Genomic DNA, 41,767 nt, shown 5'->3' on the forward strand with positions numbered 1-41,767 from the left:
GCGACCGAACCGGATGCGCCCGCCGCGCTGGCTCCGGGCGCGAGCGCGGCGGCGCCGGCAATCAGGGCCGTGGCGGCTGTCGCGGCGAGAGCCGAGCGGCGGGCGGTGACACGGCGCCGGGCGCCGCGGGGGAGTGCGGAACGCATGGGTAACTCTTTCCAGGTTTCCGTGCGTCGCCGGGAGCGCCGGTCCGGTGACTACTTATGGCGGCTGATTGTCTGGAAAGGGTCCGCCCGATCGGTTCATCGTGTCAAGAATCTTTACTAAGTCATTCTGCAATACGGGAATCAGACGGATGGACGTCTTGACTGACGGACGATCAGGTCGCCAGCCACGCAGGCGAGGAGGCGACGGGAGTGGCGTGAGCAGTTAGTGCGGCGCGGTGCCGTTGACTATGGCCAGCACCATGCGCGCCGCCTGTGTCTCCCACTGCGCGTACGCGGTCGGAAAGCCAGACCGCTGAACCGCCTGAGCCGTCTGCCACAGGTACATCGTCATGTAGTGCGGCGCGTAGACGTCCAGCGCCGCGAGGAACGCGTTGGTCGAGTAGTACGGATCGGTGATCTGCGCCGCCGTGCCCCAACCCTGAGACGGCCGCTGCTGGAAGAGGCCGAGCGAGTCGGCGTTCGTCGCGGTCGTCAGATTCACCAGGTCCGATTCCTGGATCGCGGTAGCGGTCGCTATGACCGCCGCGTACAGCGGCATCTTGCGCTGCTCGGCCACCTTGACGATCACGCGCGCGTTGGCCCACTGCGTCGCGGTCGCCGTGAACGTGTTCTGCGTCCCATACAGCGCCGTCGGCTCCAGCTGCGAGAGCGTCGTGTGCGCGTACGGGTTCGGCGGCGCGGTCTTCGTGGGCTTGGGGGTGGGGGTCGCGCTGGCGGAAGGAGAGGCAGCCATGATCGGCGCCGCGGCTGCCTGCACCAACGGCTGCGGGGGAGCGACCGCGATGACCCGGGTGTCCGTCGTCGTGTCCGCGGGATGGGCCGAGAACGCCATCGCCGCCGCGACGCCGCCGGGCCCGCCGACCACGGTGCCGGCCAAAGCCGCCGCGGTGATCGCGGGATAACGCCGGGTCCACGGCTTCTCGACCCCAGCCTGAGTCAGGGCTTTGCTATGCTGGTAGTCGCCGCGACCCTTCGGCTTGCCATGCGAGCCCACCGGTGGATCCGACCTCCCCATCGCAGCGATGTGTGGCTATTGGCGGACGAACTTATAAGAGGATGACTTGGCCTGTCACGGGCGCTGCGGCGTCGCGGTTCGGAAGTTGGCCGGTCGATGGGTGGAACTTGACGATCTGTTGACCTGGGCCAGTGTGTTGATGCCGTTGGCGCCCCTAAGGCCGGGATCACCGGGTTTGCCAGGTCTCTGGCCGCCGATTATAGTTAGTTAACGTAAGCTAACTATCTGGAGCGCCCACATGCCGCCGGACAGCGACACCGAAATGCGTGAGGCAGAAATGCGTGAGACCGGAGAGCGTGACACCGCGAACGCGTCAGCGCACGCCGCATCTGCCTCCGCCACAGCCGATGCGGCTGCCACGCCCGCCGCGGCGTCCATAGCCGCCACCGCGATCCCGCACCCGCGCGGATTCCGCGGCGCGCTGTCCTCGGGCCCGGACCACCCGCACTACAAGTGGGTCGCCCTGTCCAACACCACCCTCGGCATGCTGCTGGCCACGATCAACAGCTCCATCGTGCTCATCTCGCTGCCGGCCATCTTCAACGGCGTGCGGCTCAACCCGCTCGAACCCGGCAACGTCAGCTACCTGCTTTGGATGCTGATGGGCTACATGCTCGTCACCGCGGTGCTCGTCGTCACGCTCGGCCGGCTCGGCGACATGTACGGGCGGGTGAAGATCTACAACCTCGGGTTCGCGGTCTTCACCGTCTGCTCGATCATCCTGTCCCTCGACCCGTTCACCGGCGGGCACGGCGCGCTCTGGCTGATCGGCTGGCGCGTCGTACAGGCGATCGGCGGCGCGATGCTGATGGCGAACTCCACCGCGATCATCACCGACGCCTTTCCCGCCCACCAGCGCGGCACCGCGCTCGGCATCAACATCGTCGCGGCGCTGGCCGGTTCCTTCATCGGCCTGGTCCTCGGCGGAGTGCTGGCCGATTGGGACTGGCGCTCAGTGTTCTGGGTCAACGTCCCGATCGGCGTCATCGGCACCCTCTGGGCGTACAAATCACTGCACGACAACTCGGCGCGCCGACCCGGCCGCATCGACTGGTGGGGCAACGCGACCTTCGCGATCGGGCTGACCGCGCTGCTGGCCGCGATCTCCTACGGCATCCAGCCCTACGGCGGGCACACGATGGGCTGGACAAACCCGCTGATCATCGCCGGGCTCGTCGGCGGCGCCGCGGTCCTGGTCGCCTTCGTCGTCATCGAGTCGCGCACCGCTGAACCGATGTTCCCGCTGGGCCTGTTTCGTTCGCACCTCTTCGCCGGTGCCAACGCCGCCAGCCTGCTGATGTCCGTCGCCCGTGGCGGCCTGCAGTTCATGCTGATCATTTGGCTGCAAGGCATCTGGCTGCCGCTGCACGGATACGACTACGCGCAGACCCCGCTGTGGGCCGGGATTTACCTCGTGCCGCTGACCGTCGGCTTCCTCGTCGCGGGTCCGATCGCCGGCCGGCTGTCCGACCGGTACGGGCACCGCTCTTTCGCGATCGGCGGCCTGCTGCTCATGGCGGCCACCTTCGGCGGGATGCTGCTGCTGCCCACCGACTTCAGCTACCCGGCGTTCGCGGCGCTGATCCTGCTCAACGGCCTCGGCTCGGGCCTGTTCTCCGCGCCGAACGCCTCCGCGATCATGAACAGCGTCCCCGCCCACCAGCGCGGCGCGGCCTCAGGGATGCGCTCAACCTTCCAGAACTCCGGCATGGTGCTGTCCATCGGCCTGTTCTTCTCGCTGATGGTCGTCGGTCTCGCCTCCAGCCTGCCCAGCACCCTTTACAGCGGACTGACCGCGCAGGGAGTCCCGGCGCAGGCCGCCCACGCGGTCGCCGCGCTGCCCCCGGTCGGTGTGCTGTTCGCCGCCTTCCTTGGCTACAACCCGATACAGCAACTGCTCGGCCCACACGTCCTGAGCGCGCTGCCGGCGCACAACGCGGCGACGCTCACCGGCCGCCAGTTCTTCCCGCATTTGATCTCCGGGCCGTTCCACGACGGGCTCATCGTCGTGTTCTGGCTCGCCATCGGGATGAGCCTGGTCGGCGCGCTGGCATCCGCGATACGGCCGCCGCGCCGGACCCGAGCTAAGGTTTGACAATGACCACGCCGCCACCCGATCCGCAGGACATCACCCGCCTGCGTGTCGCGGTCGGCCGCCTGCACCGGCGGCTGGCCCAGCGCTCCACCAGCGAGCTGACTTTCGCCCAGATCTCCGCACTGGTCATGGTGGAGAAGCACGGACCGATCCGGCAGGGCGAACTGGCCGCGCGCGAGAAAGTCGCCGCGCCCTCGATGACCCGTACCGTGAGCGGACTGGTCGAGGCCGGCCTGGTGCAGAAGATCCCGGACCCGGAGGACGGCCGCTCCTGCCACATCGTGGTTACCGAGGCCGCGCGCACCCTGCTGGAGAAGGTGCGCACCGAGCGCTCCGCGATGCTCGCCGAGCGGGCCGCGCGGCTTAGCCCGCAGCAGTACGAGACGCTGGTCGCCGCGCTTCCGGTACTCGAACAGCTGGCCGAAGAAGCCGACTGAGCGTGACGGGCACCGGCTCACACCGGCCCACCACCTGCCGCATGCCGCCTGCCGAACACCACACCCCGGCACCGGTCACGCGGACCGCAGGTGGGAGACTTGCTACATGAACGAGACAGACACTCCCCGCGACGCCGCGCCGCAAGACCAGGCCGCGGCGCCGCAGCAGCAGGAGGAGTGGCCGCCGCGTGAGTGGCGGGAAACCACGCGCGCTGCCGGACACCGCCAGGCGCTGTACGTCGCCCTCGGCATGGTCGCGATCTTCGCTGTGCTCGTCATCGTCGCGATCTGGGGCTCGCACAACGGCTGACGCCTGACCGCCGGCCGCTGACGATCAGTCAGGCAGCGTCGTCGTGATCGCCGAGCGGATCGGCCGCGAGCAGTCGCGCGAGCCAGCGGGCCGCGTTGACGTTCGGCTCCTCGACCCCGGCGAAGCAGGGGAAGACCCGTCCCCACGCCATCGCCCGCGAGATCGGCGCGAGGCGGAGCGCGAGATCTGTGGACCGCTCTAAGTCGGCAACCGAGAATCCCTTGTCGGCCCAGGGCTCAAGGTATGCGCAGCGCAGCTTAGCCAGTCCGGCGGAGTCGAAGAACTGCTTCGAAGAACGCAGCAGGATCAGGAGCGTGCTGAACGGATGAGTCAGCGAAGCGTCGCCCCAGTCGAAGGGAAGGGCGCTCTCGCCGGACCCGAATACGTTGTTCGGGTGCAGATCGCCGTGGTCTAACGAGGGCGGGATGCCGAACCCGTTCAACTCTTTGCAACAAACGCGCACCTGAGCCGCGAACTCGCTCAACTCATCGTGGCGTTTCTCTCCCAAAGCGCGCACTACCGCGTGGCCGGCAAGCAGCGCCTGCAATTGGTCGGGCAACGCCGACGCTCGCAGATCGGGCAGACCGATCGAGAACAATTCCTCGGCGCGTAAGGACAGATCCAGCTGTAGGTTCGCATAGCGATGCAGGAGGGGCGCGAGGTGCGCCGGATCGGGATCGCGTTCCAGCTTCTCGCCCAACCGCGAACCAGCGTCCATCGTCAATGTCCAGGCGCGCTCCGTATCCACGGCGATCAGCGGCGGAACCAGGTCGGGCGCCCACTGCGCCAGCGCCGCGATAAGTGCCGGCTCGAACGCCGAACCAGGCGGATTCGCCTTGAACCAAGCGGCCCCGTGCTCGCCGACCGGTACTCGTGCTACCACCGACCACATACGTGCGCGCAGAGCCGGCTTGCCGGAGCGGCTGAGTCCCGCGCGCGCGAGCTGCTCCTCGATCCAAGCCGCGGCCTCGGCGAGCCACCGCGGGTCGCGCCATGGTGGGACGCCGCTGCTCGGCTCCACCGGAGTGAGATCGACCATATCCATGACCGAGGAGTAGGTCCCGGCGCGCGCTGACACGGCGTCATCCTCGCAGCTCACAACCGCATCGTCGAACGTATTTCCCGGCGGCGGACGCGAAGTCGCAGGTCAGCGCGGTAGCCGTGCTGCCCTGGTCCAGAGCCTGGCCCGGCGAGCGATAGGGCCGCGGCGCACCCACAATGGCAGCATGACGGAACGCGACGAGCTCGAAAACGCCCCAGAGGCCCGTACCGCAGCCAACGCCGCTCCAGACGCTGCCGCCACACCTGCTCCCGAACCCGAATCCGAACCGGACACCGAGCTCATTGCGCCCGTCCGGGCGGGCGCGGACCGCGAGTCCGGCCTCACCGCTGCTCGCGACGTTTCGCCGCAACCTCGCCCTAGCGTCTGGTCCGAGATCAGAGACGCCGTCAGGCCGCGTTCCGCCCTCCTCGTGATCGCGACCCTCTGCCTTGGCGTCGGCTTCATCCTGTCCTATGTCGGTGCCCTGCATCACCCGGCGGCTAAGAACCTGCCGTTCGACGTCGTCGCGCCGGCCGCCGTCCAGAGCCAAGCCGTCTCCGGCATCGCCGGCCTGCCCGGCAAGCCGCTCACTCCGCGTCTGATCGCCGATGCGGCGACCGCCCGCGCCCGCGTCTCCGACCGCACCAGCACCGGCGCGCTCGTCATCGACCCGGCCAGCAACACCGACACCCTCTACATCGCCTCCGCCGCCAGCCCGTCCATCTCGAACGCGGTCACCAGGATCATCCAGGGCGCCGAAGGACAGCAGCAGCGCACCGTCACCGTCCGGGACCTCGTGCCCGTCGCGGCCGCGGACAACGGCGGCCTTTCCTCCTTTTATATGGCCGTCGGATGGACCGTCACCGGCTACCTGATCGCCTCGATTCTCGGTGTCAGTGCCGGAGCACGTCCTGCGACGCCCACCCGAGCCGTCGTGCGCCTCGTCGCCCTCGCGCTGTCCGCCTGCGTGGCCGGCGGCGTCGGAGCCTGGCTGGTGCAGCACGAACTCGGCGCGCTGCCCGGGGACTTCTGGGGACTGGCGCTGGTCGGCGCGCTGGTCGTGTTCGGCGCCGGCGCGGTCACCATGGCGCTGCAAGTCGCCCTCGGCGTACTCGGCATCGGCGTCGCGGTGCTGCTGTTCGTGATCCTCGGCAACCCCTCGGCCGGCGGAGCCTACGCCCGCGCGCTCATCCCGCCGTTCTGGCGCTCGATCGGGGCGTTCTTCCCGCCGGGAGCTGGTACGGACGCCACCCGCGCGGTTGCGTACTTCGGCGGCGCGAACACGGCCGCGCCGCTGTTCATTCTCGGCTGCTACTGCGTCATCGGACTGCTCGCCACGCTCGGCCTCGCCTCAGTCCTGCGCCCGAAGCCCGCGGCCACGCCGGCGAGCGCGACCGCTCGCTAGCGCAGTAGCCCGCTAGCACGTCAGGCGACCGTGCGAACCCGACGCGAACGTCAGGCATCGTCCGGCCCGGCCCCAATGGTCTCGGTGACGCCCGCCGCCTCGTCCGCTTCCTCGACCTCATCGCGCGGAATCCCCAGCAGAAAAAGGATCGTGTCGAGGAAGGGGACGTTCACGGCCGTGTCCGCCGCCTCACGCACCAGCGGCTTGGCGTTGAACGCGACGCCGAGCCCGGCCGCGGCCAGCATGTCCAGGTCGTTCGCGCCGTCGCCGATCGCCACGGTCTCCGACAGGCGCACCCCCGCGGTCGCGGCGAACCGGCGCAGCGCGGCCGCCTTGCCCGGCCGGTCGATCACCTCGCCCACGACCCGGCCGGTCAGCCGGCCCTCCGCGACCTCCAGCGTGTTGGCCGCCGCGAAGTCCAGGCCGAGCTGCCCGACCAGCGTGTCAGTGATCTGAGTGAACCCACCCGACACTATCCCGACCTGATACCCGAGCCGCTTGAGTGTGCGCACCAGAGTCTTCGCACCCGGCGTGTAACGCACCTCCGCGCGCACCTTGTCGAACACCGACTCCGGCAGCCCCTCAAGCAGCGCCACCCGCGCACGCAGCGACGCGGTGAAATCCAGCTCGCCGCGCATCGCCGCCGCCGTCACCTGCTCAACCTGCTCCAGGCAGCCCGCGTGCCGGGCCAGCAGCTCGATCACCTCGTCCTGGATCAGTGTCGAGTCCACGTCCATCACCACCAGGTGCTTGGCCCGTCGCGCCAGCCCCGAGCGCTGCACCGCGATGTCCACCCCGGCGTCGGCCGCGGCCGCGGCCAGCACCCCGCGCAGCTCGGCCGGGTCCACCCCGGACACGTCCAGCTCGATCGCCGTGACCGGGTACTTCGCCAGCCGCACGATCCGGTCGATATTGCCCTGGGCCTCGGCGACCCGCCCCGCCACCATCTCCATCGCCCGCGCGGTCAGCGGCGAGCCGAGCACGGTCACCCGGCTTCGCCCGGCCCGGCGCCTGCGGTTGTCGCCGCGCCCCTCGGTGATCTCCAGGTCCAGCTTCCACGCCGCCGCCCAGCGATGCAGCGCGATCCGGAACTCGGTCTGGTCCGCCGGGGCCGTGACCAGCACGCCGAGTACCAGCCGGCCGCGCAGCACGATCTGCTCGACGTCGGCGACCCGCGCTGCGTAGCCGGTGCGCGCCTCGAACGCGGTGATCTGTTCGAACAGCGCCGCGGTCACCCCGGGACGGTCCGCCCCGAACACCGTGACCAGCAGCGTCGGCGCGTCGTCCGCGAGGCCAAGGGGACGCCCGCCCGGCGCCCCGACGATCTCCGATTGCATGGCCCCACGCTACCGGCCCGTCATCCGCACCCTATAGGTTTGGCCACATGACGGACGTGCTCGACCTGGTCGACGTCTCCCTGGTGCGGGACGGAAAGAAGCTGCTGAGCGGGATCACCTGGCGGGTCGCCGAGGGCGAACGCTGGGTCGTGGTCGGGCCCAACGGAGCCGGCAAGACCACGCTGCTCCAGATCGCCGCCGGGAATTTGCACCCGAGCAGCGGTGCCGCCACCATCCTGGGCGACACCCTCGGCAAGGTCGACGTCTTCGAGCTGCGCCCCCGCATCGGCCTGACCTCAGCGGCCGTCGACCTGCGGCTCGCTCGCACCGCCAAGGTCCGCGACACCGTGCTGACCGCCAGCTACGGCCAGCTGGGCCGGTGGCGCGAGAAATACGACGAGGTGGACACCGGCCGCGCCGACGACCTGCTGGCCTGGTGGGGCATGGAAGGGTTCGCCGAGCGCGTCTACGGCACCCTTTCCTCCGGCGAGCGCAAGCGGGTCCTGATCGCCAGGGCCCTGATGACCGACCCCGAGCTGCTGCTGCTCGACGAGCCGGCCGCCGGGCTCGATCTGGCCGGCCGCGAGGACCTGGTGCGCCGCCTGGCCAATCACGCCGCCGACCCGAGCTCCCCGGTCACGATCCTGGTCACCCACCACGTCGAGGAGATCCCACCCGGCTTCACGCACGTGCTGATGCTGCGCCAGGGCGGCATCGTCGCGGCCGGCCCGGTGCCGCTGACCCTCACCGCGGAGAACCTGTCAGCCTGCTTCAACATCCCGCTGGCCGTGGAGAGCAGCGGCGGCAGGTACTACGCGCGCGGACTGTGACGGACGCGGTCAGCGCCGCCGGACTGAATCAGTAGGCTGAGCTAAGCGGTCGTGTCAGGGCACTGTAAGCATTGAAAAACCAGCTACGGACTGCGCAAAGTCGATCGCCGTCAGTACCATGGTCGGCATGGGCTGGGTCTGGTGGATGGTCACAGCCGTCTTACTGCTGCTGGCCGAGAGTGCGACAGCGACCCTCGCCTGCCTGATGGCCGCGGTGGCCGCCGCAGTAGCCGCCGCGCTGGCGGTCCTCGGCCTGCCGCTGGCCGGGCAGATACCCGTGTTCCTGGCCGCCAGCGCCGGCCTGATCGCCTTTCTGCGCCCAGTCGTGATGCGCCATCAGTCGCGGCCCGGACTGCGCACCGGAGTGGCCGCACTGGTCGGCAGCGACGCCCTGGTCACCAGCCGCGTCGACGCGCACACCGGCCGCATCAAGCTCAGCGGCCAGATCTGGACCGCGCGCGCCTACGACCCCGAGGCCGTATTCGAACCCGGCGCCGTCGTGCAGGTCCTGGAGATCGACGGCGCGACGGCGCTGGTCATTTGAGCACAGCGCTGATCGTTCGCACCACAGCGCCCCCGGGTCATCTTTTCGGCCCGGCGCGTTAGGCCTGACGGGCTGAAACTTTGGGCATAATCGCAGTATCGTGTGGGCTCGTCAGTACTTTAACTTTTGCAGCTCACCGCATCGTCATATCGCGACGCGGCAAGGGGATCCTGGCGCTTGAGGCCGAAGGCCGGCGCCATATCCAGGGGAGGCAGGGATGAGCGTGGTCACCGCGATTCTCGTGGTGCTGATCGTGGTGCTGTCGGTCACCTACTTCCTCTACCGGTCCGTGCAGATCGTCCCGCAGGCCAGCGCCCAGGTCGTCGAGCGCTTCGGCCGCTACCGGCGCACCCTCGAACCCGGACTGCGCTTCCTGGTCCCGGTCGCGGACACCATCCGGGCCACCGTGGACATGCGCGAGCAGGTGGTGCCGTTCCCGCCGCAGGAGGTCATCACCGAGGACAACCTGCTGGTCTACATCGACTGGGTGGTGTACTACCAGGTCACCGACCCGCGCCGGGCCACCTACGAGATCCAGAACTATGTGCAGGCCATCGAGTACCTGGTCTCCACCACGCTGCGCAACATCGTCGGCGGCATGGACCTTGAGCGCACCCTGACGAGCCGCGACGAGGTCAACACCGAGCTGCGCGACGCGCTGGACCAGGCCACCGGACCGTGGGGCATCCGGGTCAACCGGGTGGAGCTGCGCACCATCCAGCCGAACCGCGACATCACCGAGGCCATGGAGAAGCAGGTGCGCGCCGAGCGCGAGCGCCGCGCGACCGTGCTGCAGGCCGAGGGCGTCAAGCAGGCCGAGATCCTGCGCGCCGAAGGCGACCGGCAGTCGATGATCCTCAAGGCCGAGGGCGAGGCGAAGGCCGCGGAACTGCGGGCGGGCGGTGAAGCGCAGGCCATCAAGAAGGTCTTCGAGGCCATCCACGAAGGCGACGCCGACTCCAAGCTGCTCAGCTACCAGTACCTGCAGATGCTGCCGAAGCTCGCCGAAGGCGAGGCCAACAAGGTCTGGATCGTGCCGAGCGAACTGGGCAAGGCGGTCGAGGGCATCGGCGGCGCGTTCAGCAAGATCGGCGCACCGCAGGCCAACGGCGAACCCGGCCCGGGCTCAGGCCCCGGCAACTCTGGCGGCGGCGGGGGAGAAGGCGGCGACCCGGCTCGCCCGGCTGGACCGCGCCCCTCGGCCGCTCCGGCGGCCCCGGCGGCGAGCGGCCCGACCCGAGAGCCGGCCGATCGTCCAGCGCACACGACGCCGCGGCCGCGCCGCCTGTCACCCGCCGATGTGCTCTACGGGGCTGAGGACGAGTAGCCCGAGGCCGGATAACAAGACGATTAGCCAAGGCCGCGCACACCGCCGACGCGGGCGTGCGCGGCCGCGCTGTGTTGAGTCACACAATCGGTAAGGGGCTCGTCTCAGCCGACCACTAGACGTTCCCCGGTAGGCTGGTCGCGTGACGCATGGGATCGGCGAGGTAGTCGCGCTGCTCGCGGCCGGGCTGGCGGCCGGGACCATCAACACCGTCGTCGGTTCGGGCACGCTGATCACCTTCCCGACCCTGCTCGCGTTCGGCTACTCACCGGTGCTCGCCAACGTCACCAACACCGTCGGCCTGGTGCCCGGCGTGATCAGCGGCGTACACGGCTATCGCAAGGAGCTGACGGGCCAGCGATCCCGGCTGCTGCTGCTCGGCAGCGCCTCCGTGCTCGGCGGCCTCACCGGCGCGATCCTGCTGCTCACCCTCCCCGCGGGGGCGTTCAAAGCGATCGTGCCCGCGCTGATCGTTGTCGCGCTCGCGCTCGTCGTCGCACAGCCCGCGCTCGCCCGATGGGTCGCGCTGCGCCAGGCGGCGCGGGGAGGGCGCGGCGAAGCCGGGCGCGCCTACGCCTCGGGCGGTCCGATTCTCTGGGCGCTGGTCTTCGGCACCGGCGTGTACGGCGGCTACTTCGGCGCGGCGCAGGGTGTGATCCTCATCGGGCTGCTCGGCATCGCGTTCACCGACACCCTCCAGCGTCTCAACGCCGCGAAGAACGTGCTGGCCGCGCTGGTCAACGGCGTCGCGGCCGTCATCTTCATCTTCTCCACGCACATCGCCTGGGGCGCGGCCGGGCTGATCGCCGCCGGCTCCGTGCTCGGCGGCCAGCTCGGCGCGCGCATCGGTCGCAAGCTTCCGCCGGCCGCGCTGCGCGGCGTGATCGTCTGTGTCGGAGTCGTCGCGCTCGTCCGGCTGCTCGCCTGACTTAGGACACCAGGGCTGCCGGCGCCCCTCGCGCGCCGGCAGCCCCGAGACCGCTCACCTGTCGTGGTTCAGCCGAACATGCCCGGCTGGTAGTCGCCGGCCGGCTGCTGAAGCATGACGTTGAAGCGGTTGTAGGCGTTGATCACGGCGATGACCGCGACCAGGGCGGCGAGCTGCTCCTCGTCGTAGTGCTTGGCCGCGTTCGCCCACACCTCGTCGGGCACGCCGCCGGCCGCGTCCGCGATGCGTGTGCCCTCCTCAGCCAGCTCCAGCGCCGCGCGCTCGGCCTCGGAGAAGCACTTCGCCTCGCGCCAGGCCGCCACCATGTTCAGCCGCAACGGGTCCTCCCCGGCGTGCACGGCGTCCTTGTAGTGCATGTCGGTGCAGAAACCGCAGCCGTTGATCTGGCTGGCGCGCAGCTTCACCAGCTCCTGGATCGCGAGCGGCAGCGACGAGTCAGACAGGACCTTGCCGGCCGAGTTGACGTACTTGATGACCTTGCCGAGGACCGCGCTGTTCTGTCCGTCCAAACGGGCTTCCATGAGGAACTCCTCCGTCATCGTGGTTGGTTACACAGCTCTGACGGAGTAGCGCGGGGAAGTGTGACAGCGGCGAATGTGACCTGTGTCTCAAGGCGCGGCGGTGCGAAAACCTAGATCCGCGCGGTCCAGTACAGGTCGGTCACGTACGGGATCTCGATCCGGTCGCCGCTACTTTCCTTGTGCCGGTCGAGCACGGCCTCAAGCTCCTGGCGCACCTGCGCGCGGCTCCCGGTGTCCAGGGTGCTGATCACGCTGGAGGTGAGCGCCTGTCCGAGCACGCCCTCGCGGTCCGTCACAAACGGATTCGGCACGTGCTGCGCGGCGAGCGGTGCCCAGCCCGGCAGGTCGTCGAAGAACCGGCGCCACCGGCCGTCGCGGTGCCCCGGAACGGCCTCGGTGCGCCACTGCCGGTAGATCTTCGAGTACTCGGCCACCCACGGCACCGTCTCGTCGAGCGTGTTCCACACCAGGCCGAGCCGCCCGCGCTTGTGGGTCACTCGCTCCACCTCGGCCAGCGCCGCCGCCGGATCGAACCAGTGCCAGGCCTGCGCCGCCACCACGGCGTCCATCTCGCCGTCCGCGAGACCGGTCGCCTCCGCCAGCCCGTCGACCACCTCGACCTGGGGGAGCAGTTCGGCGAGCCGATCGCGCATCGCCGCCACCGGTTCGAGCGCGACCACCCGCGCCCCGGTCAGCGCGAGCAGCCGGGTGAACTTCCCCGTGCCGGCGCCCACCTCGGCCACACACCGGCCGGCGCGCAGATCGAGTGCGTCGGCGAGCACGGCCAGGGACCGCGTCGGGTACGACGGGCGGACGCGCTCGTAGTCCGCGGCGGCGCGCTGATAGCCGAGTTCTGCGGCGTGGTGGATAGCCACAGTGCGAACCTAACACCAACGATCATGCTTTGACCGTATTGGCCGGTGACCAGGTGGCGACCGAAAGGTGACGATCGGATAACGACGCCGGGGCGATAGGCTGGCGATCCGCCGCGCGGCGGCCCGGTGACCCGGTCAACGGCGCCGAAACCGCGCCGCGAGGCCCCGGCGACCATTGCCCTACGCATCAGGACCCTGATTCGTGCGGCAGATGGCGCATCGACGCGAAAGGCAGCGCCCGCACAGTGTCCGTGGAACGCCCCGAGTACGCCCCCGATGAGGCGCCGCCGCCCCCCACGATCCTTTTGGTCTCCACCGCGGACACGGACCTGCTCGCCGCCCGCGCCGCGAGCGCGTTGCCGTCGACCCCGCGGCCGCGCGCCGAGTACCGCGTCGCGAACCCGGCTCGCGTTGCCGGCGCCGACATTCCGGCTTTGCTGGACGGTGTCCGCGTCGCGATTGTGCGCCTACTCGGCGGAGCGCGCGTCTGGGAAGACGGGCTGGCCGCCTTGGCGCGCGCCGGAATCCCGACCATCGCACTGGGCGGCGAAGCCACCCCCGACGCCGATCTGATGGCCTTGTCCTCGGTCCCGCTCTCGGTCGCCGCCGCCGCGTCGGGATATCTCTTGGCCGGGGGACCGGAGAACCTGGCGCGGCTGGCGGAATACCTCGACGCCGCGATCCTGCGCGACGAGCCGGATGCCGCGTACGAGCCGCCGCAGCCGACGCCCCTCTACGGCGTTCACATCGACGCTGCGGGCCGCGAACGTGCTGTGAATCCTGATCGGCCGACCGTCGGCGTCATCTACTACCGCGCTCACGAACTTTCCGGAAACACCGCGTTCGTCGAAACACTCTGCGACGCGATCGAGGCCGCGGGCGCCAACGCACGCGCGGTCTTCTGCGCCTCGCTGCGTTCACTCGGCGAGCAGGACAATGCGGGCTTGACTGACCTGCTGACCGGCTGCGACGCGCTCATCGTCACGGTCCTGGCCGCTGGCGGCGCCGTGGCGGCGGACGCCTCGGCGGGAGGCGATGAGGACGCCTGGGACGTCGGGGCACTCGCGCGGCTCGACGTACCGGTCATCCAAGGACTCTGCCTCACGTCCACGCGCGAGGCATGGCAGGACTCGAACGCCGCGCTCACGCCGATGGACGCCGCCATGCAGGTCGCCATCCCGGAGTTCGACGGCCGCCTGATCACCGTCCCGTTCTCGTTCAAACAGCACAACGCCGACGGCATCGCGGTCTACGTCGCCGACCCGGAGCGGGCCGCGCGCGTTGCCGCAATCGCCGCTCGGCACGCGGCGCTCTCGCGCAAACCCAACCGCGAGAAGCGAATCGGCGTTCTGCTTTCCTCCTACCCGACCAAGCACGCGCGTGTCGGCAACGCGGTTGGCTTGGACACTCCGGCGTCCGCGGTGCGCCTGTTCACGGCGATGCGCGAGGCAGGGTACGCAATTGCCGACTTCCCGCAGGACGGCGACACCCTCATCCACTCCCTGATCGCCGCAGGCGGCCACGACGTCGAATGGCTCACGGCCGAGCAGCTGTCCGCCGCGACGGCGCGCGTGCCCCTCGCCGACTACCAGCGCTGGTTCGCGAACCTTCCCGCCGACCTGCGCGACGCGATCCGCGGGCACTGGGGTGAACCGCCCGGCTCGCTCTACGTCGACGACGCCGACCCGAGCGCGCCGCAGATCGTGCTCGCCAGCCTCACCTTCGGCAACCTGGTGCTGATGATCCAGCCGCCGCGCGGTTTCGGCGAGAACCCGATCGCGATCTACCACGACCCCGATCTGCCGCCCAGCCACCACTACCTGTCCGCCTACCGCTGGCTCGCCGCGAGCTCAGCGCAGGGCGGATTCGGCGCGGACGCGCTCGTGCACCTGGGCAAGCACGGAACGCTGGAATGGTTGCCCGGCAAGGGACTCGGCTTGTCAGCGTCCTGCGCTCCAGACGCCGTGCTCGGCGACCTGCCGCTGGTGTACCCCTTCATCGTCAACGACCCTGGCGAGGGCACGCAGGCCAAGCGGCGCGCGCACGCCACCGTCGTGGACCACCTCATCCCGCCGATGGCCCGCGCAGACTCGTACGGGGAGCTGGCGCGGCTCGAACAGCTCCTCGACGAGTACACCACCGTGCAGGCCCTGGACCCCGCGAAGGGGCCGGTCGTGCGCGCGCAGATCTGGGAGCTGGTCACGGCGGCGCAGCTGCACCACGACCTGGCGGCGTTCCTAGAGGGGCATGGGGACTCGATGCCGGGCGAGGACGCCTTCGACGACTTCGTGCTGCACATCGACGGCTATCTGTGCGAGATCAAGGACGTGCAGATCCGCGACGGCCTGCACATCCTCGGCCGCGCACCCGTCGGCGAGGAACTGGTCAACGACGTGCTCGCGATCGTCCGCGCCCGCCAGATCTTCGGCGGAGCGGCCGGATTTGAGGGCCGCGGGGGAGCGCTGCCCGGTTTGCGCCGCGCCATCGCCGCCGCGCGCGGTCTGCCGCAGGACGCTGAGACCGATCCGGCGCACGTGGACGAACTCGAGGCCGAAGCCAGGGCCTTGATCGAGGCACTCGCCGCCGCCGACTGGAACGCCGACGCGCTTGCCGCCGATGCTGCTGCAATTAACAGGCCCGCCGAAAGTGGGCGGGAGGCGGAGAGCGGTCTATCTCACGTTCTCTCCGCTGGAGAGCTCGACGCCAGCCGCACGCAAGCCACTACGGTCGGCCCGATCACTCCCGACATCGCCGCGGTCCTGCGCTTCGCCGCGCATGAGGTCGTCCCGCGGCTGCGCCGCACCACGGACGAAATCGGCAACGTCCTGCGCGCGCTCGACGGCCGCTACATCCCTGCCGGCCCCTCGGGCTCCCCGACCCGCGGCCTGGTCAGCGTCCTGCCGACCGGCCGCAACTTCTACTCCGTGGACCCGAAGGCGATCCCGTCGCGCAATGCCCACGACGTCGGCCGCGCCCTCGCCGAATCCCTGCTCGCGCGGCACCTCGCCGACACCGGCGCCTACCCGCGCTCGGTCGGCATCACGGTCTGGGGCACCAGCGCCATGCGCACCCAGGGCGACGACATCGCCGAGATCTTGGCGCTGGTCGGCGTCGAACCAGTCTGGGACGACGCCTCCCGCCGCGTCACCGGCTTCGAGGTCATCCCCGCCGAGCGCCTCGGCCGGCCGCGCATCGATGTGACGGTCCGCATCTCAGGGTTCTTCCGCGACGCGTTTCCGCACGTGGTCGCCCTCGTGGACGACGCCATCCAGGCCGTCGCGCAACTCGACGAACCGGCCGAGGTCAACTACGTCAAGGCGCACGCCGACACCGACCAGGCCACGCACGGCGACCGCCGCCGCGCCACGACGCGCATCTTCGGCTCAAAGCCGGGCGCGTACGGCGCGGGCCTGCTGCCGCTCATCGACGCGCGCAACTGGAGCAGCGACGCAGACCTGGCCGAGGTCTTCGCGGTCTGGGGCGGATACGCCTACGGCCGCGGCCTCGACGGACGCGAGGCCCGCGCCGACATGGATGCCGCGTTCCGCAGGATCGAGGCCGCCGCGAAGAACCAGGACACCCGCGAGCACGACATCGTCGACTCCGACGACTACTTCCAGTACCACGGCGGCATGGTGGCCTACGTCAGGGCTCTGACGGGCTCGTCGCCGGCCGCGTATGTCGGCGACTCGGCCGTCCCGGACACGGTCAAGACCCGCACGCTCGCCGAGGAGACTCACCGCGTCTTCCGCTCCCGCGTCGTCAACCCCAAGTGGATCGCCGCCATGCAGCGCCACGGCTACAAGGGAGCGTTCGAGCTCGCGGCGACCGTGGACTACCTGTTCGGTTACGACGCCACCGCGGGAGTGGTCGACGACTGGATGTACGAAAAACTCGCTGCCGCCTATGTCTTCGACGAGACCAACGCGGACTTCATGCGGCGGTCGAATCCGTGGGCGCTGCGGGGCGTCGCCGAGCGCCTGCTGGAGGCCGCCGACCGCAAGCTTTGGTCAGCGCCGGATCCGGACACGCTCGACCGCCTGCGCGAGGTCTATCTGGACATGGAGGGCGACCTCGAAGGCGAATGATGCGGATCTTCACTCGATCTGATGATCGGCACGTATAGGGTAAACCTCTCTAGGGTAATGCTCCCTATAGTGATCGCCATGACCACGATCACTGACCGCCCGGCTACGCTGAGCAAGAGCCCACGTCGTGGCAGCTCACGCTCGGCGAAGGCGAACAGGAGGCGTGCCGTGGGAGTACCGGCGATGCTGCGACAGCACCTCATGCTGTCCGAACCCGCCCATGATCTATGGGTCGAGGGGCGGCTACTCGAGGAACTCGGCATCCCGGACGACAAAAGAACTCGCGTCGAGATCATTGGGGGCGAGATCGTCGTGTCTCCCGGGCCGCTTGTAGAGCACGCATTCATCGTTAGTGACATCCAAGACGCCTTTAGTCGCCGTCGGGTGCTCGAAGCAGACTTCCGATGGCGTACCGCCCAAGTCATCGACTTCAACCTGCCGCGCATCGGCGACGGCTACATTCCTGATCTCATCGTGCTCACCGCGGACGTTTTCGAGGCCGCATCCAACCAACATGCGCGGAGCCTCACGGCCGACATGATCGGCCTGGTGGTGGAGATCACGTCGAAAGCAACGGCGGCTGATGACCGCGCCCCGGGACGTCAGCGGTCGCGGCCGACGAAATGGAACGGCTACGCCCACGAAGAGGTTGAGTTCTACCTGTTGGTCGATCGCGCGCCGAACAAGTCGTTGGTAACGCTCTACTCGGAGCCGAACCCAGCGCGTGGTCTCTATCTCGGCGAGCAGCAGTGGGCGTTCGGAGAGACGATCGTGCTGCCGGAGCCGTTCGGCGTCGAGATCTCGACCGAGAACTGGCTGCCCTGGGAGAAGTAGTAGCCGCGTCAACGGCCGGGCACGGTACGGCTATGCTCTAGGCGACGGTCACGGAGGAATCCGGTGCCTACCCTTGCCGAGCTGCCTGTACGTAGTCGTACCGGCTCGTCTGGGGTCCAGTCCGGAGCGGTCCCGCCACTGTGAGTGCAGCGTGACCCGGTTGACGCCGGGGCGCCGCGTGAGTCAGGAACTCCCAGCCGTCCGTCGGTTTCTTTGCTCGATCGGGCGTGGGCTCCCGGGAGAAGGAAGGCACTTCTGTGGCCGTTGCCGCGCAGGCCGCGGCGGACGTGGCGCGCACCGCGTCCGCGACCGCCGGACAGTTCGCAGCTGCATCAGCGCAGGCGGCTGATCCGCACTTCCCGTTCTCGGCCGTGCTCGGCCAGCAGGACCTGCGGCTCGCGCTCATCCTCAACGCGATCCACCCCGGCGTCGGCGGCGTTCTCGCGCGCGGGGAGAAGGGCACCGCGAAATCCACGCTGGTGCGCGCGCTGGCCGCCGTGCTGCCGTCGGTCTCGGTTGTCCCGGGTTGCCGCTTCGCCTGCGACCCGGCCGCACCGGACCCGGGCTGTCCCGATGGGCCGCATCCCGCGGAACCAGACCCGCGGGGCGAGTCGCGGCGCGCACGCTTGGTCGAGCTACCGGTCGGCGCGTCGGAGGACCGGCTGACCGGTTCGCTCGACCTCGAACGCGCGCTCGGGCAGGGCGTCGCCGCGTTCCAGCCCGGACTGCTCGCCGCGGCGCATCGCGGAATGCTCTACGTCGACGAGGTCAACCTGCTGCCGGACCACCTCGTGGACGTGCTGCTGGACGCCGCCGCGATGGGAGTCGCGCATGTCGAGCGCGACGGGGTCTCGGTGCGGCATGCCGCGCGGTTCATCTTGGTCGGCACGATGAACCCGGAGGAAGGCGAGCTGCGGCCGCAGCTGCTTGACCGGTTCGGCCTGACCGTCGAGGTCGCCGCGAGCCGGGAACCTAAGCAGCGCGCGGAGGTAGTGCGCCGCAGGCTGGCGTACGAGGCCGACCCGGCTAGGTTCGCGGCCGCGTGGGCTGAGGCGGATCGGGAAGTGGGGGAGCGGATCGCGGCGGCGCGGGCAGTGCTCGGATCGGTCGAACTGCCGGACGCGGAACTGGAACGGATCGCGCGGGTCTGCGCGGCGTTCGAGGTGGACGGGATGCGCGCCGATCTGGTGACCGCGCGAGCGGCGATCGCGCTCGCGGCCTGGCGTGGACTGCCGGCGGTGACCGCGGCGGAGGTACGTGACGCCGCGCGGCTCGCGCTGCCGCACCGGCGTCGACGCAATCCGTTCGATGCGCCGGGATTGGACGAGGACAAGCTCGACGAGGCACTTCGGGACCAGGACGACGACCCGCCGCCGGATGCGGATCCTGATGGGCCGGACGACGCGGACCGTCCCGCTGAGCTGGACAAAATTAACAGGCCTCTAGAGCGTGCGGATCCCGAGAGTCCAGACAGCTCGGCCCCGGAAGGTGAGCGTAGGGCGGACAAAAACGAGAACGGCGAGGAGAAGGCGGATCAGGGCGACGCGCCGGGGGAAGGGGCACCGGACTCGTCGAGTGGTGCCCAGTCCGCCAACGACGAGTCGGCCGGGGCGTCGTCGCCTCGTCCTGCGCCTGAGCAGACCGCGGTCGCGCCCGTGGATCCCTATCGCACGAAGCTCTACGCCGTCCCCGGCGTAGGCGAGGGCGTGCCGGGGCGTCGGTCGGCAGGCCGTTCGATGGGGCGAGGTCGCACGGTTGGCGCAGAGGCACCGCGCCAGCTCGTCTCCTCCCTCCACCTTCCCGCCACGGTTCGGGCCGCCGCCGCGCATCAGACCGAGCGTGGCCGCTCGTCCGGTCGGCTGCTGCTGCGCGGTGAGGATCTGCGCACGCCGATCCGGCGCGATCGCGAGGGCAACCTCGTGCTCTTCGTCGTTGACGCGTCCGGGTCAATGGCCGCGCGCGCCCGCATGGCCGCCGTCAAGGGCGCCGTCCTCTCGCTGCTCCTTGACGCGTATCAGCGCCGCGACAAGGTCGGCATGGTCACCTTCCGGGGCAGCGGCGCTGAAGTCGCGCTGCCGCCGACCACCTCCGTCGAAGCCGCGGCCGCACGTCTGCGCGCGTTGCCGACCGGTGGTCGTACGCCTCTCGCCGCCGGTCTGCTAGCCGCCGCGGAGGTGGTGCGGCGGGAGCGGTTGCGGGACGCGCGCCGTCGGCCGTTGCTGGTCGTTGTCACGGATGGGCGTGCGACGAGCGTGGGGGCGGGCGCTGGCACGCCAACCGCATCGGCGAGCGGCGGCGGTTCGCGTGGTGCGCAGGCAGAGGTTAGGCGGATTGCCTCGCACCTGGCTGCGTCGGGCATTGCGTCGATCGTCGTGGACTGTGAAACCGGACCGATCCGGCTCGGCCTCGCCGCGCAGCTGGCCGCACAGCTCGGCGGTGAGCATGTCCCGATGGCAGACCTCGCCGCGACCGGGCAACCGGACGCATTGGCGGCGACCGTGCGCTCGAACCTGGATCCGCTCAAGCAGCACACCGCATCTTCCGGCACCGCGCCCTATGTCGAGCGAAAGGCGGCCTGACCCATGCCCCAAGGACAGCCGCTCTACGTGCCCGACGACGGCCTGACCACCCGTCAGCGCCGCAACCGTCCGCTGCTGATCGTGCACACCGGGCACGGCAAGGGCAAGACCACCGCTGCGTTCGGCCTGGCCCTGCGCGCCTGGAATGCAGGCTGGCCGATTGGGGTCTTCCAGTTCGTCAAGTCCGCGAAATGGAAGATCGGCGAGGAACCGGTCTTCAAGACCCTCGGCGCGCTGCACGAGCAGACCGGCCAGGGCGCGCCGGTGGCGTGGCACAAGATGGGCGAGGGCTGGTCCTGGCTTCGGGGGAACGGGGGTCGCCCCCCGGGATCAAACACTGCGCGCGATCTGCACTCGGACCCTGAGATGCAGGCCGAGAACGCGCGCGCCGGCTGGGAACGGATCAAGGAGGACCTGGCCGCCGAGACCTACCGGCTCTACCTGCTCGACGAGTTCACCTACCCGATGAAGTGGGGCTGGGTCGATGCCAAGGAGGTCGTGCAGGTCCTGCACGATCGACCTGGCAACCAGCACGTGATCATCACCGGCCGCGACGCCGCGCCGGAACTGCTCGACGCCGCGGACCTGGTCACCGAGATGACGAAGGTCAAGCACCCGATGGACGCGGGCCAGAAGGGGCAGCGGGGTATCGAGTGGTGATCCCGCGCATCGTCATCGCCGCCCCGGCCTCCGGCCACGGCAAGACGACCGTCGCCACCGGCCTGATCGCGGCGTTCGCCCGCGCCGGGCTGAGCATCGCGCCATTCAAGGTCGGCCCGGACTACATCGACCCCGGTTATCACGCGCTCGCGGCCGGGAAACCGGGCCGCAACCTCGATCCTTTCCTCGTCGGGGAGGAGCGGGTGCGCGACCTGTTCGCGCACGGCTCGCGGGGCGCGGACCTGGCTGTCGTCGAGGGCGTCATGGGCCTGTACGACGGCGCGGTGGGGCGCGCGCAGTTCGCATCGACCGCGCATGTCGCGCACTTGATCGACGCTCCGGTGATCCTTGTGGTCGATGCGACGGCGCAGGGGCGTTCGGTCGCGGCGCTCGTGCACGGCTTCCGCTCGTTCGATCCGGCGCTTCGGATCGCGGGCGTGATCCTCAACCGGGTCGGATCCGATCGGCACCGCGCGATCCTCACCGAAGCGCTCGACGAGATCGGCGTGCCCGTTCTCGGCAGCCTGCACCGCAGCGCTGCCGTGGCGGCGCCGTCCCGCCATCTCGGACTGGTTCCGGTCGCCGAGCGCGCGCCGGAGTCGGTCGCGTCCGTGGATGCGCTGGCTGAGCTGGTGAAGGGGTCCATCGATCTAGCGGCGGTGGAGCGGATCGCGCGAGCGGCGGCCGCGCTGCCGGAGCGGGACTGGAGCCCGCGGCAAGCCGTCGCCCAGTCGGCTGGCGAGCGCGGCGATGAGGCGGCAGCGGCGCCGGTTGTGGCGATCGCGTCGGGTGCGGCGTTCACGTTTTCCTACGCCGAGCACGCCGAGCTACTCGCGGCGGCCGGGGCGCAGGTCGTCCCATTCGATCCGCTGCATGACGAGAAGCTGCCCGACGAGACGAGCGCTCTCGTAATCGGTGGGGGATTTCCGGAGATTTACGCGCCCGAGCTTTCCGCAAATGGTGCGCTGCGCGCGGCTGTGCGCGAGCTTGCCGAGGGCGGTGGCGTCATTGCCGCCGAATGCGCGGGACTGCTGTATCTCGCCGAGTCTCTTGATGGCGCGGCGATGTGCGGCCTGCTTCCTGCGGCAGCCACGATGACCAAGCAGCTGACTCTCGGCTATCGGGAGGCCATCGCGCCAGAGGACAACCTGCTCTGCGACGCCGGGACGCGGGTGGCTGGGCACGAGTTCCATCGCACAAAGCTCGAACCGGCGGCGGGCGGTACGCCGGCTTGGCTGTGGGCACCGGATCGGGTTGCTGGCAGCAAGGTCGCGGAAGGTTACGCACAAGGCCGGGTGCACGCCTCCTACCTGCACCTGCACTGGGCCGGTACGCCGTCGATCGCGACGCGGATCGTGCGGGAGGCGGCCGCGTGGACCCCTTGATCGCCTCCGCACTCGCCGAGGCCGCGGCGCACACGAACGCCCCGCCAGCTCCGCATTGGGAGCTGACCGGAGTGGGTGTCGGGCCGGGAGATCCGGAACTGCTCACGCTGAAGGCCGTGCGTGTACTGCGTGAAGCAGATGCCGTATTCGCGCCGACGACTGCGCTGGACAAGCCGTCGCGAGCCGCGCAGATCGCGCACGAGGCCACCGGAATCGAGGCGAGGGCGCTCGTCTTCGCCCTCGATGACACCGGCGGGCTCACCGAGGCGCGGACCGCTGCCTGGGACGAGGCCGCGCGCGTCGTGCTGGACGCCTTTCGGGGCGGCGCGCTGCGCATCGCGTTCGCGACGCTCGGCGATCCGAACCTGTACTCGACCTTCACCTACCTCGCGCACACAGTCGCGGCGGTGGAGCCGGGCATCAGGATTCGAACCGTGCCCGGAATCACGGCGATGCAGGACCTGGCCGCTCGCGCCGGTGTCCCGCTGGCCGAGGGACGCGAACCGCTGACCCTGGTGCCCGTCGCAGGTCCCGATGCTGATCGGGCGCTCGACGCGGTCGACGCGGCGCTTGCCGGCACGGGAACCGTCGTGGTCTACAAGGGCGGCCGTCATCTGGATGCCCTCGTCGCGGCGGTCGAACGCGCGGACCGCCGTGAGCACGCGGTCCTCGGCACCGATCTTGGCCTTCCCACCGAGACGATCGCCCGGCTCGCTCGCCGCAGTGCTACGACGGAGCCGGGTTCCGGCCGGGCACCGTACTTCACGACCCTGATCGCACCGCCTGCGCGCGGGCAACGCGGAGGTGCGCTGTGACGATGGAGGAGACCGTGACGGCGGATGAGACCGTGACGACCGACGAAACTGCGATCGATGCGGCGGCGGGTCCACGCGGGAAAGTGACTTTCATCGGCGCCGGCCCCGGAGCGGCTGATCTGATCACGCTGCGCGGGGCGCGGGCGATCGGCGCGGCGGACGTCGTGATCTGGGCCTCCAGTCTCGTGCAGGAGGAAATCCTGCAGCACGCTCGGCCCGGCGCCGAGATCGTCGACTCGGCCGCGCTGCCGATCGAAGGCGTGCTGCCGTACTACGAGAAGGCCGCCGCCGAAGGGCTGCGCGTCGCGCGGGTGCACTCCGGCGATCCCGCACTGTGGGGAGCCGTCCAGGAACAGCTTGACCGCGCGCGCGAGCTCGGCCTCGAGGTGGAGATCGTGCCCGGCGTCTCGGCCTTCTCCGCCGTCGCCGCCCTCGCCCAGCGCGAGCTGACGATCCCACAGGTGGCGCAATCGGTCATCCTGACCAGGCTCGAAGGCGGCAAGACCCCGATGCCGCCGGGCGAGTCGATCCGCGCGTTCGCCGCCCACGGCACGACGATGGCCGTTTTCCTCTCCGCCGCGCGCTCCGGTCAGCTCGCCGCAGAGCTGCTGGCCGGAGGGTACGCCCCGGACACGCCGGTAATCGTCGCGTCCCGCGCCACCTGGCCAGACGAGGAACTGGCGCACTGCACCGTGGCCACGGTGGAGGAAACGGTCAAGGCGCGCAAGCTGTGGAAGCACACGCTGTTCCTGATCGGCCCGGCTCTCGGCGCGCACGGCACCCGCTCGCACCTCTACCACCCCGGGCACTTTCACGGTCACCGCCGCGCCGACCGGGCCGCTCGCGCGCAGCTGCGTGAGGCGAGCGCTGGGACCGGCGCGGTGACTGCCAGCGGTGAGACTCGGCAGGCCACGTCGGCGGACCCGAAGTAGGGTCCCGACGTGAGCGAACTTCGCGAGCCCGATCTGCCGCGCACCATGAAGACGCGCGGCGGAAAGGCGCTGCGCAGCGGCTGGACCACCGGGACCTGCTCGGCAGCGGCGGCAAAGGCGGCGACGTGCGCGCTGGTGTCGGGCGAGCCGGCCGAGCGGGTCGAGGTCTCGTTGCCCGGCAAGGACGGCCAGTGGTCGCAGCGCGTGACGTTCCCGGTCGAGCGTTGCGAAGAACTCAAGCCCGGCACATGGCAGGCCGTGGTCGTCAAGGATGCCGGCGACGATCCTGACGTCACCCACGGCGCGCACCTGACCGCGACCGTTTCTTGGCGCGAAGGCGCGAGCGGAGTCGCTGGTGCGGGCGTCGCGGCGCAGAACGCCAGCGCGATCAGCCTTGCGGGCGGAGCGATACAGCTCGAAGGTGGCGAGGGCGTCGGCGTCGTGACCAAGCCGGGTCTCGGCCTGGAGATCGGCGGCCCGGCGATCAACCCGGTGCCACGAGCGATGATCGAACGAGCCGTCAGCGAAGCACTCGAGGCCGCGGAACTAAGGCGGGGACCGGCGGCGGATGAGCGCATGCTGCGCGTGGTGATCTCCGTGCCCGGCGGCGAGGTGATGGCGCGTAAGACGACCAACCGCCGGCTCGGCATCCTCGGCGGCATTTCGATTCTCGGCACGACGGGCATCGTGCGGCCTTTCTCGACGGCGTCGTGGCGGGCATCCGTCGAACAGGCCGTCGCGGTTCTCGGCGCGCAGGCCGAAAGCACACAAGCACCGCTGCCGCCGCTCGTGCTGTGTACCGGGGGCCGCACGGAGAAGGGCGCGATGGCGTTGCTGCCGGGCCTGCCCGAGGTCTGCTTCGTCGAGGTAGGCGACTTCACCGGCGCGGCGCTACGTAAGGCAGTCGAGCACGCGGTACCGCGCGTCGTGTTCGTCGGCATGATCGGCAAGCTCACCAAGCTCGCCGCAGGCATTCTGATGACGCATTACACGCGTTCGGCGGTCGACACGGACGTCCTCGCGGATATCACGCGGCGTGCCACGAGCGACGAAGCATTAGCCGAGCGAGTGAGCGCCGCGAACACCGCGCGTCACGCTTACGAGGTCTGGCAGGACGCGGGCGCGCTGGATGCGTGCGGCCGGGTGCTGTGCGACCAGGTCGCCGACGTGCTGGAACGCTTCGCCGAGGGACGCGTCGCCGCGCGCGCTGCACTGGTCGACTTCACCGGCAAGACGCTCGTAGCCGCGAGTTCGAACTGGGCCGACGCATGAGTGCCGCAGCGGAAGGTCGTGACAAGAGGAGCGCGCGCATCGCGGTCATTGGGTGGGACGGCGCGCCGCTGTCCATCTCAGCGAGACAAGCGCTCGACGAGGCGACGCTGGTCGTTGGCGGAGCGCGCCATCTGGAGGCGCTCGGCCAAGGCCCGGCAGGGCGGCATGGGAAGAAGGACGATCGTGTCACCGTCACGCTCGGCCCCCTCGAACCCGCGTTGCGCGCCTTGGCGCAGCACGAAGGACCGGCCGTCGTCCTCGCCTCCGGTGACCCGGGCTTCTTCGGCGTGTTGCGGGCGCTTACCGACGCAGGGCTCGAACCGGCTGGCGTGTACCCGGCCGTCTCGTCGGTCGCGACTGCCTTCGCGAGGGCCGGGATCACCTGGGACGACGCGCTCGTGGTCAGCGCGCACGGCAGCGGGGACGGCCGCGAGCTGCGGCGCGCGGCGAACGTGTGCCGCGCGCACGCGAAGGTCGCCGTGCTGACCGGGCCAGGCGCGGGACCGCGAGAGCTCGCGCGCGAGCTGGTGCACGGCGGGGTCGCGAGTGAGCGAGTGCTGCTGGTCGCGCAGCGGTTAGCGCACGCTGCCGAGCGCGTCGAGCACCTGACCCTCGATGAGGCGGCGGCACGCGATGACTTCGCCGAGCCGAACGTGGCGCTGTGCCTGGATCCACGGCCAAGCTCAGGATCGAAGCGGTGGCTGGCCGGATGGAACGGGCCGAGCGCCGAGTGGGCGGTGGCGGAGTCCGCGTTCGAGCACCGAGATGGCCAGATCACGAAGGCCGAGGTGCGCGCGCTGGTGCTCGCCCGGCTCGCCCCGCGCATCGGTGACCTCGTGTGGGATCTCGGCGCCGGTTCCGGGTCGGTCGGCATCGAGTGCGCGCGGTTCGGTGCCGCCGTGATCGCCGTTGAACAGGACGCGGCTTCGTGCGGGCGCATCGCCGCGAACGCCTCGGCGCATGACGTGGACGTCGCGGTCGTGCAGGGCCGCGCGCCGGGCGTGCTCAGCGGCCTACCGCGTCCGGATGCCGTGTTCGTCGGCGGCGGCGGGATCGATGTGGTGCGCGCCGCGTTGGAGCGCGGACCGGCCAGGATCGTGGTCGCGCTGGCGAGCGTGGAGCGAGTAGGCGAAGTGGTCCGGTCATTGGAAGCGGACGGTCGAGAGGTCGGCGGGGTGTTGAGTCAGTCCTCGCGGATGGCGGCCTTGCCGGACGGGACGCACCGGTTCGCCGCTCTCAATCCTGTCTATGTCGTGTGGGGGAGTGCCGCGTGATCGGTTTGGTGGCTGTCACGGCCTCGGGGCGCGCCGCGTCCTCTGCGCTTGCCGCGGCGTGGGGCGACGAGGCCGTGCGGCGATACGCGGAGGACGGCGTGTCTGCCGGAGATGCGCTGCGCACCGCCTACGCCGAATGCGATGCAGTCGTTTCTTTCCTCGCGGTCGGGGCGACGGTCAGGGTGCTGGCTCCAGCACTGCGCGACAAGCACGAGGACCCGGCTGTCGTGTGCGTGGACGAGGCACGGCAGTTCGCGGTCTCCGTGCTCGGCGGGCACAACGGCGCGAACGAACTGGCGCAGCGCGTCGCCGAGGTGCTCGATTGCGTGCCGGTGATCACGACCGCGTCCGACGCGTCTGGGATCACGCCGCTTGATTCGTTCGGCGGGGATCTCGGGTTCGTGCTGGAGAACCCGCAGCGGCTAGCTGCTGTCGGCGCTCAGATCCTATCGGGCGAGCCGACGATGGTCTTCGGCGCGGAGCGCTGGCCGCTGCCCGCGTTGCCGCCGAATGTGACGCCGACACAGAACCCCGTGGAAGCGGACATCGTGATCAGCGATGAGCTGGTCGACATGTCCGACACGGCACTTGTATACCGTCCGGCGTCGCTGGTCATCGGCGTCGGGGCGTCGCGCGGCGTCAGCGCCCAGGAAGTACTGGACACGATCGACGCAGCGCTGGCCGCGGGCGGTTTGTCGGCAGGGTCGGTGCTGCGGCTCGCCTCGCTCGATCTGAAGGCCGACGAGGCCGGGCTGCTGGAGGCCGCGCGCTCTCGCCGTTGGCCAGTTGAGTTCCACGCGGCGGCCGATCTTGCCGCGGTCGAGGTGCCCAACCCATCGCCGGTGGTCGCGGCCGAGACCGGGACGTCATCGGTCGCTGAGGCTGCCGCTCGCTATACGGGGCCGACGCGGCCGCTGGCGGATCTGACGGTGTACAAGATCAAATCACCGATGGCGACGGCCGCGGTCGCGCGGGTGCGTCCGCGGGGCCGGCTCGCGGTGATCGGACTCGGTCCGGGCGCGCGCGATCTGCTTGCGCCGCGCGCGGTGAAGGAGCTGCGGCGAGCCAGTGTCGTGGTCGGGTTGGATCAGTACGTCGAGCAGATCAGGGACCTGTTGCGGCCAGGCACGCAGATCCGCGCCACCGCCCTCGGAGCGGAGGAAGAGCGGGCGCGAAGCGCGGTGGAGTTGGCGCGCACCGGCTTGGCGGTAGCGCTGATCGGTTCGGGTGACGCCGGCGTATACGCGATGGCGTCGCCAGCGCTGGATCACGCGGACGCCGACGACGTGGACGTGGTCTGCGTCCCGGGGATCACGGCGGCGACGGCGGCGTCGAACGTGCTGGGAGCCGCGCTCGGGCATGATCACTGTTCGATTTCGCTCTCTGATCTGCATACGCCGTGGCAGGCGATCGAGCGGCGCATCCGGGCGGCCGCGGAGGGCGACTTCGTGGTCTCCTTCTACAACCCGCGTTCCCGGCAACGCGACTGGCAGCTGGGCAAGGCGCTGGGGATCTTGGCAGCGCACCGGCCGGGTTCGACGCCGGTCGGTTGGGTGCGCAACGCGTCACGGCCGGACGAGAGCTGGGGTCTGACGACGCTGGACACATTCGATCCGGTCGTAGTCGATATGTACACGGTCGTGACGGTCGGGTGTTCGCAGTCGCGCATCGTTGGCGGTCGGTTCGTGACCCCGCGGGGGTACACGTGGGCACAGTGACGGCAGGCGCCGAGATGGCGGCCAGCGGGACGCCTGGTCAGGTCACGGGCTTGGTCGCCGAGGTCGGGGCTTGCCAGGGCTGTGGCGCATGCCTGTTGACCTGCCCGGAGCACGCTTTCCGGCCGCTCGGGAGCCGGTTGCTCGTGGTGGAAGAGCGGTGTTCGGGCTGCGGAGAGTGTGTCGAGGTGTGCCCGGTCGATGCGATCGAGCTGGTCGAGAGGGGGAGTGGCCGGTGAGGAGGGTGCACGCGATCGAACAGGAGTCGTACGCGATCCTGCGGGAGCAATTGGCCGACCGGTATCCGGCGGCCGCCGCGTGGCCGCCGTTGGCGCGCGCGGTGCTGGAGCGGGTCGTGCACGCCAGCGCCGACCTCGAATACGCCGAGGACCTGGTGTTGCCGCAGGAGCCGGTGTTGGCGCAGGCGGTCGACGCGCTGCATTCCGGCGCGCCGATCGTCGCCGATGTCGCGATGGTCGCGGCCGGCATCACCCGCCGCCCGGCCGTGTGCCGCATCACCGACCCTCGCGCGGCGCAGATCGCGGCGCAAGAAGGGCTCACGCGTTCAGCTGCGGCGCTGCGACTGGCCGCACACGAGGCCGGGCCGGGCGCGGTGTACGTGATCGGGTGCGCGCCGACCGCGCTGTTCGAGCTGATCGAGCACTGCGACGAGTACCGGCCGTTGCTGGTGATCGGCATGCCGGTCGGCTTCGTGGGCGCTACGGAGTCGAAGGCCGCGTTGCGCGCGCACGAAGGCTTGTCACCGCGGGCGGTGTCGAATCGCAGCGGCAAGGGTGGTTCGGCGGTGGCCGCCGCCGCTGTCAACGCCCTGTTGTACATCGAATCGAGCAGCGAACGCGAGCGGAGCCGAGCGTGACCTCTTTGTTGATCGTCGGGCACGGCACCCGGGACGAGGCGGGCGCGGAGCAGTTCCGGGCGTTCGTGCGGCGGGTGGGCGAGCGTGCGCAGACACGGGCGGATGCCTCGGCGGACGCGGTGGCCGGTGGCTTCATCGAGCTGTCGCCGCCGCCGTTGCGCGACGCCGTCGCGCAACTGGTGTCACAAGGGCGTCGCGATGTGGTCGCGGTGCCGTTGATCCTGCTCGCGGCGGGCCACGCTAAGGGTGACATTCCGGCGGCGCTGGCACGGGAACGGGCCCGGCACCCGGGGCTGCGCACGCGATACGCGCGACCGCTGGGAGTGCACCCGGAAATCATCGGGTTGCTGCGCAAGCGCCTAGCGGCCAGCGCGCAGCCTCGGCCCGACGCGGTACTGCTGGTAGGGCGCGGAACGACGGACCCGGACGCGAACGCGGACCTGCACCGCGCGGCCCGGCTGCTCTGGGAGACCACGCGGGAGACAGGGGTCGAGTTCGTCGAACCGGCGTTCGTTTCCCTGGCGCACCCGTCGGTCGGCGAGGGCTTGAAGCGGCTCGCGCGGCTGGGGGCGCGGCGCGTCACGGTGCTGCCGTACTTCCTGTTCGCGGGCGTGCTGCCGGACCGGATCGTGGCGCACAGCGAGCGCGCCGCCGAGCAACTGGGACTCGAGGTCACGGTCGGGCGGCTTCTGGGCGACAGCGCGCTCGCGGATGGCGACGTGCTGACGGATCTCGTCCTGGACCGATACGCCGAGGCGGTGGCTGGTCCGGTGTCGGTGAACTGCGACGCGTGCGTGTACCGGATCGCGATGCCGGGTTTCGAGGACCGGGTCGGCGCGGTGCAGCGTCCGCATGACCACCCGGACGACCCGGCCGGGCACCATCACGCCCATGCCCACGATCACGGCAGCGCACACGCGCACATCCATGCACACCAGCATCCTGGCGAACAGCTGCACGAAGCGGATCACCGCCCCCAGGTGACTCAGGACCCGCATTCGCCGGTAGTGCGTCACACCGGCCCGGCATCCGTGCGATGATCGGACGGCCATGGGATCGCAGGAGTTGAGCGGGCGCAACGCGCGGGTGACCGTCCTCGGGTTCGACGGGTCTCCCCCCTCCCCACAGGCGCGTCGGGCACTGGCCGAGGCGACGCTGGTGGTCGGGAACATCAGGCATCTGGACGCGCTGCCGATCCCGGAAACGGCGCGGCGCATCTACATGGGCGGCCTGGGTTCCGCGCTGACCCACCTGGCTTTGCACGACGGCCCCGCGGTCGTGGTCGCCTCCGGAGACCCCGGGTTCTTCGGGGTGGTGCGCGCGCTGCGCGAGCAGGAAATCAGGGTGCGTACGCTGCCGGCGATCTCCTCGGTCGCGGCCGCGTTCGGGCGCATCGGCATGGCGTGGGAGGACGCGCTCGTGGTCGCGGTGGACGCGGCCTCGGACGGGGTCGATCCGACGGAACGCACCGCGTCCAGCCGCTCGGTGTTCGACCCCGCGGCCGGCCGGCCGGTCTCCACGCTGCGCACCGCGGCGAACCTGTGCCGGGCGCACCCGAAGGTCGCGGTGCTCACCGGTCCCGGGGCAGGACCGCGGGAGCTGGCGGTCGAGTTGCTCGGCCCGGACAAGCACGCGCTGGAGCGCACGCTCGTGGTCGCGCAGCGGCTCGGCGAGCCGGAGGAGTCCGTGGAGTGGCTCAGCCTCCAGGAGGCCGCGGACCGGCACCACTGGGGTGAGCCGAGCATCGTGCTGTGCGTTGACGAAGATCGCGCCTCGCCGCCGCGCCCGCCGCTGCTGGCGGGCTGGGGTGGGCCGCCGGGAAGCTGGGCGCTGCCGGAGAACGCCTTCGTGCACCGCACCGCGCGCATCACGACCTCAGAGGCGCGGGCGCTGGTGCTCGCGCGCCTGGCGCCGCGCCCCGGGGCGCTGGTGTGGGACGTGGGCGCCGGCTCGGGCTCAGTCGGCATCGAGTGCGCGCGGCTCGGCGCGGCAGTGATCGCGGTGGAGCGGGACGCGGATTCGTGCGAGCGCATCGACCTGAACGCGACGATGCACGGTGTGCAGGTGCGGGTCGTGCGCGGCCAGGCCCCGGCGGCGCTGCTGGATCTGCCGCAGCCGGACGCGGTGATGGTCGCCGGCGGCGGGGTCGAGGTGATCCGGGCGGCGATGAACCGGGACCCGCGCATCGTGGTGGTGACGCTCATGGCGATCGACCGGGTCGCGGAGGCCAAGGCGGCGTTGAAGGTCTCCGGGCGCAAGGTGGACGGAGTGCTGCTGCAATCCTCGCGCCTCGCGCCCATGCCCGGAGACGCGCACCGGTTCGCGGCGGTCAACCCGATTTTCGTGCTGTGGGGCGAGCGCCTGTGAGCGCGCCCGGAGTGTCCGGCGCCGCGGGTCCTTACCGGTGCAACGGGTCTGGGGCGCGGTCGCGTCAGTCTTCCGAGTGGACCGCGTCACTCACTCGGACCGCCTACCGGTTCCGGGGGTGGCGGGCAGTGGCCAATACTGGCTCGCGGACGCGGCGTGCGGCCGGCGGGCTTTTCCGGCCGTCGGTGAATCCCGATAGGGTACGTGATCGCCTCGCCGGCGGCGGGGGCGGGCAGGTTGCGCCTGAAGCCGGGCCGGTTTCGCGTGTGGTGTGCGCGGAGCGCCGGTCGGCGTGGGCCACTGGGATCGAGGAGGCGTGATGAGCGGCACCGAGGAGTTCGGGAACGGCGGCTACGGTACGGGTGAGTTCGACCGTGCCGGGGCCGAGGCCGGGCCCGGCGCGGCCGCGCGTACCGCGCCTCCGACGGGCCCCAGGGTGCCGGCGGCGGGAGTACCGCATCAGGGTCCTGCGGCCGGTGGTGACGCGACCGGCGGCGCGGGAGCCGGGAGCGGAACCGGGGCCGCAGCGCCGTGGTTGGCGGCTGGCGGCAGCGTGCCGTACGCGGAAGCGGTGTTCGGCGCGGCGGGGCAGCCGGACGGGACCGGACAGCGCGCCGTGGGCGCGGGCCGGCGCGGGGTGCCGGACGCGCAGCAGCGGCCTGCTGCAGGAGCCGCGGGCGCGCAGGTTCCGCCGCCGCGGGCGCAACAGCAGCAGGGGCCGGGTTCAGGGGACGTGGGTTACGGCGGCGAAGCGTACGGCGAGGGGTACGTCAACGGATACGGATCGCGTGCGGGCGGCGTAGCGCAGGTCCCGCAGCAGCGGTTCGACGCGTCGCCGTTTGATTCCGGGTTCACCCAGCAGGGCCGGCGCTTTGATCCGCGCGAGCAGTCCCGCCCGGGCAGCTACGAGGCAGTGGCGGGCGGACAGCCGCCGCCGCAGCAACAGCAGCAGTCAGGACAGCCAGGACAAGCGGGGCAATCAGGGTTCGAACGCGGCGGGTACGACCCGGCTGCCTCGGGTGTGGCACCGGGGGCCGGGTTCGAGCGGCAGGGTTACGAGTCTGGCGCGTACGAGCAGGCCGGTCCGCCGCCTGGGTTCGATGCGCCGACCACGGAGTTTCGTCCCGGGCCGATGTTCGACGAGCCGACCGTGCGCCCTGGGGCGCCTGCTCCCGCGCCGTCGCCGAACGGGCAGCAGCAGCCGCAGGTGGGTGCCGGGGCCGCGCCGGGCGCGGGTGTGCAGGGCGCGCCGGGCGGGTTGAACGGCCGCGGTTCGGTGTTCGCCTCGAGGCAGGCCCCGGTTAACGGTGCACCGCAGGCCGCGGGACCGGCGGCTTCGGGTACAACGCAGCGTCCGTCGATGAGCGGTCCGGGGACGTGGACGGCAGCCCCTCCGCCAGCGCAGCAGGGCTCTGCGTCACCGGCGCAGGGACCGGCCGGCGCACCGCAGGAGCAGCAGCCGTCGCAGGATTCGGCGCAGCCGGTTTCGGCGGGCGGTTCCGGGCAAGTACCGCTCGGGCAGCCTTCGATCTCCGGGATTCCACGGGTGCCCTCGCCGACCACCGCGGGTGCTAGACCAGCGGTTCCGGACGAGCCGCTGCCCGGGCCGCCGCCGCTGCCGACCCGTCCGCCGCGCGCGGAACGTCAGGCCCAGCAGGCCGCCCAGGCGCAAGCCCGCAATCAGGGGACTGCTTCCGCGCAGCAGGCCGCGGCTCAGCGCGAGACGCTGACGCCGCCGCGGCGGCCGGTCGGCGTGCCACAACAACCCCAACAGCAGCCGCAGGCGCAGGCTCAAACCCCGCAGGCACAGGCGCAGCAACAACCGCAGCAGGCGCAGGGGTCGGTTGGGCAGCAAGCTGTGCAGCCGCCTGCGCCACAGCAGGAGCGCGCCGCCGACGACCTGAGCAGCGAGCGGCTGCGGTCCGTCGCCCCGGTGCCTCCGTCTCGCGCCGCGGTGAGCGAGAGCCCGGCCGCCACCGCCACCCGGCCGGCTTCGTCAGGATCCTTCGACGCGCTTGCCGAAGAAGGTCTAGAAGCTCAGCAGCCATATGGCGATGAAGCGGTCGCCGTGTGGCAAGCGCCGAGCGCTGACGCCGGCACCGCCGGGGTTCAGCAGCAGTCCGCGCGCCCGGGCACCGGACAGGTGCCGTTGCCCGCGCAGCCGCAGCAGCAGAGCCCGAACACCGCGCCGCAGCAGAACCCTGGACAGCAGAACCCTGGACAGCAGAACACCGTGCACCAGAACCCCGGACGGCAGAACACAGCACCGCCTAACGCGGTGCCGCAGAACAGTGTGCAATCGAACACCGTGCAATCGAACGCCGTGCAGCCGAACACCGTGCAGCCGAACGCTGCGCCGCAGCAAGCGTCCGCGCAGGTCGCCGCGGCCGTACAGAGCGCGGCACCCAGCCGCGCTGAAGCCGCTGCCGCCTCACGCGCGCGAGTCCAGGCGCCCGGCCAACAGCATGCTCAGCCACAAGGCCAGGTGCAATCGCCGCTCCAGGCTGGGGCCGCGGCCCCGCAAGCGCAAACGGCTCCCGGAACCGCCGCCGCAGCCCAAGCGCCGCACGCTGCGCCGCAGAACTCTGTCCAGGCTGCCGCTGCCGCGGCCGCCGCGCAGCTGCAACGCCAGCAGGCCCCTGCGCAGGGCGCCGCCGCTCCCACTGCGGTAGCGCCGCAGCAACAACCGCCGCAGACCTCCGCGCCGACCACTGCTGCACCTGCTCCGCGTGCTGCTCCTTCCGCGGCTACTCCCGCCGCCAGTCCTGCCGCAGCTGCCACCGCGGAAGCGGCCACGCCGACCATGCCCCCGCCCCGCGGCACCCGCCGCCGCGTCGCAGAGTCCGCACCCGGCACCGCACCTGCCGCACCCGGACCCGCCAAAACGGAACCGGCCACCGCCTCGGCGAGCGCCCCCGCACAAACCCCGGCCGGTCCGCAGCAAGCAGTCTCCACAAGCGCCGCGCCCGCTCCAATCGCATCCCAGCCCGCAGCCACCACTCCCACTCCCACCACGTCGTCACCCGCCCAAAAGCAGAACACTGCCGCGCCGCAGGACCAGCAGGACGCCGGCGACGATTCACACCGCGCGCCCGCCTACGAGGACGACGCGCTCGCCGCCGTCTACCGGGTCATCCACGAGCGGCGCGACGTGCGCAACGACTTCCTGCCCGACGAGTTCCCCACCGAGACCCTCACCCGGATCCTCGAGGCCGCGCACACCGCACCCTCCGTCGGGTTCTCCCAGCCCTGGGACTTCCTGGTCATCCGCGACGAGGCCATGCGCCGACGCGTGCACGACCTGGCCGTACGTCAGCGCCGCTCCTACGCCGCGTCCCTGCCGAAGGCCCGCGCCCGCGCGTTCGCCGCCCTCAAGATCGAGGCGATCCTCGACACCCCGGTCAACATCGTGGTCACCTGCGACCCCACCCGCGGTGGCAGGCACACCCTCGGCCGCTACACCCAGCCGATGATGGCACCCTTCTCCTCCTGCCTCGCGGTGGAGAACCTCTGGCTGGCCGCCCGCGCCGAAGGCCTCGGCGTGGGCTGGGTCTCCTTCTTCGACGAGCGGGAACTGGCCGCCGTCCTCGATTTGCCCGACCATCTGCAGGTCGTGGCGTATCTTTGTGTCGGATATGTCAAGTCCTTCCCGCAGGAGCCGGAACTGGCCGGAGCCGGATGGGCCAAACGCCGACCGCTGGCGTGGGCCGTGCACGAAGAGCGCTTCGGACGGCGCGCGCTGCCCGGCGCGCAGCCGATCTCGCTGCTGGGCGAGACCGTCGACGCGATCCGCGGTCTCGACCCCGAGGCACTGGCCGCCGCGCGCGACCGGCAGTCGCGCATGACCAAGCCACCCGGATCGCTCGGCGTGCTGGAAGCGGTCTCCGAGCAACTGGCCGGGCTCGCCGGCGTGTGCCCACCGCCACTTCCCGAACCCGCGGCCCTCGCGGTGTTCGCCGCCGACCACGGCGTACACGCCCAGGGCGTGACTCCCTGGCCGCAGGAAGTCACCGCGCAGATGGTCGCGAACTTCCTCGCCGGCGGCGCGGTGGTCAACGCGTTCGCCAAGCAGGTCGGCGCCGAGGTGTGCGTCGTGGACGTCGGCGTGAACGCGGAACTGACCGCGCAAAGCGGCCTGATCCCGCGCAAGGTGCGCTACGGCACCGCGGACATGACCCAAGGCCCCGCGCTGACTCGCGAAGAAGTCGTCGCGGCCCTGGAAGCTGGCATCGAGACCGCACGCGACCTGGTCGCGGCCGGCAACCGGTGCCTGCTGACCGGGGACATGGGCATCGCCAACACCACCGCGTCGGCGGCACTGATCGCAGCGTTCACCGGGGCATCCCCGGCGCAGGTGACCGGCTACGGCACCGGAATCGACGAGCAGACCTACGCGCACAAGGTCGAGGTCGTGCGCGCGGCGCTGCAACTGCACCGGCCCGACCCGCAAGACCCGCTCGGGGTGCTCGCGGCGTTCGGCGGCCTAGAGCACGCCGCCCTGGCCGGGTTCATCCTCGGCGCGGCCGCGCTGCGCATCCCGGTGGTGCTCGACGGCGTGATCGCCGGGGCTGCCGCACTGGTCGCGCAGGCGCTGAGCCCGGAGGTCACCGTGGCCTGCGTCGCCGGACACCGCTCCGCCGAACCCGGGCACGCGCTCGCGCTCGAGGCTCTCGGCATCACCCCGCTGATCGACCTGGAACTGCGTCTCGGCGAAGGTTCCGGCGCCGCGCTCGCCCTGCCGCTGGTCGGCGCGGCTGTGCGCGCGCTGCGGGAAGTCGCCACCTTCGACGACGCGGGCGTGGCCGACGCGAGCGAGGCCAGCGTGCTGCCGCCCACCGAACGGGAACGCACGTGACCGTCACCCCGCCCCCGGGCGGAGCGCAAAACCACGGCGCGTCCGAGTCGACGACCGCGGACCCGTACCTGGCCGGTTTGCGGCTCTCCGGACGACGCGTCGTCGTGGTCGGCGGCGGACCGGTCGCCGCGCGCCGCGTCGCCGGACTGCTTGGTGCCGGCGCGCACGTCGAGCTGATCGCCCCGCACGCGACCCCGGCGCTCGACGCCCTTGCCGCAGCCGGCGGCATCACCTGGCACGAGCGCCCTTACCAGGACGGCGACCTAGCCGGGGCGTGGTATGCCGTGGCCGCCACCGACGTCCCCTCGGTCAACGCGGCGGTCGCTGCCGAAGCCGAAACGGCACGTGTCTTCTGCTCCCGCGCCGACGACGCCGCATCCTCCACCGCTTGGACCCCCGCGGTCGGGCAGCACGCAGGAGTGCAGGTAGCGGTCCTGAGCCCCGGAGTGCTGCACGGCGGTGACCCGCGCCGCTCGCAGCGAGTGCGCGACGCTGTCATCGAAGGCCTGCGTGAGGGCACTCTCAACGCCCCCCGCTTCCGCGAACGCCCCGCCGGGGTGGCGCTGGTCGGGGGTGGTCCCGGAGACCCGGACCTGATCACCGTGCGCGGCCGACGGCTGCTCGCGGAGGCCGACGTCGTGGTCGCCGACCACCTCGCCCCCCAAGCGCTGCTCGACCAGCTCGCCCCCGACGTCGAATTGGTCGACGCCGCGAAAATCCCCTATGGGCGCGCGATGGCGCAGCAGGAAATCAACCGGATCCTGATCGAACGCGCCAAAGCCGGCCGGTTCGTGGTGCGGCTCAAAGGCGGCGACCCGTACGTGTTCGGCCGCGGCTACGAGGAGCTGCTCGCCTGCACCGAAGCCGGCATCCCGGTCACCGTCGTACCGGGCATCACCAGCGCGGTAGCCGTCCCGGCGCTGGCGGGCATCCCGGTCACGCACCGCGGCGTGGCGCACGACTTCACCGTCGTCTCCGGGCACATCGCCCCGGACCACCCAGACTCGCTGGTGGACTGGGCCGCGCTCGCACGCACCCGCGGCACGGTGGTGTTGCTGATGGCGGTCCCGCGGATCGGCGCGATCGCCGACACGCTGATCGGGCACGGTAAGGACCCTGCGACGCCGCTGGCGGCGATCCAGGACGGTGCGCTGCCTGGACAGCGCACGGTGCACTCCACCCTCGCGAACGCGGCGGCGGACCTGGCGGCCGCCGGGTTGCGCCCGCCGGCGATCATCGTGCTCGGCCCCGTGGTCGCCCTCGCCCGCGACACGGCCCGGGCGGCGCGGGAGCCCTGATCGACATGCTCGACACGCCGCTGGAACCCGCGGACCTCGCGCAGCGGCTGGTGCGCATCGAGGAGCCCGACGACACGCGGCTGCGCGACTACGTGGGCCTGACGGACATGCAGCTGCGCACCCGTACCGAACCCGAAGCCGGCCTGTTCATCGCCGAAGGCGAGAAGGTCATCGAGCGCGCCGTCGACGCCGGATACCCGATGCGCTCGATGCTGCTGTCCGACAAATGGCTGCCCGTGATGGCCCCTGTCCTCGCCCGCACCAGCGCCCCGGTGTACGTCGCCGCGAGCGACCTGCTCGAGCGGGTCACCGGGTTCCACGTGCACCGCGGCGCCCTGGCCGCGATGGGCCGGCTGCCGCTGCGCGACCCCGCCGAACTGCTGGAGCGCTCGCGGCGGGTCGTGGTGCTGGAGAAGGTCAACAACCACACCAACATCGGCGCGATCTTCCGCAGCGCCGCCGCGCTCGGCATGGACGCGGTGCTGCTCGCCCCGGACTGCGCCGACCCGCTCTACCGGCGGGCCGTGCGCGTCTCGATGGGCACCGTGTTCGCCGTCCCATACGCCCGCCTCGGCGCGGACCCGGCCGGCCCACTCTGGCCCCGCGCCCTGGACCTGCTGGCCGACAGCGGCTACCGGCGCCTCGCGCTCACTCCGGCGCCGGACGCGATCGACCTGCGCGCACTGCGCCTGGAAAAGGGGCAGAAGGTGGCGCTGCTGCTCGGCTCCGAGGGCGATGGCCTATCGCCGCGGGCGCTGGCGGCCTGCGACCTACGCGTGCGCATCCCGATGTCCGAGGGCGTCGACTCACTGAACGTCGCCGCGGCGGCCGCCGTCGCCTGCTACGCCCTGACCAGCTGACCGCACTGTCCAGCTGGACGGGACAACATCGCGCGGCGAGAGCGGCCTACGCGCCGACAGCCGCGAGGCGTTCCTTGCGCAGCCGTAGATGCCAGCCGTCGTCCACAGGCGATGCGGCCGAGTTGCCGTCCGCCCAGGACAGGACGAGGTCGGCCAGGGCTGGGTTACGCGCGAGCGCCGGACCGTGCAGGTACGTGCACGCGATCTTCCCGCTGTGCGCGCCCTCGGTGCCGGAGCCCGCGCCGTTGCCGTGGCCGGTCCGCACCGCACCCAGAGGCCGCACACCCTCGCCCAGCAGCGTGGTGCCCATGTGGTTCTCGAAGCCGGTCAGCACGCCCAGCCCCGTACCGCCGACCGTCAGCTGCGAGTCGGCGTCCGCGACCACCTCGCCGACGCAGCGCACACTGCCGCGGTGCGAGGTCACATCGATCAGACCGAGCGCCGGCAACACGCCCTCCTGCTCGTCGTAGAAGGTGTGACCCATCAGCTGGAATCCCGCGCACACCGCGAGCACCGCCGCGCCGCGCTGCACGGCGCGCGTGAGACCCGGGTCCTTGCGCAGCCGCTCGGCGGCCAGGCGCTGCGGGCGATCCTCGCCGCCGCCGATCAGGTAGATGTCACCCTGCTCGGGCACCGGCTGGTCGCTGCGCACGTCAACGCGCTCCACCGCATGCCCGCGCGCCGCCGCCCGGTACGCCAGAATCAGCGCATTGCCCTGATCGCCGTAGGTCGACAGCAGATCCGGGTAGATCCACACGATCCGCAGCGCGCTCTGTCCCGCCCTGCCTGCAAACCCTGCCACGCTCACGCACCCACCTTCGCCCGCAGCTGCTGGAACGCCGTGTAGTTCGCGATCACGTCGATCAATCCCTCAGGCGCTGCGTCGACAGCGGCGTCCACGTCGTCGTATACGGTGAAGGTCACGCCGGCGACCTGCAGACGCACCGCCAGATCCAGGCGCCGCTGCCCGATCACCAGCACCGGCCGGCCGGCCAGGCGCGTGTAATCCACGTCCCACAGCCACGAGGTGTCCGTGCCGTCCGCGGCCAGCGCGTTGACCGACAGCAGCACCGGGTGCCCGGCGCCGCCGCCGTCGGCCCTGCCCGCGTCAGCCTCGGCCGCCACCAGGTCGAAGGTCTCCAGCCATCCGGCCGGGTTCTTCGCCAGCAGCAGCCGCAGCCGCCGCCCCCGGTAGGTGACCGTGTCGTAGCGGCCCGCGACCGCGGTGACCTGCTCCATGCGCGCCACCGCGCGCTGCGGGTCCACGCCGAAGAGCGAGGCGACAGCCGCGGCGGTCGTCGCATTGGCGCGATTCGCCCGCCCAGGCAGCTGCAGCCCGGCCAGGGGCACCCGCACGCCCAACGGGTCGCGCAGCGCGTCACCGTCCAAGCGCCATGTGGGCTCGGGCCGACGGAAGTCGCACGCGGCGCAATGCCAGTCGTCGCCCGGGCGTTGCAGCACCCCGCCGCAGCGCGGACAGGACCAGGCGTCCTCCTGCCACGCCTGCCCGGCCGCGACCCAGACCACGTTGTCGGCTTCGCCCGCGGCCCACACCACGAGCGGGTCGTCGCAGTTGGCCACGACGGTCGCGTCGGTGCCACCGAGCCCGTCGCGCCAGCGCTGGGCGAGCATCCGGGTTTCGGCGGCCCGGTCGAGCTGGTCGCGCGAGAGGTTCAGCAGCGCGATCACCCGCGGTTTCGTCTGCGCGGCGACCGAGGGCAGGTATTTCTCGTCGACCTCGATCACGGCGTGCCGCGCGTCGCGGTCGGTGGCCATCGCGGCGGTGATCCCGGCGGGCATGTTCGCGCCCAGCGCGTTGGACACCACCGGGCCCAGCGCCCGCAGCGCCTCGGCGATCAGCCGGGTGGTGGTGGTCTTGCCGTTGGTCGCGGACACCAGCACGCAGTCGCGCCCCGCGGTCAGCCGCGCCAGCAGCTGCGGGTCCAGGCGCAGGGCGACGCGGCCGCCGATCACCGCGCCGGAGCCTCGGCCGGCCGCGCGCGAGACCGCGCCGGTCACCTTGCCCGCCGCCACCGCGACCTTCGCGCGCGCGGGCAGCGGACCGCCCACCTCGCCTGCCGCATCGTGGTCGTGCCCGCTTGCCACCGTCGTCGTCACCCGGTGCCCTTCCGTTCCGCCGCCGCCGCGCCACGCCGAACCAGCCAGGCCGGCCGGGCCGCCTTATTGAAGCGCGGCGCGGCGCACATGCTACCGCCCGCCATGATCGGCCGTGTTACCGGCGGCCACCGCGGCGAGCAGTGGACCGGCATCTGACGGCGAGTCAGCGGGGTGCCGAGCCTGCCGGATCTAGAACAGCGCCAGGTCCGCACACGAGCGCACGGTGCGCCGCGACGTGCGGCCGCCGGGCACCTGGACCTCCACCGGATCGCCGAACTCGAACAGGTCCACCGTTACCGCGTGATCCGCGGTCGGGTCGTCGGCCGGGGTCCAGTGCGCCAACTCCAGGCGCAACCGCACGATCCGCGTACCGCCCTCGCCTGCGCTCGCGTCCGCGTCGTCGGCGCCGGAGAAATCCGGGACCGCTTCGGCCGCGCCCGCTGACTGGTCCACGAACGCTGTGACCACCAGCGTGTTCGCGCCATGGTCGCGCAACTGCCGGGCCAGGCGAGCCAGCACCCGATCCGGATCTCCGGGCTTCGGCTTGAGCGTGACGGCGTACCCGGACAGCATCCGGCCGTCGAACTCCTGGCGTCCCGCGGCCGTCACCGCGCCCGCCGCGCGCACCCCGGCCGCCAGGACCGCGGGCTCCGCGTAGGCGTGTACGCCGCAGGCGTCGTGTTCACTGAACGTCTGCCACGCCAATGCCGGCGCATCCCCATCCTTCTCGTCTGCGTCCAGGGAATGCTCGTCTGCGGCGATCGCGTCCTCGGAGGGGTCCACGCCGTCGACATCCGCGTCGGTCTCTGTCACCTCGTCCTCTGTCACCTCGTCAGACTCCGTCGCCTCTGCGTCGGACTCGGCGTCAAGCTCGATGTCCGCGTCGTCGTCGGACTCGTCTGACTCGTCGAGCTCCTCATCGGCGTCCAGCTCCGCCTCGGCCTCGATCTCGGCGTCGTCGTCGAAAGCGTCGTCGTCGTCCTC

General features: G+C 71.1%; 32 protein-coding genes and 1 pseudogene. 25 read left to right on the top strand and 8 right to left on the bottom strand.

Features of this window, described 5'->3' with window-relative positions; genetic code table 11:
• Positions 1-369: 369 nt before the first annotated feature.
• Positions 370-1,161, bottom strand: coding sequence for a hypothetical protein (locus VN779_RS14930; RefSeq protein ID WP_325723618.1), 792 nt, complete (start codon positions 1,159-1,161; stop codon positions 370-372).
• 505 nt (positions 1,162-1,666) lie between these two features.
• On the opposite strand from VN779_RS14930, the gene VN779_RS14935 reads away from it, so the two are divergent.
• The 3 genes from VN779_RS14935 (at position 1,667) to VN779_RS14945 (ending at position 4,024) form a co-directional block, all read left to right on the top strand.
• Positions 1,667-3,277 (top strand): MFS transporter, encoded by a 1,611-nt coding sequence (locus VN779_RS14935; RefSeq protein WP_349260802.1) that lies wholly within the window; start codon positions 1,667-1,669, stop codon positions 3,275-3,277.
• A gap of 2 nt (positions 3,278-3,279) precedes the next feature.
• Complete coding sequence (locus VN779_RS14940; RefSeq protein ID WP_325723622.1) at positions 3,280-3,714, top strand: MarR family winged helix-turn-helix transcriptional regulator; 435 nt, start codon at positions 3,280-3,282, stop codon at positions 3,712-3,714.
• A 106-nt stretch (positions 3,715-3,820) separates the two neighbouring features.
• Positions 3,821-4,024, top strand: a complete 204-nt coding sequence (locus VN779_RS14945; protein WP_325723624.1) for a hypothetical protein — start codon at positions 3,821-3,823, stop codon at positions 4,022-4,024.
• Positions 4,025-4,052: 28 nt separating this feature from the next.
• Here the strand turns inward: VN779_RS14945 and VN779_RS14950 are convergent, their stop codons facing one another.
• A complete protein-coding gene (locus VN779_RS14950; protein WP_325723626.1) occupies positions 4,053-5,102 on the bottom strand; it encodes a hypothetical protein in 1,050 nt (349 codons plus the stop codon).
• 394 nt (positions 5,103-5,496) lie between these two features.
• Here VN779_RS14950 and VN779_RS14955 point away from each other — a divergent pair, with 394 nt between their 5' ends.
• Positions 5,497-6,471: a hypothetical protein gene (locus VN779_RS14955; protein ID WP_325723628.1), complete on the top strand. Its 975-nt coding sequence runs from the start codon at positions 5,497-5,499 to the stop codon at positions 6,469-6,471.
• Between the two features lie 50 nt (positions 6,472-6,521).
• Here VN779_RS14955 and serB read toward each other — a convergent pair whose 3' ends face one another.
• On the bottom strand, positions 6,522-7,808 hold the full coding sequence (serB, locus tag VN779_RS14960) for a phosphoserine phosphatase SerB (RefSeq protein ID WP_325723630.1): 1,287 nt from the start codon (positions 7,806-7,808) through the stop codon (positions 6,522-6,524).
• Between the two features lie 47 nt (positions 7,809-7,855).
• Here serB and VN779_RS14965 point away from each other — a divergent pair, with 47 nt between their 5' ends.
• From VN779_RS14965 to VN779_RS14980, 4 genes are all read left to right on the top strand, one after another.
• Positions 7,856-8,638: an ABC transporter ATP-binding protein gene (locus tag VN779_RS14965; RefSeq protein WP_325723631.1), complete on the top strand. Its 783-nt coding sequence runs from the start codon at positions 7,856-7,858 to the stop codon at positions 8,636-8,638.
• A gap of 127 nt (positions 8,639-8,765) precedes the next feature.
• The gene (locus VN779_RS14970; protein ID WP_325723633.1) at positions 8,766-9,182 is read left to right on the top strand and encodes an NfeD family protein; all 417 of its coding nucleotides are present in this window, start codon (positions 8,766-8,768) and stop codon (positions 9,180-9,182) included.
• 217 nt (positions 9,183-9,399) lie between these two features.
• The gene (locus VN779_RS14975; protein WP_325723636.1) at positions 9,400-10,509 is read left to right on the top strand and encodes an SPFH domain-containing protein; all 1,110 of its coding nucleotides are present in this window, start codon (positions 9,400-9,402) and stop codon (positions 10,507-10,509) included.
• 142 nt (positions 10,510-10,651) lie between these two features.
• Positions 10,652-11,437 carry a sulfite exporter TauE/SafE family protein gene (locus VN779_RS14980; RefSeq protein ID WP_325723637.1) on the top strand — a complete coding sequence of 262 codons (786 nt, stop codon included), beginning with the start codon at positions 10,652-10,654 and terminating at the stop codon, positions 11,435-11,437.
• 68 nt (positions 11,438-11,505) lie between these two features.
• Here VN779_RS14980 and VN779_RS14985 read toward each other — a convergent pair whose 3' ends face one another.
• Together VN779_RS14985 and VN779_RS14990 are read right to left on the bottom strand one after the other, a co-directional pair.
• Entirely contained in the window at positions 11,506-11,979 is a 474-nt protein-coding gene (locus VN779_RS14985; protein WP_325723639.1) for a carboxymuconolactone decarboxylase family protein, read from the bottom strand.
• Between the two features lie 110 nt (positions 11,980-12,089).
• Positions 12,090-12,854: a class I SAM-dependent methyltransferase gene (locus VN779_RS14990; RefSeq protein WP_325723641.1), complete on the bottom strand. Its 765-nt coding sequence runs from the start codon at positions 12,852-12,854 to the stop codon at positions 12,090-12,092.
• Between the two features lie 299 nt (positions 12,855-13,153).
• Between VN779_RS14990 and cobN the strand changes: the two genes are divergently transcribed.
• From cobN to VN779_RS15070, 17 genes are all read left to right on the top strand, one after another.
• On the top strand, positions 13,154-16,942 hold the full coding sequence (gene cobN / locus VN779_RS14995) for a cobaltochelatase subunit CobN (protein WP_349260803.1): 3,789 nt from the start codon (positions 13,154-13,156) through the stop codon (positions 16,940-16,942).
• Positions 16,943-17,020: 78 nt separating this feature from the next.
• Complete coding sequence (locus VN779_RS15000; RefSeq protein ID WP_325723644.1) at positions 17,021-17,776, top strand: Uma2 family endonuclease; 756 nt, start codon at positions 17,021-17,023, stop codon at positions 17,774-17,776.
• Positions 17,777-18,147: 371 nt separating this feature from the next.
• Entirely contained in the window at positions 18,148-20,355 is a 2,208-nt protein-coding gene (locus VN779_RS15005; protein ID WP_349260804.1) for a VWA domain-containing protein, read from the top strand.
• A 3-nt stretch (positions 20,356-20,358) separates the two neighbouring features.
• Positions 20,359-21,015: a cob(I)yrinic acid a,c-diamide adenosyltransferase gene (cobO, locus tag VN779_RS15010; RefSeq protein WP_325723648.1), complete on the top strand. Its 657-nt coding sequence runs from the start codon at positions 20,359-20,361 to the stop codon at positions 21,013-21,015.
• Positions 21,009-22,400 carry a cobyrinate a,c-diamide synthase gene (locus tag VN779_RS15015; protein WP_349260801.1) on the top strand — a complete coding sequence of 464 codons (1,392 nt, stop codon included), beginning with the start codon at positions 21,009-21,011 and terminating at the stop codon, positions 22,398-22,400. Before cobO ends, VN779_RS15015 begins: the two co-directional genes overlap by 7 nt.
• A gap of 62 nt (positions 22,401-22,462) precedes the next feature.
• On the top strand, positions 22,463-23,215 hold the full coding sequence (gene cobI, locus VN779_RS15020; RefSeq protein WP_349260805.1) for a precorrin-2 C(20)-methyltransferase: 753 nt from the start codon (positions 22,463-22,465) through the stop codon (positions 23,213-23,215).
• 2 nt (positions 23,216-23,217) lie between these two features.
• On the top strand, positions 23,218-24,147 hold the full coding sequence (cobM, locus tag VN779_RS15025; RefSeq protein ID WP_325723654.1) for a precorrin-4 C(11)-methyltransferase: 930 nt from the start codon (positions 23,218-23,220) through the stop codon (positions 24,145-24,147).
• A 45-nt stretch (positions 24,148-24,192) separates the two neighbouring features.
• Positions 24,193-25,419: a cobalt-precorrin-5B (C(1))-methyltransferase CbiD gene (gene cbiD / locus VN779_RS15030; protein WP_349260806.1), complete on the top strand. Its 1,227-nt coding sequence runs from the start codon at positions 24,193-24,195 to the stop codon at positions 25,417-25,419.
• Positions 25,416-26,693: a precorrin-6y C5,15-methyltransferase (decarboxylating) subunit CbiE gene (gene cbiE, locus VN779_RS15035; RefSeq protein WP_325723658.1), complete on the top strand. Its 1,278-nt coding sequence runs from the start codon at positions 25,416-25,418 to the stop codon at positions 26,691-26,693. The genes cbiD and cbiE (VN779_RS15035) overlap by 4 nt, the downstream gene beginning before the upstream one ends.
• Complete coding sequence (gene cobJ, locus VN779_RS15040) at positions 26,690-28,411, top strand: precorrin-3B C(17)-methyltransferase (RefSeq protein WP_325723660.1); 1,722 nt, start codon at positions 26,690-26,692, stop codon at positions 28,409-28,411. Before cbiE (VN779_RS15035) ends, cobJ begins: the two co-directional genes overlap by 4 nt.
• A gap of 14 nt (positions 28,412-28,425) precedes the next feature.
• Complete coding sequence (locus tag VN779_RS26490; RefSeq protein WP_349260807.1) at positions 28,426-28,647, top strand: indolepyruvate ferredoxin oxidoreductase subunit alpha; 222 nt, start codon at positions 28,426-28,428, stop codon at positions 28,645-28,647.
• Positions 28,644-29,285 (top strand): precorrin-8X methylmutase, encoded by a 642-nt coding sequence (locus tag VN779_RS15045; RefSeq protein WP_325723662.1) that lies wholly within the window; start codon positions 28,644-28,646, stop codon positions 29,283-29,285. Before VN779_RS26490 ends, VN779_RS15045 begins: the two co-directional genes overlap by 4 nt.
• Positions 29,282-30,325, top strand: a complete 1,044-nt coding sequence (locus VN779_RS15050) for a sirohydrochlorin chelatase (protein WP_325723664.1) — start codon at positions 29,282-29,284, stop codon at positions 30,323-30,325. Before VN779_RS15045 ends, VN779_RS15050 begins: the two co-directional genes overlap by 4 nt.
• 10 nt (positions 30,326-30,335) lie before the next feature.
• On the top strand, positions 30,336-31,652 hold the full coding sequence (gene cbiE, locus VN779_RS15055; RefSeq protein ID WP_325723666.1) for a precorrin-6y C5,15-methyltransferase (decarboxylating) subunit CbiE: 1,317 nt from the start codon (positions 30,336-30,338) through the stop codon (positions 31,650-31,652).
• A 319-nt stretch (positions 31,653-31,971) separates the two neighbouring features.
• A complete protein-coding gene (gene cobT / locus VN779_RS15060) occupies positions 31,972-36,507 on the top strand; it encodes a nicotinate-nucleotide--dimethylbenzimidazole phosphoribosyltransferase (protein ID WP_325723669.1) in 4,536 nt (1,511 codons plus the stop codon).
• Between the two features lie 68 nt (positions 36,508-36,575).
• Positions 36,576-37,805, top strand: a complete 1,230-nt coding sequence (gene cobA / locus VN779_RS15065) for a uroporphyrinogen-III C-methyltransferase (RefSeq protein WP_349260808.1) — start codon at positions 36,576-36,578, stop codon at positions 37,803-37,805.
• Positions 37,806-37,810: 5 nt separating this feature from the next.
• A complete protein-coding gene (locus VN779_RS15070; protein WP_325723672.1) occupies positions 37,811-38,665 on the top strand; it encodes an RNA methyltransferase in 855 nt (284 codons plus the stop codon).
• Positions 38,666-38,711: 46 nt separating this feature from the next.
• Here the strand turns inward: VN779_RS15070 and VN779_RS15075 are convergent, their stop codons facing one another.
• From VN779_RS15075 to VN779_RS15085, 3 genes and pseudogenes are all read right to left on the bottom strand, one after another.
• Positions 38,712-39,467: a glutamine amidotransferase gene (locus VN779_RS15075; protein ID WP_349260809.1), complete on the bottom strand. Its 756-nt coding sequence runs from the start codon at positions 39,465-39,467 to the stop codon at positions 38,712-38,714.
• Between the two features lie 2 nt (positions 39,468-39,469).
• Positions 39,470-40,735 (bottom strand): MurT ligase domain-containing protein, encoded by a 1,266-nt coding sequence (locus VN779_RS15080; protein WP_349260810.1) that lies wholly within the window; start codon positions 40,733-40,735, stop codon positions 39,470-39,472.
• Positions 40,736-40,972: 237 nt separating this feature from the next.
• Positions 40,973-41,767: pseudogene (locus VN779_RS15085) on the bottom strand (hypothetical protein); the annotation flags it as partial.

The sequence above is a fragment of the Actinocrinis sp. genome, assembly GCF_035605935.1.
GTDB lineage: Bacteria > Actinomycetota > Actinomycetes > Streptomycetales > Catenulisporaceae > Actinocrinis.

Coding starts and splice junctions, on each gene's coding strand:
- VN779_RS14935 (WP_349260802.1), top strand. CDS start 1,667: ATGCTGCTGGCCACGATCAACAGCTCCATCGTGCTCATCTCGCTGCCG.
- VN779_RS14940 (WP_325723622.1), top strand. CDS start 3,280: ATGACCACGCCGCCACCCGATCCGCAGGACATCACCCGCCTGCGTGTC.
- VN779_RS14945 (WP_325723624.1), top strand. CDS start 3,821: ATGAACGAGACAGACACTCCCCGCGACGCCGCGCCGCAAGACCAGGCC.
- serB (WP_325723630.1), bottom strand. CDS start 7,808: ATGCAATCGGAGATCGTCGGGGCGCCGGGCGGGCGTCCCCTTGGCCTC.
- VN779_RS14965 (WP_325723631.1), top strand. CDS start 7,856: ATGACGGACGTGCTCGACCTGGTCGACGTCTCCCTGGTGCGGGACGGA.
- VN779_RS14970 (WP_325723633.1), top strand. CDS start 8,766: ATGGGCTGGGTCTGGTGGATGGTCACAGCCGTCTTACTGCTGCTGGCC.
- VN779_RS14975 (WP_325723636.1), top strand. CDS start 9,400: ATGAGCGTGGTCACCGCGATTCTCGTGGTGCTGATCGTGGTGCTGTCG.
- VN779_RS14985 (WP_325723639.1), bottom strand. CDS start 11,979: ATGGAAGCCCGTTTGGACGGACAGAACAGCGCGGTCCTCGGCAAGGTC.
- VN779_RS15000 (WP_325723644.1), top strand. CDS start 17,021: ATGACCACGATCACTGACCGCCCGGCTACGCTGAGCAAGAGCCCACGT.
- cobO (WP_325723648.1), top strand. CDS start 20,359: ATGCCCCAAGGACAGCCGCTCTACGTGCCCGACGACGGCCTGACCACC.
- cobM (WP_325723654.1), top strand. CDS start 23,218: ATGGAGGAGACCGTGACGGCGGATGAGACCGTGACGACCGACGAAACT.
- cbiD (WP_349260806.1), top strand. CDS start 24,193: ATGAAGACGCGCGGCGGAAAGGCGCTGCGCAGCGGCTGGACCACCGGG.
- cbiE (WP_325723658.1), top strand. CDS start 25,416: ATGAGTGCCGCAGCGGAAGGTCGTGACAAGAGGAGCGCGCGCATCGCG.
- VN779_RS26490 (WP_349260807.1), top strand. CDS start 28,426: ATGGCGGCCAGCGGGACGCCTGGTCAGGTCACGGGCTTGGTCGCCGAG.
- cbiE (WP_325723666.1), top strand. CDS start 30,336: ATGGGATCGCAGGAGTTGAGCGGGCGCAACGCGCGGGTGACCGTCCTC.
- cobT (WP_325723669.1), top strand. CDS start 31,972: ATGAGCGGCACCGAGGAGTTCGGGAACGGCGGCTACGGTACGGGTGAG.
- VN779_RS15070 (WP_325723672.1), top strand. CDS start 37,811: ATGCTCGACACGCCGCTGGAACCCGCGGACCTCGCGCAGCGGCTGGTG.